The organism is Streptomyces sp. BK79, assembly GCF_044142145.1.
Taxonomy (GTDB): domain Bacteria; phylum Actinomycetota; class Actinomycetes; order Streptomycetales; family Streptomycetaceae; genus Streptomyces.
Map to the genome: position 1 here is coordinate 1 of NZ_JBHVOC010000016.1, position 57671 is coordinate 57671.

Genomic DNA, 57671 nt, shown 5'->3' on the forward strand with positions numbered 1-57671 from the left:
GCGCTGCACCCGCACCACGCGGGGGCGGGCGACCCCACCGGTCGCCCGCCGCCCCCGTGCGCCCCGCCGTCGCCGGGGACGTACGCCTACGCGGTGACCTCCGACCGGTCCCCGCCCCACAGCGTGTGGAACGCGCCGTCCCGGTCGGTGCGCCGGTACGTGTGCGCGCCGAAGAAGTCCCGCTGGCCCTGCGTCAGCGCGGCCGGGAGCCGCTCGGCGCGCAGGGCGTCGTAGTAGGCGAGGGCCGCGGCGAAGCCGGGCGTCGGCACGCCCTGCCGGGTCGCCGCGACCAGGACCTCGCGCCAGTCGTCCTGGGCGTCGGCGATCTCCTGCGCGAACGTCTTGTCCGACAGCAGACTGGGCAGATCGGCCCGGGCGTCGTACGCGGCCCGGATGCGGTCCAGGAACGCCGCCCGGATGATGCAGCCGCCGCGCCAGATCGCGGAGACGGAGCCCAGGTCGATGTCCCAGCCGTACTCCTCGCTGCCCGCCGCGATCTCGTGGAAGCCCTGCGTGTACGACACGATCTTCGACGCGTACAGCGCCTGCTCCACCCGGTCGGCGAAAGCGGCCGCATCCGCCTCGCCCAGCGGCGACGCCGTGGGGCCCGCCAGGCCGCGCGAGGCGTCCCGCAGCGCCGCGTGCCCGGACAGGGAACGGGCGAAGACGGCCTCCGCGATGCCGGACACCGGCACGCCCAGGTCCAGCGCGATCTGCACCGTCCAGCGGCCCGTGCCCTTCTGCTCCGCCTGATCGACCACGACGTCCACGAACGGCTTGCCCGTGGCCGCGTCCACGTGCGACAGCACCTCGGCGGTGATCTCGATCAGGTACGAGTCGAGGCGGCCGGTGTTCCAGGTGCGGAAGATGTCCGCGATCTGCGCGGGGGAGTAGCCGGCGACGTCGCGCAGCAGCTGGTACGCCTCGCCGATCAGCTGCATGTCGGCGTACTCGATGCCGTTGTGCACCATCTTCACGAAGTGCCCGGCACCGTCGGGACCGACGTGCGTCACACAGGGCGCACCGTCCGCCGCCTTCGCGGAGATCTTCTCCAGCATCGGGCCGAGCGCGCCGTACGACTCCTTCGAGCCGCCCGGCATGATGCTCGGGCCGTGCAGCGCGCCCTCCTCGCCGCCCGAGATGCCGGTGCCGACGAAGTGGATGCCCTGCTCACGCAGCTCGCGTTCCCGGCGGCGGGTGTCCGCGAAGTGGGCGTTGCCGCCGTCGATGATCATGTCGCCGGGCTCCAGCAGCGGGGCGAACTCCCGGATCACCGCGTCGGTCGGGTCACCGGCCTTCACCATGACCACCAGGCGTCGCGGGCGCTCCAGCGCCGCCACGAACTCCTCGGCGGTCTCGGCCGCGACGAAGTCCCCCTCGCTCCCGAACTCCTCCACCAGCGCGTGCGTGCGCGACGCGGTCCGGTTGTGCACCGCGACCGTGTAGCCGTTGCGGGCGAAGTTGCGGGCGAGGTTGCGGCCCATGACCGCGAGCCCCGTGACGCCGATCTGCGCTGTCGTGCTCATTGGGTGGCTCCTAATGACCTTGGTGTCTGTGGTGCCGGTCGTGCCCGCCAGTATCGCCGGTTGCGCCGCTCGACCATCCTGACGTGCCGGTACGCCGGTCGCACCTCCTGAAGCCGGCGGACAACAGTACGCACGCGAGGTGCCGGGAGCCTCAGGGGGCGGATCCCGCATCCGGCCAACGCCCGCCTGTTCCCGGCCACTTGGAGTGACCAACCGGCCGATTGCCGTCTTGTCATGGCCTATTAGCAGCGCATACTTTTGCCCCTCCTGACGCAGTGTCGAGGGGGATTTCCATGGCCGTACGCGGCCGGCACCGCCGGTATCAGCCGAACAGGATCAACCGCGCCTCACTCACCGTCACCGCGGGCGGCGCGGGACTGGCGCTCCCGCTCATCGGTACCGGCACGGCGCACGCGGCCGACGTGGAGACCTGGGACAAGGTCGCCGCCTGCGAGTCGACCAATGACTGGGACATCAATTCCGGCAACGGCTACTACGGCGGGTTGCAGTTCACCCAGTCCACGTGGGAGGCGTTCGGCGGCACCGAGTACGCCCCGCGTGCGGACCTGGCCACCAAGGACCAGCAGATCGCCGTGGCGGAGAAGGTGCTCGACGGGCAGGGCCCCGGTGCCTGGCCGGTGTGCTCGCAGCGCGCCGGACTGGCCCGGGGCGGCGACGCGCCCGACATCCGTCCGTCCGGGGGCACCGAGCCGTCCACCGGCACGTCCACCGGCAAGTCCACCGGCAAGTCCGGCTCGGCGAAGGACGTCCAGCCCCAGACCACACCGCAGTCCCGGGCCGGCCAGGCCCGGATGTACACGGTGGTCACCGGCGACACCCTGTCCGGCATCGCCGACAGCGAGCGGGTGCGCGGCGGCTGGCAGGGACTGTACGACGCCAACCGTGCCGCGATCGGCGCCGACCCCGACCTGATCCTCCCGGGCCAGCGCCTGGCGGTGCGCGGCGAGGGGACCGCCACGGCGTCCCGCTCCGAGTCGAGGACGGCGGAGAAGCCCGAGGCAGGGGCCAAGGCGACCGAGCGGGCACCCGCCAAGCCTCAGCAGAAGCAACAGAAGCAACAGAAGCAACAGAAGCAACAGAAGCAACAGAAGCAGGAAAAGAAGCAGAAGCAGGAGAAGCAGCAGAGACCCCAGAAGCAAGCCTCCTCCGACGGCCAGGCCTCCGCCGGGCGCGGCATCGTCGCGCCCGTCGACGCCTCCGCCGGTACGCCGTACCGCCAGGCGGGCTCCTCCTGGTCGAAGGGCTACCACACCGGCGTCGACTTCCCCGTCCCCACCGGCACCTCGGTCAAGTCGGTCGCGGCGGGCCGTGTCGTCAGCGCGGGCTGGGGCGGCTCCTACGGGTACCAGGTGGTCGTCCGGCACGGCGACGGCCGCTACTCGCAGTACGCGCACCTCTCGGCGATCTCCGTCAAGGACGGTCAGTCGGTGGGCGCCGGACAGCGGATCGGGCGCTCGGGCTCCACCGGCAACAGCTCGGGCCCGCACCTGCACTTCGAGGTGCGGACGGGGCCCGGCTTCGGCTCTGACGTCGACCCGCTGGCGTATCTGCGGGCCGGCGGCGTCAGGATCTGATCCGCACCCGGTGCCGGTCGAGCACCGTCGGCGGGACGAAGGCGCCGAAGAAGGGACCGTAGGAGAGGCCCGTGCGGTCGTCCGCCGCCGGGTCCCGGTCGTCGTACGTCTCCTCGGCGGGCACGGTGTCGGGCACCGGCGGTGACACGGGCGAGGGCAGGAAGACCCGGTCGGTCGGCGGGCCGGCCGGCGCGGCGGCCTCCTGCCCTCGCCCGCGCCGCACGCACCGGTCCTCGACCGGTGCGTCCCGCACGAAGGGCGCTTCGACCGCCGCCCGCCCGAAGGGCGCATCAGCCTCGACCGGCGTTCCGGCGGTGAGCCCGTCCTCGACCGACACCCGTCCCGGCACCGGACCGGCCGCCGCCGGAACGGGCGGAGCCTCCTCGGCCGCCTCCCGCGCGATCCGCTCCGTCGTCAGCAGGATCAGTCCGCCCGCGGCCACCACACCGCAGCCCAGGGCCAGCACCGTGCCGGCCGTGCCGTAGCGGAAGGTCTCGCCGAACATCGTGATGCCGACCACCGCGGCCACCACCGGATTGACGACCGTCAGCATGGCCAGCGGGGCCGCGAGACCCGCGCCCCGGTAGGAAGCCTGCGACAGCAGCATGCCGGCCGTGGCGAGCACGCCGATCACCGCCAGGGACGGCAGGTCGGAGGCCGTCACCCCGCCCGCCCAGTCGACCGCGACCGTCTTGGTGAAGACCGACGACATCCCGAAGGCTATGCCGGAGGCGGTCGCCAGCAGGATGCTGCGCACCGCGGGGTGCCGGTGCGCGGCCCGGCCGGCGATCATCAGGGCCGCGACCACAGCACCGGTGACCACGGCCACCCCGACCCGCTGCGCGCTGTCCAGCGACTGCGCGTCGGACGCGCCGACCAGGGACAGCAGACCCGCGAGACCGACCGTCGCCATCAGAGCGCCCCGCCAGGCCGCCGAGCCGGCCTTGCGGCCCACGAACATCGCCGCCATCGGCAGGGCGAACACGATGGTGAGCGCGCCCAGCGGCTGCACCAGGCTCAGCGGGCCGAGGGCGAGGGCCACGACGTGCAGCAGGCCGCCGAGGCCGTTGAGCGCGACCGCCGCCCACCAGCCGGGCCGGCGCAGCGGGGCGTACTGGACACCCGGCGAGGACGCCGCGACCTGCTCCTGGACGATCGCTCCGCCCGCGTAGGCCACGGCGGAGACGAGCGACAGCAGCACGGACAACGCGAGGGCGCTCATCGGCTGCTCCTCTGCGGGAGGCGGGGGCTCCTGGCCCGGCGCGGCGTACGGTCGTCTTCCATGGACAACACGATGCCGTCTCGGGCTCTTCCCGTCGTCGTCCCTGAGCACTCATTGGGTCCTACTGCCGATGGAGTATGACGGCGGCGCCGTCCTCCCCAAGGTGGGCGAGCCGAGAGCCCGGCCCCTTACCCCGCCCCCTAGGGGGCCTGCTGCCACCGCGCTCCGTGGCCCCCCCCGCGCGGTCCGGAGCCGGACTGATCCACCCGCCTCCCCCGTGGGTCCCCGCACCCTTCCCGGCCTCCACACCCCACGCGCTCTTCCCCAGGGGCCGCGTCTGGGTGACCATGAGGGGAACCAGCCGCCGAGCACGGGAGGTTCCGGGTGCGTGTGGGCCTGCTGACCCGGGAGTACCCGCCGGACGTGTACGGCGGCGCGGGCGTCCACGTCGAGTTCCTCGCCCGCGAACTCGCCCGCCTCGTCGATCTGGACGTGCACTGCTGGGGCGAGGGCCGCGCCGACGGCGTGCTGCGCCACCGCTCCTGGCCGGTGCTCGACGGGGCCAACGACGCGCTGCGCACCTTCTCCGTGGACCTCGCGATGACCGCCGCCCTGGAGGGCCGCGAGCTGGTCCACTCCCACACCTGGTACGCGAATCTCGGCGGCCACCTCGCCAAGCTCCTGTACGGCATCCCGCACGTGGTGACCGCCCACTCCCTGGAGCCGCTGCGCCCCTGGAAGGCCGAGCAGCTCGGCGGCGGCTACGCCCTGTCGGGCTGGGCCGAACGCACCGCCGTCGAGGCCGCCGACGCGGTGGTCGCCGTGTCCGGCGCCATGCGCGAGGACATCCTCGGCTGCTACCCGGCCCTGGACCCCGCCCGCGTCCACGTCGTGCACAACGGCATCGACACCACGCTCTACCGGCCCGACCCCGGTACCGACGCCCTGGACCGGATCGGCCTCGACCGCTCCCGCCCGTACGTCCTGTTCGTCGGCCGCATCACCCGGCAGAAGGGCGTCCCCCACCTGCTGCGCGCCGTGCGGGACATCGACCCGGCCGCGCAGGTCGTGCTGTGCGCCGGCGCCCCGGACACGCCCCGGATCGACCAGGAGTTCCGCGACCTGTTCGCGGAGCTGAGCCGCGCCCGCGAGGGCGTGTACTGGATCCCGCGCATGCTGCCGCGCCCGGAGGTCGTCCAACTGCTGACCCACGCCGCGGTCTTCGTCTGCCCCTCGGTCTACGAGCCCCTCGGCATCGTCAACCTGGAGGCGATGGCCTGCGGTACGCCCGTGGTCGCCTCCCGGGTCGGCGGCATCCCGGAGGTCGTCGCGGACGGCGAGACCGGTGTGCTGGTCGACAGGGACGACAGCGGCGACGGGGACCGCGACTTCGAGGCGGGCCTCGCGCGGGCGCTGGACTCCGTCCTCGGCGACCCGGCGGCCGCCCGGCGCATGGGCGAGGCCGGCCGGGCGCGCGCGGTGGACGAGTTCGGCTGGGACGCGGTCGCCCGCCGTACCGTCCGGCTCTACGAGGAGGTCCTCAAGGGGGCCTAGGCGGCCCGGCGAGGAGTTCCGCACGCAGGCATAGGCCGCCCCGCCCGGGGCAGCCGGGGGTGAACGAGGGTGAGGGGAGCGGCCATGCGTCGTGGAGGTCCTTCGGTGCTCGGCATCGTGCTGGCGGGCGGAGAGGGCAAGCGACTGATGCCCCTGACCGCGGACCGCGCCAAACCGGCGGTCACCTTCGGCGGCACCTACCGGCTGGTCGACTTCGTGCTGTCCAACCTGGTCAACGGCGACGTCCTGCGGATCTGCGTGCTCACCCAGTACAAGTCGCACTCCCTGGACCGGCACATCACGACCACCTGGCGGATGTCCAGCCTGCTCGGCAACTACGTCACGCCGGTCCCCGCCCAGCAGCGCCTGGGCCCGCGCTGGTACCTGGGCAGCGCCGACGCCATCCTCCAGTCGCTGAACCTGGTCCACGACGAACAGCCCGACTACGTCGCGGTGTTCGGCGCCGACCACGTGTACCGGATGGACCCGCGCCAGATGGTCGCCCAGCACATCGAGTCGGGCGCGGGCGTGACCGTCGCCGGGATACGGGTCCCGCGCACCGAGTCGTCGTCGTTCGGTGTGATCACGCCCGGCTCCGACGGCCGGAGCGTCACCGGCTTCCTGGAGAAGCCCGCGGACCCGCCCGGACTGGCCGACGACCCCGCGTGCGTCTTCGCCTCCATGGGCAACTACGTGTTCACCACCAAGGCCCTGGTCGAGGCCCTGCACCGGGACGCCGAGGACGAGGACTCCGTGCACGATATGGGCGGCTCGATCCTGCCGCGGCTCACCGAGCGGGGCGAGGCGGCGCTGTACGACTTCAGCGACAACCACGTGCCGGGGGAGACCTCCCGGGACCAGGGGTACTGGCGTGACGTCGGCACCCTCGACGCCTACTACGACGCCCACATGGACCTGATCGCCGAGCGGCCCGCCTTCAACCTCTACAACCGGGACTGGCCCGTCTACACCCACTCCGCCCAGCTCTCGCCGGCCCGGTTCAACGCGGGCGGCATCGCGGGCGAGTCGATCATCAGCGCGGGCTGCCTCATCCGCGGGCAGGTCACGCGGTCGGTGCTGTCGCCGGGCGTGGTGGTCGACCCGGGAGCGGTCGTGCAGGGCTCGGTGCTGCACGACAACGTGCGCGTCGGCCGGGGCGCGGTGGTGCGCGGGGCGGTGCTGGACAAGAACGTGGACGTGCCGCCGGGCGCGACGATCGGCGTCAACCCGGAGCGGGACGCCGAGTTGTACAGCGTCTCCAAGGGGGGCGTGATCGCGCTGGGCAAGGGGCAACGGGTGTCCTGACGGACGGGTGACGGCCCCGGGACCCGAGAGGTGTCCGGGGCCGTTGTCATGTCCCTGGACGCCACACGGAATCCATGCTGTCATGCCTTGGCACCCGTGTTACATCGATGTATGACATCGATGTCCTGAGCCATCAGCCACCACCCGTTCCCGAGGAGAGGGTCAGTGCGCACCAAACGACTCAGAGACCGACTGGCATTACTGCTCGCGGCCGCACTCGGCGTCACCGGACTCGCGGCCGTGCCGCACGCCAGCGCGGCCGGCGACGAGGCCGCCGAGATCCACGGTCTGAAGGGCGAGTACTACACCCAGTCCGCCCCCGGCGCCTTCGACTTCCACGCACTCAAGGCCACCGGCTTCGACCCGCAGCTCGACTTCGCCACCCTGGAGCCGCGCCTGGACTTCGCCACCGGGCAGTCGGACGACGTCAGCGTCCGCTGGACCGGCAAGGTGGTGCCGGAGAAGACCGGTGCCCACACGTTCTCGGTCATCGGCGACAACGGCTTCCGTCTGTGGATCGACGGCCGGCTCGCCATCGACCACTGGGTCGACGACTGGGACCGCGAACAGTTCGCCCAGCCCATCGAGCTGACGGCCGACCAGTCGTACGACATCAAGCTGGAGTACTTCGAGCACTACGGCGGCTCCAACCTCCACCTGCGCTGGACCGAGCCCGGCGGCGTCAAGGAGCCCGTCCCGCAGTCCGCGTTCCGCCTGCCCGACGGCTTCGACTACGACGGGGCGACGGCGACCACCGTCCTCGGTACCGGCCGCACCCTCAGGCTCGACTTCCCGCGCCCGCTGGCGACCGCCCCCGCCGGTCTCACCGACCACCTCGAAGCGGTCATCGGCGGCGCCACGTGGCCCCTGGGAGAGGCGAAGGTCGACCCCGCCGACCCGACCGCCCTCCTCGTCGCCCTCGACCAGCCCGTCGTCGGCAACAAGAACGGCGACGCCCCCGGCACCGCCGACGTCCGCTACGACGGCGAGGGCGGCCTCACCGACGCCGAGGGCAACGTTGTCAGCGCCTTCTGGAGCAGCGGCGGCAACCGGTCGACCTACGAGCTGCGCACCGACTGGGCCGACGAGGTGGGCCCGGACAACGCCCACCCGGAGTACCCGCGCCCCCAGCTGACCCGGGACGCCTGGCGCAACCTCAACGGCCGTTGGCAGTTCGCCGCCGCCGAGGCCGGCGAGCGGCCCCCGGTGGGCAAGGACCTGAAGGAGCGCATCCTCGTCCCGTACCCGGTGGAGTCCCAGCTCTCCGGCGTCCAGCGCCACGAGGACCGCATGTGGTACCGCCGCACCTTCACCGTGCCCCGCGACTGGGACATCGGCTCCGGGCAGCGGCTGAAGCTCAACTTCGGCGCCGTCGACTGGCACTCCGAGGTGTACGTCAACGGCACGAAGGTCGCCGAGCACAAGGGCGGTTACGACAAGTTCGGTGCCGACGTCACCGACGCGCTCAAGCCCGGCCGCACCCAGGAGCTGATCGTCGGCGTCTACGACCCGACCGACGCGGCGGACGGCGAGAACCCGCCGGTCGGCAAGCAGCGCCTGGACCCGAGCGGCATCTGGTACACGCCCAGCTCCGGCATCTGGCAGACCGTCTGGATGGAACCGGTCGCCCGGGACCACGTCGACTCCCTGAAGCTCACCCCCGACGCCGGGGCGGGCACGCTGACCGTCGAGCCGAAGGGCGTGCGCGACGGCGTACGGGTCAGCGCGACGGCGTACGCCGGGCAGCGCAAGGTCGCCACCGTCAGCGGGCGCACCGGCACACCGCTGACCCTGAAGATCGACGACCCGCGCCTGTGGTCGCCCGACGACCCGTTCCTGTACGACCTGAAGGTCACCGTCGGACACGACCGCGTCGAGAGCTATTTCGGGATGCGGTCGGTCTCCGTGGAGAAGGTGGACGGCGTGCCGCGCACGATGCTCAACGGCGAGCCGGTCTTCCTGATGGCCACCCTCGACCAGGGCTTCTGGCCGGACGGCCTGCACACCGCCCCCACCGACGAGGCGCTCGCGTACGACCTGAAGCTGCACAAGCGGCTCGGCTTCAACTCCGTGCGCAAGCACATCAAGGTCGAACCCGACCGCTGGTTCTACTGGGCCGACAGGCTCGGCCTGCTGGTCTGGCAGGACATGCCCGCGATGACCGCCGGGAAGAACCCCGGCACCGCCGCCCGGGCCCAGTACGAGCGCGAGATGAAGGAGATGATCGACGAGCACGTCAGCAGCCCCTCGGTCGTCATGTGGGTCACCTTCAACGAGGGCTGGGGCCAGTACGACATCAAGCGCGTCGCCGAGCAGGCCAAGGCCTGGGACCCGACCCGGCTCGTCAACAACCAGTCGGGCCTGAACCTCGGGGCCGACGGGGGCGCCGGCGACATCATGGACGAACACGGCTACCCGAGCCCCGCCCTGCCGCCCTCCCCGGACGGCGAACGCGCCCTGGTCACCGGCGAGTACGGCGGCCTCGGCCTCGCGGTGCCCGGCCACGCGTGGTCCGTGCAGCAGTCGTACGTCGACGTCGACCCGGAGACGTACACGGACGACTACCTCACCAAGCTCGACGAGGTGCGCGCCCTGGTCTGCCGGGGCAGCAACGGGGCCGTGTACACGCAGATCTCGGACGTCGAGGGTGAGCTGAACGGCCTGACGACCTACGACCGGAAGGTCCTGAAGCCGGACGTCGAGCGGGTGAGGGCCGCCCACGAGGCCCTCATCCACGACGCGTCCCTGCCCACCCCCGCGGGGTGCCCGGCCGGCTGAGCACGCGCCGCCGGGGCGGTGGCGGCGTCCGCGCCGTCCGCCGCCCCGGCGGTACGGTCCGCCCGGCACCTCCACGGTCGGCCCGCAGCCGTCCGGGTGGGATCACCGCGCCGCCCGGGCGGCCGTGCCGCCGTTCATGAGCACTGAAGCCCCATGTGTCCGGGCAGTCCCGCTCCTCTCGTCGGAGCGGGACTTTAATCTGCTGTTAACTGTGCGTAGCTTGATCGTACTTGACCGTAATCGGCGGAGGACGATTGACTGCTTGTCCACCCGTCGTCCAAGCGAGGCAGGCCCTTGACTTCCGATCCGCTCGCTCCCCTCGACCTGGCGTTCTGGAACATCGAGTCCGCCGAGCACCCCATGCACCTCGGCGCGCTCGGCGTCTTCACGGCCCACTCGCCCACCGCGGGCGCCCACGCCGCCGACCTCCTCGCCGCCCGCGCCCCCGCGGTGCCCGGACTGCGGATGCGGATCCGGGACACCTGGCAGCCACCGCTGGCCCTGCGGCGGCCGTTCTCGTTCGGCGGCGCGACCCGTGAACCCGACCCCGGCTTCGACCCGCTCGACCACGTGCGGCTGCACGCCCCGACGACGGACTTCCACGCCCGCGCCGGCCGCCTCATGGAACGCCCGCTGGGGCGCGGCCGGCCCCCGTGGGAGGCGCACGTGCTGCCGGGCGCGGACGGTGACCGTTTCGCCGTCCTCTTCAAGTTCCACCACGCCCTGGCCGACGGTCTGCGGGCCCTGACCCTCGCCGCCGGGATCCTCGACCCGATGGACCTCCCCGCCCCCCGCCCGCGGCCCGCCGAGCCCTCGCGCGGTCTGCTGCCGGACGTGCGCGCGCTGCCGGAGAAGGTGCGCGGCGCCCTGTCCGACGCGGGCCGGGCCCTCGACATCGGCGCCGCCGCGGCCCTGTCCACCCTCGACGTGCGCTCCTCGGCCGCGCTCACCGCCGAGCCCTCCGGCACCCGCCGGACCGCGGGCGTCGCCATCGACCTCGACGACGTGCACCGGGTGCGCAAGACCGTCGGCGGCACCGTCAACGACGTCCTCATCGCGGTCGTCGCCGGCGCCCTGCGCCAGTGGCTGGACGAGCGCGGCGACGGCAGCGAGGGCGTCGCGCCCCGCGCCCTGATCCCCGTCTCCAAGCGCCGCCCGCGCACCGCCCATCCCCAGGGCAACCGGCTCTCCGGTTACCTGATACGGCTTCCGGTCGGCGACCCCGACCCGCTCTCCCGCCTCGACGTGGTCCGCGCCGCCATGGACCGCAACAAGGACGCCGGACCCGGCCGGGGCGCCGGTGCCGTCGCGCTGCTCGCCGACCACGTGCCCGCGCTCGGCCACCGGCTCGGCGGGCCGCTGGTCGGGCAGGCCGCCCGGCTCTGGTTCGACATCCTGGTCACCAGCGTCCCGCTGCCCAGCCTCGGGCTGCGGCTCGGCGGCCACCCGCTCACCGAGGTCTACCCGCTGGCACCGCTGGCCCGCGGCCACTCCCTGGCGGTGGCCGTCTCGACGTACCGCGGGCAGGTCCACTACGGCCTGGTCGCCGACGCGAAGGCCGTGCCGGACCTCGACCGGTTCGCCCGCGCCCTGTCCGAGGAGGTGGAGACCTTGCTCACGGCCTGCGAGGCGCGACCGGACGCGTTTGGCGGCCGGGCCCGTCGCTGAAGTAAAATCCGCCGTTCGAAAGCGGGCGCGAGTCGGAGCGCCGCTTCGGTGATCAGGGAACGGCAGCGGCGATGACGGTGACACAGGACGGTTCGGCGACCACGGACGAGGTGACCGCCTCCGCGAGCGGCCCCGGCATCGACCCCGAACGGCTCGCCGTCTGCCTCAGCGTGCTCGAGGAGCTCGACGAGCTGGACGTCGACCACCCCGACGCGATCGCGGTCCGCCGGGCCACCTCGCACATCTACCGCATGGTCAAGCAGCGCCGCCGCCAGGAGCGCCGGGCCGCCAAGACCGCCCACGACAAGGCGGTCACCGAGGCCACCGCCACCGGGTCCGCCCAGCGCATCGACGACGAGACCGAGGGCATCCTGCCCTCCTCCCGTACGGAGGAGGGCACGATCGCGGGGATACTCCAGCGCCCCCGCTCCTGCTACACCTGCAAGCAGCGCTACACCGAGGTCGACTACTTCTACCACCAGCTCTGCCAGAGCTGCGCCGCCGAGAACCGCGCCCGCCGCGACGCCCGCGCCGACCTCACCGGCAAGCGCGCGCTGCTCACCGGCGGCCGCGCCAAGATCGGCATGTACATCGCGCTCAGGCTGCTGCGTGACGGTGCCCACACCACGATCACGACCCGCTTCCCCAAGGACGCCATCCGCCGCTTCAAGGCCATGGACGACTCCGCCGAGTGGATCCACCGCCTGGAGGTCGTCGGCATCGACCTGCGCGACCCGGCCCAGGCCGTCGCCCTGGCCGACCAGGTCACCGAGCGGGGTCCGCTCGACATCCTGATCAACAACGCCACCCAGACCGTGCGCCGCCTGCCCTCCGCGTACGCCGCGCTCGTCGAGGGCGAGAGCGCCCCGCTGCCCGCCGGTGAACTGCCCGCCCACCACGTCATCGGCGCCTTCAACTCCGGTGCCGTGGACGGCCTGGCCGCGCTGCCCGTCGGCACCTCGGGCCTCGACGCGCAGAAGGTCGCCGACCTGGCGCTGGTCGCCGGCAACGCCAGCGTCGTCCGGCACCGCGAGGGCACCGCCATCGACGCGGGCGGCCTGGTCCCCGACGTGGTGGACACCAACACGTGGGTCCAGACCATCGAGCAGATCTCCCCGGTGGAACTGCTCGAGACCCAGCTGTGCAACTACACGTCCCCCTTCATCCTCATCAGCAAGCTGCGGCCGGCGATGGCCGAGGCCGCGCGCGCGGCGCGGGCGGGACGCGCCTACGTCGTCAACGTGTCGGCCATGGAGGGCGTGTTCGCCCGCGGCTACAAGGGCGCGGGCCACCCGAACACCAACGCCGCCAAGGCCGCCATGAACATGGTGACCCGGACCAGCGCGCAGGAGATGTTCGACACCGACCGCATCCTGATGACCTCGGTCGACACCGGCTGGATCACCGACGAGCGTCCCCACTACGACAAGCTCCGCCTGGCCGAGGCCGGTTTCCACGCCCCGCTCGACCTGGTCGACGGCGCGGCCCGCGTCTACGACCCGATCGTGCGCGGCGAGGCGGGCGAGGACCTGTACGGCGTCTTCCTGAAGGACTACGCGCCCGGCAAGTGGTGAGCGCGACGGGCGGACGGCGCAGTCCGCCCGTCAGTCGACGGCGCCCATCCGCGCGTTCCGCGCCGCGGTCAGTTCCAGCACCGTGCGCCAGTCCTCCAGGACCCCGGCGTCGAACACGGTGGTCCGGGCCTCCTCGTCCGCCTGGCGCAGGCTGAGCAGGTCGTCGTCGTGGGCCCACGCGTCGGGGTGGGCGTGGCGCCGCAGCAGACGGGCGACGCGGGTGCCGAGCAGCGGCCGCACCGCGTCGGCGGTCCGGACCGCCGGGTCGCCGGGCCACAGCAGCCGGCCCACGGGCGACACCAGTCCGGCCACCTGCAGCTCCTTGTCGGCGGGGCGGCGCCGGCGCAGCAGCGCGGCGGTCCGCAACGCGTGCCCGTGCAGGTCCACGGCCCCGCCGCGGTCCGCGGCATACCGCTCGCCCCGGCAGGCGTACAGCAGGTCCATCAGCTCCTCGACGCTGCGCAGTTCCATGCCTCGGTCCTCCCACGAGACAGCCGTTGCCGACCGGCAGCAGACCATGACGAGCTTGCGCCGCAGCCAACGGCGACTTAACTGCGCGACGCCCACCGTCGATATTCGAAGCCGCGGTCGGTTATGTAGGCCGAACGGGTGAGTCGCGCACGGTGCGAAGAGGGAGATAAGCGGGCAGACTGGGCCAACTGCGCCCGGAATGAACGGCAATGGTTCTCCCATGTTTTGAGCCCCATAGAGCGCACCCCCGCTCATTTGGTTAGTCTGGAGCGGACGGACGGCAGTACCGGGCCCTACCCACACCCAAGGTCCGTCATGGGACGAGCCGCTTCACAACGGCCCGCTCCCGCCCGAGTTGCCGGCGCCACCGCGTCCGAACTGCATTCGACCCAGACCCCAGCGGGCACCAGGGGCCGGACGGGAGACTGGCCGGCAGGGCCCCAGGGTGACCCGACACATAAGGAGTGCGCGGTGACACCGGAGACGACGACCAAACCGGAAAAACGCCCCAGGGAACGCACCGAGCGTGCGGGCCGCCGACCCGGAGAGATCGGCAGCCTCGACGTGTGGGCCCGGTCCGCCCCCATCCGCCTCGCGGGCTACGAGGACGACCTCGCCGAGCCCCACATCCTGCCCAGCGTGGACTGACACCCCCTGACACCCCCGCCGCCGCGCGCATGGGCGTGCGAGACTCACGCCCATGCTGATCAGGGAAGCCACGGCCGACGACTGGCCGCACATCTGGCCCTTCTGGCACCGCATCGTCGCCGCCGGTGAGACCTACACCTGGGACCCGGACACCTCCGAGGAGGTCGCCCGGGCCCTGTGGATGAACCCCGCCAAACGCGTCTTCGTCGCCGAGGACGACACCGGCGCCGTCGTCGCCTCCGCCTACCTCACCCCCAACTACGGCGGCCCCGCCGCGCGCACGGCCAACGCCGGCTTCATGGTCGACCCCGACCGGGCGGGCCGCGGCACCGGCCGGGCCCTCGCCGAACACGTCCTGGCCGCCGCCGCGGCCGACGGCTACCGGGGCATGGTCTTCAACGCCGTCGTCGAGACCAACCCGGCCGTGAAGCTCTGGACCTCCCTCGGCTTCACGATCCTCGGCACGGTGCCGGACGCCTTCGACCACCCCCGGCACGGCCGGGTCGGCCTGCACATCATGTACCGCGCGCTGTAGACGGCCTCAGTCCAGCGGCGCCGTACGCCGCCACGGACGCAGCGCCTCGATCCGCTCCGCCACCTCCAGCAGCGCCGCCTCCGACCCCGGGCGCCCCACCAGCTGCACGGCGCGGGGCGCGCCCGAGGGCAGGGTGCCGACCGGCACCGTCATCGCCGGCCAGCCGGTCAGGTTCCAGGGCGGCGTGAAGGGCGAGTACGCGGAGTTCGCCGCGACGTTGCGCAGCCAGCCGCGTTCGTGCCAGGGGGCCGCCTCGGGGGAGCGGCGGGCCAGCGCCGGGGTGAGCAGGACGTCGTACTCGGCGAAGAACGGCTCCAGGCGGGCGCGCAGTGCCTGCCGGGCGGAGCCGGAGGCGGCGGCGGGGACGAAGGGCCGCCCCAGCGCCGCGTGCACCCGCGTCCGCCGGGCCAGCAGCCGCCGGTCCAGGCTCCGGGCGTCCACGGAGGTACCGGCCGTCCAGTGGGTCAGCGAGGTCACGCCGAGCGACGCCGGGTAGGGCGGGTCCGCCCGCCGCACCTGGTGCCCCGCCCGCATCAGGACCCCGGCCGCCTCCCGGACGGCGTCCGCGTACGGACGCGAGGCGGTGATCCCGGCGAGCGGGCTGCGCAGGGAGGCGGCGATCCGCAGGGCGCCGGAGTCCTCCCGGGGCGTCGGCCCGCCGTCCGCGAGGACCCCGAGCACCAGCCGGACGTCCGCCACCGTCGTCGCCAGCGGCCCGTTCTCGGACATGCCGAACCAGGCGCCGTCCCCGATCCCGGCGGGCACCATGCCGGACCCCGGCTTGATGGTGACCAGACCGCAGGTGGCCGCCGGTATGCGCAGCGACCCCATGCCGTCGTTGCCGAGCGCGACCGGCACCATCCCGGCGGCGACCGCTGCCGCGCTGCCGCCCGACGAACCCCCCGCCGAGCGGGCCGGGTCCCACGGGTTGCGGGCGTTGCCGTGCACGCCCTCACTGGTGCCGAACACGCACAGCTCGGGCACGTTGGTCAGCCCCACCACCACCGCGCCGGCCGCCCGCAGCCGGGCCACGGTGACGTGGTCGTCCCCCGCGGGCTTCTCCGGCGTCGCCGCCGACCCGACGCGGACGGACTCGCCGCGCACCGCGAGATTGTCCTTGACCGCCACCGGCACGCCCGCCAGCGGCAGTCGGGCCAGGTCGTCCCGGGCGCCCACCTCCTCGGCCTCCGCGAGGGCCGCCTCGGCACGCACCGCGCGGAAGGCGCCGACGCGGCCGTCGAGCCGCTCGATCCGGGCGAGGTGTTCCGCCACCACCTCGACCGGCGTGGCCCGCTTCTCGCGTACGGCGGCGGCGATCTCGGTGGCGGTCCGGCCGGCCCAGTCGGTCACAGCGGGCTCCTCGGGGTGCGGGGGACGGGACTACTGGCGAGTAGGCAGGGAGCACTCTGCCCGCCCGGACGCCTCCGCGTCGAGAGGCGGGAGCCGCGAAGCCGGGGCCGGCACAACGCGCGCACCGCACGGTTCGGACCGCGCGCCGAAGGGGAGCTGTACCCACGTCCGCTCCCGCAACCGTCTCCCCGAAGTCAGGTAACCGCCCGCCCCACCGACCCCGGAGCACCGCATGCATGACGACCGCGACCTGGTGGAAGCCCGTCTCCAGCGCGTCCTCGACGAGCGCGTCCGCCCCGCCGTGTACCCCGAGTCCGTGCCGCTGGACGTGGCGGTCTGGCACGCGCCCGGCGAGCCCGTGCCGGTGGAGGAGGGCCTCGCCGCCGCACCCGAGCCCATCGCGGTGGGCGCCCGCTGGGGCGCCCCCTGGGGCACCAGCTGGTTCCGCGTCACGGGCACCGTGCCCGAGCGGTGGGCCGGCCGGACCGTCGAGGCCGTCCTCGACCTCGGCTTCGACGAGAACATGCCCGGCTTCCAGTGCGAGGGCCTGGTCTACCGCCCTGACGGCACCCCCGTGAAGGGCCTGAACCCGCGCAACCAGTGGGTGCGGATCGGCGCCCCCGCCAAGGGCGGCGAGGAGGTGCGCCTGCACGTCGAGGCGGCGTCCAACCCCGTCATCTTCGGTCCCCGTCCCTTCGTGCCCACGCCGCTCGGCGACAAGGAGACGGCGGGCCGCGAACCGCAGTACACCCTCACCCGCATGGATCTGGCCGTCCTCGACGAGACGGTGTGGAACCTCGTGCTCGACCTGGAGGTCCTCGGCGAGCTGATGGCCGAGCTGCCGGTTCAGTCGCCGCGCCGCTGGGAGATCCTGCGCGCGGTGGACAGGGCCCTGGACGCCCTCGACCTCCAGGACGTCAACGGCACGGCGCACGGGGCCCATTCCCGCCTCACCGAGGTGCTGTCCGCCCCGGCCGTCCCCTCCGCGCACCGCGTCAGCGCCGTCGGCCACGCGCACATCGACTCGGCGTGGCTGTGGCCGCTGCGCGAGACCGTGCGCAAGGTGGCCCGCACGGCCGCCAGCATGACCGCCCTCCTGGAGGACGAGCCCGACTTCGTCTTCGCCATGTCCCAGGCCCAGCAGTGGGCGTGGGTGCGCGACCACCGGCCCGAGGTGTGGGCGCGGGTGAAGAAGGCCGTGGCCGACGGCCGGTTCGTGCCGGCCGGCGGCATGTGGGTGGAGTCGGACACCAACATGCCCGGCTCGGAGGCGATGGCCCGGCAGTTCGTGCACGGCAAGCGGTTCTTCCTCGACGAGTTCGGCGTCGAGAACGACGAGGCGTGGCTGCCGGACACCTTCGGCTTCGCGGCGGGCCTGCCGCAGATCATCAAGGCGGCCGGCGCCAAGTACCTGCTGACGCAGAAGATCTCCTGGTCGCAGACGAACACGTTCCCCCACCACACCTTCCGCTGGGAGGGCATCGACGGGACCCGGATCTTCACGCACTTCCCGCCCGTCGACACCTACAACTGCTCCATGAAGGGCGGCGAGATCGCCCACGCGGCCCGCAACTTCAAGGACAAGGGCGTCGCCCGGCACTCCCTCGCCCCGACCGGCTGGGGCGACGGCGGCGGCGGTACCACCCGCGAGATGGTCGCCAAGGCCGCCCGGCTGCGGAACCTCGAAGGCTCCGCCACCGTCGAGTGGGAGACCCCGCACGCCTTCTTCGAGAAGGCCGAGGCCGAGAACCCGCGGCCACCCGTGTGGGTCGGCGAGCTGTACCTCGAACTGCACCGCGCCACCCTCACCAGCCAGGCCAGGACCAAGCAGGGCAACCGCCGCAGCGAGCACCTCCTGCGCGAGGCCGAGCTGTGGGCGGCGACGGCGGCCGTGCGCGCCGGGTTCCCCTACCCGTACGACGACCTGGACCGCGTCTGGAAGACGGTCCTGCTGCACCAGTTCCACGACATCCTCCCCGGCTCCTCCATCGCCTGGGTGCACCGCGAGGCACGCGCCACCTACGACCGGGTCGCCGGCGAACTGAACGGGATCATCGAGGCCGCCCAGCGCGCCCTGGCCGGCGACGGCGACACCCCGCTGCTCTTCAACTCCGCCCCGCACAGCCGGGCCGGCGTCCCGGCGGGCGCCGCCGCACCGCCCACCACCGGGGGCCGCACGCATCTCACCCCGCGCCCGGACGGCGGGCACGTCCTCGACAACGGCCTGCTCCGCGTCGGGATCGACGCCCGCGGCCTGGTCGTGTCGGCGTACGACCTCGCCGCCGACCGCGAGACCATCGCGCCCGGCCTGGCGGGCAACCTCCTCCAGCTCCACCCCGACCTCCCGAACAAGTGGGACGCCTGGGACGTCGACGCCTTCTACCGCAACACCGGCACCGACCTCACCGACGCCGACGAGGTCGCCCCCGGCGACGACGGCGCCTCGGTGCGGATCGTCCGCTCCTTCGGCTCCTCCCGCGTCACCCAGGTGCTCAGGCTCGCGCCGGGGGAGCGGCGGCTGGAGGTGGACACCGAGGTCGACTGGCACGAGACGGAGAAGTTCCTCAAGCTCGCCTTCCCGCTCGACGTGCACGCCGAGCGGTACGCGTCGGAGACCCAGTTCGGGCACTTCCACCGGCCCACCCACACCAACACCAGCTGGGAGGCGGCCAAGTTCGAGGCCTGCAACCACCGCTTCGTGCACCTGGCGGAACCCGGCTGGGGCGTGGCGATCGTCAACGACTCGACGTACGGCCACGATGTCACCCGCACCGTCCGCGCCGAGGGCGACCCGGGGACGACCACCACGGTCCGGGCCTCCCTGCTGCGCGCCCCGCGCTTCCCCGACCCCGAGACCGACCAGGGCGTGCACCGCTTCCGGCACGCGCTGGTGCCGGGCGCGGACATCGGCGACGCCGTGCGCGAGGGCTGGCGGATCAACCTGCCCGAGCGGCGCGTGACGGGCGCCGGTGAGGTCGCGCCGCTGGTCTCCGTGGACCGGGACGCGGTCGTGATCACCGCCGTCAAGCTCGCCGACGACGGCGGCGGCGACGTCGTGGTCCGCTTCCACGAGGCCCACGGCGGCCGGGCGAGGGCCACCCTGACGGCCGGTTTCCCGGTCGCCGGCGTCGCCGTCACCGACCTGCTGGAACGCCCCCTCGCCGAGGAGGAGGCCGCGGTGGAGAGGGACGGCGACCGGATCGCCGTACGGCTGCGCCCGTTCCAGCTGATGACCCTGCGGCTGAGGCGGGCGTAGCGCCGGCGCGCGGGCCCGCCCCGCCCACCGGGCGGGCCCGCGCGGCTACGACCCCCCGGGCCCCCCGGTCAGCCGCGTGGGCGGCAGATAGTCCCGCACGTACGTCCGCTCCCAGCAGGCGCCCGTCTCCCGCAGCTCGCGCCACGTCGTGTACCGGTAGCGGAACAGCCGGGCGCGGACGAAGCGCGGTGGCGCGTCCGGCGGGAACGGGGAGCGGCGCAGCAGCCTCAGCGTGGCGCGGTCGTTCTCCAGCAGCCGCTCCACCAGGGTGCCGAACCACGCCCCGGCGTAGGAGGGCGACAGCGCGGCGAACCACATCAGCCAGTCCAGCCGCAGGTGGTACGGCGCGAACTGGCGCGGCCAGCGCCGCGGGTCACCGGGCTTGCCCTTGAACTCGTACTCCCGCCAGTCCCCGTCCTCGCGGGCCACCGCGTCGGCGGTCCCCTCGATCACCACCTCGTGGCGGACCCGGCTGACGGTCCCGAAGGCGCCGTAGGTGTTGACCAGGTGCAGCGAGTCGAAGGAGCGGTTCATCACCTGGCGGCGGGAGAGCATGTTCCGCACCGGCCGATGGCTGAGGAACACCAGCAGCGCCGCCACCGCGAGGACCACGACCACGTACCAGAGCGGAGCCGCCGGCACGGACGGCGGACCGGCCGGGAACCGGACCGCCGACAGGGCCAGCACGATGGTGATCCAGTTCAGCCAGGAGAAGTTACCCGACAGCACCAGCCACAGCTGCGTGACGATCATCAGCGCCGCGGCGGCCGACGCGACGGGCTGCGGAGTGAACAGCAGGAAGGGCACCACGAGCTGCGTGACGTGGTTCGCGGCCACCTCCACGCGGTGCAGCGGCCGGGGCAGGTGGTGGAAGAACCAGCTCAGCGGGCCCGGCATCGGCTGGGTCTCGTGGTGGTGGTCCAGGCAGGTCAGCTTCCGCCAGCAGTCGTCGCCCCGCATCTTGATCAGCCCCGCCCCGAACTCGACGCGGAACAGCAGCCAGCGCAGCAGGAACAGCACGACGACGGGCGGCGCCACCTCGTCGTTGCCGAGGAACACGGCGACGAACCCGGTCTCCAGCAGCAGCGACTCCCAGCCGAAGGAGTACCAGGTCTGCCCGACGTTGACGATCGACAGGTACAGCACCCACGGCACCAGCCACAGCAGCATCGCGCCCCACAGCGGCAGCAGTGAGTCCAGCCCGGCCAGCAGCGCCGCCGACACCGCGCACCCCGTCCAGGCGCAGAGCGCGAAGAGACGGTCCGAGTAGCGCAGCTGGAACAGGCTGGGCGCCCGCCGGAACGGCACCCGGGCCACGAAGCGGGGCACCGGCGTCAGACCGCGCTCGCCCATCAGAGCACGGAACTGCAGGGCGGCCGTCAGGAACGCGACCAGGTACACGACCGCCAGGGCACGCTGGAAGACCAGCCGGCTCAGCCAGTAGTCGGGTGCGGTGAACCACTCCAAGGCCGCGCTCCTCTCCTCCGGTCACGCTCTGTGTACCCCGGCCGGCCGGGTCCCCGCACGGCCCGCGGATCACGAGTCGAAGAATCGGACGAATCCTGGCAAGGTAGGGCTCATGGCTGACCGGGGAGCGAGTGCCCTGTCACTCCCGGACGACTGGCCCGCCCACCCGGACCCGATCCTGGCGCTCAACCGCATGGGCAGCTTCGACTGGGACCTGGACACGGGACTGTTCCACATGGACGCCCAGGCGTACGAGGTGTTCGACCTGCGCCCCGAGGAGTACGACGGACGCCCCGAGTCCCTGGCCATGCGCGTCCCCACGGCCGAGGGGCACCGACTGGACGCCCTGGTGGCCCAGGCCATGAAGGACGGCAGCGAGAACTACGGCACCTACTTCCGCCTGCGCTGCCGCGACGGCACCCTGCGCTGGACCCGCACCCAGGGCTACATCCGCCGGGACGAGACGGGCCGCCCCCGCCGCATCATCGGCATCGTCCGCGACGCCACCCAGGAGATCGGCGACATCGAGGCCCGCCGCGAGCAGGCCGCGCAGGACGAGGCCCGCCGCCGGCTCACCAACGTCGTCCAGCTCGCCACTGCCGCCCTCGCGCACGCCCGCACGGTGGACGACGTCATCGACGTCCTGCGCGACACCCACGGCCTCACCCGCCTGGGCGCCACCAGCCTGGTGATGGGGCTGGTGGAGGCCGGCCGCATCCGCCTGGTCGCCGACGGCCCCGACGACAGCTTCGTCCCCGGCACCCGGGTCACCCGGATCGACGAGCCCTACCCGATGAGCGAGGCCGTACGGACCCTCAGCCCCCGCTTCATCGAGTCGCCGGAGGAGTTCGCGGAACGCTATCCCGGCCTGTGGCGGAACATCACCCACCTGAACATCACCTCAGCGGCCTACCTGCCGCTGATCGCGCAGGCCCGGCCCATCGGCGCGATCGGCCTGCTCTACAGCGACCGGTACGGCTTCTCCGCCCAGGACCGCAACGTCCTCGTCGCCCTCGGCAGCGGCATCGCGCAGAGCCTCCAGCGGGCCATGCTCTACGAACAGGAGATGGACCTCGCCGAGGGCCTCCAGCAGGCCATGCTCCCGCGCACCATCCCCAGCGTGCCCGGCTGCGACGTCGCCGTCCGCTACCGCGCGGCTTCCATCGGCGGCGCCCTCGGCCGCGACATCGGCGGCGACTGGTACGACCTGATCCCGCTGCCCGGCGGGCGGGTCGGCGCCGTCATCGGCGACGTCCAGGGCCACGACACGCACGCCGCCGCCGTCATGGGCCAGCTGCGCATCGTGCTGCGCGCCTACGCCGCCGAGGGGCATCCCCCCGCCACGGTGATGGCCCGGGCCTCCGTCTTCCTGCACGAACTCGACACCGACCGCTTCGCGACCTGCCTGTACGCGGAGGCCGACCTGGCCACCGGCGTGGTCCAGATGGTCCGCGCCGGGCACATCGACCCACTGCTGCGGTCCGGCGACGGCGGCTGCCGCCGCGTCCGCGTCGAGGGCGGGCTGCCGCTCGGCCTGTCCGCCGAGTTCGGCCGCCTCGCCTACCCGGTCTCCACCGTCGAACTGGACCCGGGCCACACCCTGCTGCTGTGCACCGACGGTCTGGTCGAGCAGCCCGGCGTGGACCTCGACGAGGGCACCGAGGTCCTCGCGGCGCTGGTGACCGCCGGCCCGCAGGACGTGCGGGACCTGGCCGACCGGCTGATCGACGTGGCCGACGAACGCCGCGGCGACGACGACGTGGCGCTGCTCCTGCTGCGCCGCCACGGCACGGGCGCCCCGCGGACCTTCGGCCGGCTCAGGCAACACGTGTCCCCGGGCGACCCGCAGGCCCTCACCGAGGCCCGGCACATGATCCGCGCCGCCGTCCGGGCCTGGGGCGCCCGGGACCAGAGCGACGAGATCGAACTCGTCGCCGACGAACTGGTCACCAACGCCCTCATGCACACCGAGGGCTCCGCCATCGTCACCCTGCGGCTGCTCACCGGCACCGACCGCCGGCTCCGGGTGGAGGTCGAGGACACCTCCAGCGCCCTGCCGCGCCGCCGCGAGGCCGGGGACGACGGCGTCTCGGGGCGCGGGCTGCTCCTGGTCGAGTCGCTCGCCGACACGTGGGGCGTGGAGGCGCGCGGCGGCGGCAAGTGCGTGTGGTCCGAGTTCCTGGTGACCCGCCGCACGGGCTGAAGCCCACTGGCACTGTCGGTCCCCGGTGGCACCCTGGACGTATGCCCGAACTGCCCGAGGTCGAGGCGCTCAGGGATTTCCTGACCGAGCACCTGACCGGCCGCGAGATCGTCCGTGTGCTGCCCGTGGCGATCAGCGTCCTGAAGACGTACGACCCCGCGCCCACCGCCCTGGAGGGCCACCGGGTGGCCGCCGTGCACCGCTACGGCAAGTTCCTCGACGTGGCGACCGCCGACGGCCCGCACCTGGTGACCCACCTGGCCCGCGCCGGCTGGCTGCACTGGAAGGACAGCCTCCCCAGCGGCATGCCCCGGCCCGGCAAGGGCCCGCTCGCCCTGCGCGTCGCCCTGGACACGGGCGCCGGCTTCGACCTGACGGAGGCGGGCACGCAGAAGCGGCTCGCGGTGTACGTCGTGGCCGACCCGCGCCAGGTCCCGGGCGTGGCCCGGCTCGGCCCCGACCCGCTCGCCGACGACTTCGACGCGTCCCGCTTCGCCGCCCTCCTCGACGGGGAGCGGCGGCAGCTCAAGGGCGCCCTGCGCGACCAGAGCCTGATCGCGGGCGTGGGCAACGCGTACAGCGACGAGATCCTGCACGCGGCGAGGATGTCCCCGTTCAAGCTGGCCGCCTCGCTCACCGACGAGGAGACCGCCCGCCTGTACGCGGCCCTGCGCGCCACGCTCACCGAGGCGGTCGAGCGCTCCCGGGGCGTCGCGGCCGGCCGGCTGAAGGCCGAGAAGAAGAGCGGCCTGCGGGTCCACGGCCGCACCGGCGAGCCCTGCCCGGTGTGCGGCGACACCGTCCGGGAGGTCTCCTTCAGCGACTCCTCGCTCCAGTACTGCCCGACCTGCCAGACCGGCGGCAAGCCACTGGCGGACCGCCGGCTCTCCCGGCTGCTCAAGTGAGCCTCGCCGGGCGCCGCGCTCACTCGGCCGGCAGTGTCACCAGACGCTCCCCGTCCGCGGTCCGCACCTCGTAGCGGGCGATCTGGCCGGGACGCAGGGCGGCGCCGCCGTGCAGGGTGTTCGCCCCGGCGCCGCGTCCAGGGGCGTTCCAGCTGGTGACCGTCTGCTCGGTGCCGTCCCGGCCGACGGCGACCAGGCGGCAGGCACGCGGTCCCGCCGCGTCCTTGACCCTGACCTCCACGCCGGTGCCCCAGGTCTCGTCCTGGGCGGTGACCTGCGCCCACACCCCGGACCGCTCGTCGGTGGCGGCGACCCGCACCGCCGGCGCGGCGGACGGGCCGGCGTGGAGCACGGCACCCGGGCCGGCCGCCGCGCAGACGACCGCGGCGGCCGCGGCGTACAGCACCCGCCTGCGGCCGGTCCGCCGGCGCGCGGCCACCTCGGACAGCAGCCGGTCCAGCAGCCGTGGACCGGGCCTGGTCATGGGGTGGACGAGGCGTGGCGTCGCCTGCCGGTAGAGCATCAGCTGGCGGGTCGCGGGGCCGAACTCGGTCACCCGCGTCGCGCACCGGGGGCACTCCATGAGGTGGTCCTCGAAGCGGAACGCTTCCGCCTCGTCCAGCACGCCGAGCGCGTAGGCGCCGACGTCACGATGCCTCTCCAGGGACCTCATGCCGAATCCTCGTACCGTTGGGTGCGGGTGGGGTTACCGCGTGCTCCCACCGGTACGCACCCGACCGCCGAATCACTCAAGGCACGGACAGAATCGCGGGCCAGGTATTCGGAGCCGCCGGGCCGCCGGATTGGTCCGCTCCCGGAGAAATCCGGAACGCGTCGGAGACGAAGCGCGGCGGCCTAGAAGAGGTGGATGGCGAGGTGGCCGAGCGGCAGCCCCAGTTGCCAGGCCGGCGTCCACACCTTCGGCCCCTCGTCCTCGCCGGTCATGGGCGCGCCGCCCGGCACCGCGTTCAGGTCCGGGGCGAGCAGCTCGGTCTCCTGGAGCCAGCGCCACGCCGCCCGGGCCAGGTCGAGGTCCGGTGAGTGCCGTCCGGCGGTGATCGCCTCGGCCGTGACCTCGGCGAGCCGCTCGTGCACCCACTCGTGCCACGGCTGGTCGTAGGCGGTCAGCGAAAGCCAGGTCTCCAGCCGGGTGATGACCCGGACACCGCCGAGTTCGCCGTCGGTGTCGGACAGGAAGACCGTCAGCGCCAGCGCGTCGCGCCCGGCGCGGAACTCGAAGGACGTGGGCGGCATCAGGTCGCCGGTCCGCAGCAGCTCGTCGGCGATGTACTCGGCGTACAACCACGCCATGGGAACGGTCAGTTCACCGCCGCCCGTGCCGTCCGTGCTCTCTTGACCTCTGTGCAGCATCCCTTCCTGCCTTCCTCCGGTGCGTGCGCGTCGCCCGACCCGGGTCATGGGCCCCCGTCCGGAACACGGATGAGGACAGCCGATTACTCAACCGGGGTCCCGGGCAAGGCGCTTTACGGAGGTTTGACCATACGGTCGGTTTCACCGCAGGTCGGCGGCGTATCCCGGTAGCACCCTGCGCAGGGCACGCAGCGCGTAGTATGCGCGCGACTTCACGGTACCGGGTGGGATCCCCAGGGCCGCCGCCGCTTCCGCCACGCTCGCCCCCTGGAAGTACACCAGCACCAGGACTTCACGGTGCTCGGGCGTGAGTGTCTTCACAGCCTCGCGCACGTCCAGGGCCGCGGCGGCCCGTTCGGCGTGATCCGCGCAGACGCGCGCGTTCTCCAGGACGGCGTCCCCGACCTCCGCCGGGCGCGCCTGCCGGGCCCGGCGCGCGTCGATCGCCAGGCGCCGGGCGACGGTGAGCAGCCAGGGGCGTACGGAGTCGAAGTCCTCGGCGCGCAGGGCCTCGGGATGCTGCCAGGCGCGGACCAGGGTCTCCTGCACGAGGTCCTCGGCGCGCTGCCGGTCGCCGTCGCTGAGCCGCAGCAGCAGCGCGAAGAGCGGCCGGCCGTGCTCGCGCTGGAGTGCGGCGAGCTCGTGCTCGGCGGTCGTTCCGTTCGTCCTGTCCATCAGGGTCATTCCGGCCGTCATGGCCGTATGGCACCGCAGGGGGCCGTTCGGGGACAGGGCGCGCGCACGGGTGTGCGACGGACGGTCGATCGCGTCGACGAACGGTTCGACGAACGGTCGGCTCCGCCCGCCCGGCCGGCCGGAGCCTGAGTTCGTGCACGCCGGACGGGCTAATGGGCGTGTCGGAGCCGCCCGTGCCGACGCGAACCTCATTATCTATTTGTACGTAAATGTGATTTTTCATCGGTGTGTGCGACCCAGCGGAGTGAACGGATGATCACACGCAGTCGGCAGGTGGCCCTGGCCCTGACCGCCCTCCTCACCGCCGGCGCGGCCTGTCAGGCCCGCGACCACGAACCGCCGAGACGGCCGGCCCCGGCCCCTTCCGCGGCGGACACCGGCGTCTTCACCCTGGCCGCCTCCGGCGACGTCCTGCCGCACGACTCGATCATCGAACGGGCCCGCTTCGACGCGGGCGGCACCGGCCACGACTTCCGCCCCATGCTCGCCGGCGCCCGGCCCGTCGTCTCGCGCGCCGACCTGGCCCTGTGCCACATGGAGACCGTGTACGGCGCGAACGGCGACTACAGCGGCTACCCCCTGTTCAAGTCCCCGCCGCAGGTCGCCGAGGCACTGGCGGCCACCGGTTACGACGGCTGCTCCACCGCCTCCAACCACAGCGTCGACGACGGCGCCGACGGCATCCGCCGCACCCTGGACGCCCTCGACCGGGCCGGCGTACGGCACGCCGGGACGGCGCGCACCGAGACCGAGTCCCGTACCGTCACGGTCCTGCGCGCGGGCCGGGCCAAGGTCGCCCACCTCGCCTACACCCTCCACACCAACGGCCACCCGCTGCCCGAGGGGCAGCCCTGGGCGGTCGGCATGATCGACCAGGAGGCCGTCGTCGCCGACTCGCGGGCCGCCCGCGAGGCCGGTGCGGACGTCGTCGTCGTGTCCCTGCACTGGGGCACCGAATGGCAGGACGAGCCCGACCAGGACCAGTTGGCCCTGGCCCACGACCTGACCGCCGCCCGCACCGGCGACCGCCCCGACATCGACCTGATCCTCGGCACCCACGCCCATGTCCCGCAGGCGTACGAGAAGGTCAACGGCACCTGGGTGGTCTACGGGATGGGCGACCAGATCGCCGGCGAGATGATCAACGACGAGGGTGCCCGGGACCCACGGGGCAACCAGTCGACCATCGGCCGCTTCACCTTCGCCCCGCCCGCCCGGCCCGGCGAGCGCTGGCGGGTGACCAGGGCGGAGTTCGTCCCGCAGCTCTTCGACGTCGACGCCGGCCGGATCGTGAACCTCAACCGCGCGCTGGAGCAGGGTGCCGACGTGCGGGCCGTGCGCGACCGCATCCGCGACGTCGTACTCAGCCGGGGCGCTGCCGGGGACGGGCTGGTGATGGGGAAGTAGACCGGGGCCCGGATCAGGCGTCGTCCACGTGGTCGAGGGCCGTCAGCATGGCCCCGAGCACGCGCAGGCACGTGGTGACGTCGGTACCGGTGAGATCACCGCCGACCTCGCGCAGCAGCCGGTGCTCCCGGTCCAGCACGGCGGCGATGGTCCGCTCGCCCCGGCCGGTCAGCCGGATCAGCGACGACCGGCGGTGCGCGGGGTTGGGGATGCTCTCGACCAGGTCCCGGGCCGCGGCGTCGTTGACCATGCGCTGCGTGAACTGACGGCTGATCGCCTGGGCGCGGCCCATCTGCGGCACGGTCATCGGCCCGTTGCGGTGCAGCAGCGTCAGCACGGCGCGGACGCCGACGGACAGGCCGTCGGCTTCCAGGCCCTGCTCGACGCTGCGCTGCGCGCGCCGGTAGAGGGGGCCGACCAGGTCGTAGACCTCGGTGAGGCGCCCGGCGAGGGCGTCCGGGGGGAGGGGGGCGTCGGTGTCCTTCACCTCGCCATCATGACACCTTGGTTGCCAAAACCGACCCAAGATGACACCTTGGTTGTCATGACTGCTGCTTCGGATCTGCGCTTCTTCCCCTCCTCGGACGGTGACATCGCCTATCGCGACACCGGCGCCGGGGACCTCGTGGTGCTCCTCCACTCCGGATTCGTCGACCACCGCCTGTACGACGCCCAGATCCCGGCCCTGGCCGCCCGCCACCGCGTGATCGCCCCCGACGTCCGTGGGCACGGCTTCTCGGCCAACGCCACCAGGCCGTTCCGCTGGGCGGACGACCTGGCCGGGCTGCTGCGGCACCTCGACGCCGGCCCCGCCGTGCTCGTCGGTCTGTCCATGGGCGGCGCGATCGCCACCGACACCGTCGTGGAGTACCCGGAGCTGGTCCGCGCGGTGGTCGCCTGCGGGGCCGCGACCAGCGATTTCGAGTACACCGATCCCTGGTACCGGGAGATCCAGGCCGAGTACGCCCGCACCCTGGCCGCCGGTGACCTCCAGGGCTGGCTCGCCGCGTTCCTGCGCGTGGTACCCGGCAGGCACCGGACGGCGGACGACATCGACCCCGACATCACGCGCCGGCTCGGCGAGATGGCCCTCCACACGATGTCCAAGCACAGCCCCGGCGAACCCGATCTGCACACGCCGATGACCGACACCTGGTCCCGCGTCCCGAAGATCGACGTGCCGGTCCTCGCCGTCAACGGCTCACTCGAACCGGACGACCTGACCGGCGCCGCCGACCGGCTGGTCCGCACGGTCCGCGACGGCCGGTCCGTGACGATGGACGGCGCCGGTCACTACACGAACCTGGAGAAGCCGGAGGAGTTCAACGGCATCCTGCTCGACTTCCTCCGCACCCTCTAGCGGCGCGCCAGCTCCGACTTCCGGTACGAGTAGGCGAAGTAGACCACCAGGCCGAGCGCGAACCACACGGCGAACCGCGCCCAGGTCTGCCACTGCAGGAACGTGATCAGCCAGATCGAGAACACGATCCCCAGCGCCGGGACGAATGGCATCCACGGCGTACGGAAGGAGCGCGGCAGGTCCGGCTGCCGGTAGCGCAGCACGATCACCGCCGCGCACACCACCACGAACGCCAGCAGGATGCCGATGTTGGTCAGCTCGGCCGCCTCGCCGATCGGCAGGAACCCGGCGATGGCGGCCGAGGCGAACCCGACGATCCACGTCACCCGGGTCGGCACCCGCCGCGTCGGGTGCGTCTTGGCGAACCACTTGGGCAGCAGCCCGTCCCGCGACATGGAGAACCACACGCGGGTGACGCCCAGCATGAACGTGAACATCACGGTCAGGATGCCGATGATGGCGCCCACCGCGATCACGTCGGCCAGCCCGCTCAGCCCGACCGACTTGAACGCCGTCGAGAAGCCGCTCTCCTTGTCGATCTCCTTGTAGTTCTGCATGCCGGTCAGCACCAGACAGGCGGCCACGTACAGGACCATCGAGATGATCAGCGAGTAGATGATCGCCTTCGGCATGTGCCGCTGGGCGTCCTTCGACTCCTCGGCCGCCGTCGACATGGCGTCGTAGCCGAAGACCGCGAAGAACACCGTGGCCGCGCCCGTGAACGCCCCGCCGACCCCGTAGGGGAAGAACGGGTTGTAGTTCGAGGTGTCGATGTGGAAGACGCCGACCGCGATCACCAGCAGCACCACCAGCACCTTCAGCACGACCACGACCATCTCGAAGCGCGCCGCGTTCTTGATGCCGAGCGTGAGCAGGTACGCGATGAACAGGCACAGCACCGCGGCGAACAGGTCGACCCGGTGGCCGTCACCGGTGCCGGGCGCGCCCAGCATCCAGTTCGGCAGGTCGGCGCCCATCTCGCCGACCAGGAAGCTGAAGTAGCCGGAGATGCCGATCGCGACCACCGCCACGATCGCCGTGTACTCCAGCAGCAGGTCCCAGCCGATGAACCAGCCCGCCAGCTCGCCCAGGACCGCGTAGCCGTAGGTGTAGGCGGACCCCGCCTTCGGGATCATCCCGGCGAACTCGGCGTACGACAGCGCCGCCGCCGCGCTCGCGACGCCCGCGATCAGGAAGGAGACGAGGACCGCGGGCCCCGCCGTGCCGTTGGCGACGGTGCCGGCCAGGGTGAAGATGCCCGCCCCGATGATGCCGCCCACGCCGATCGCGGTCAGCTGCCACAGCCCCAGCGTCCGCTGCAGCCCGGCACCCTCCCCGCCCTCCGTCTCGTCGATGTGCTCGATGGGTTTGCGGCGGAGAACTCCCTCGCCCATGCGGAACCCGGCCACGCGCCTCACCTCTTTGTGAACGGCAAACGGCTGACGGTGGATCATGATGACGCACCCCCGTCCGCTGCGGAAGCCGCGACGCACGCACCGCGCCGACCGGTGCTACGGCACCACCGTCACGGGCCAGCGCCCCGCCTTGACCAGCCGCACCGCGACGGAACCGACGATCCGGTGTCCGGCCTGCTCGGAGGCGCCCACGACGACGGCGTCGGCCTTCAGCTCGTCGGCCGCCTTGACCAGGCCGTTGTAGGGGTCGCCGCGGAAGGTGTGGAACTCCCAGCGCACGTCGAATATCCCCTTGGACCGCTCGGTCGCCTCCCGGATCTGGGCCACCAGTTCCTCGGCGATCTCGTCGGTCGTGTCCGCCACCGGCGCCCCGAGTGCCGCGCCCGCCGCCAGCACCGGCTGCACGTACACCACGGCGAGCAGCGCGTGCTGCCGCCGGGCCAGGCCGCCGGCGTAGGCCGCCGCCCGCAGGGAGGAGTCGGAGCCGTCGACCCCGACGACGATGACCTTCGGCCCGTCCGTGCCCCGTTCGAACTGCCGGGAGTGCTGTTCCGTCACGCGGCGAGGCTATCGGAGCCCCCCGCGCGCCTGGGCCGTGCGGGTGGTTCCGTACCGCCGCTCCGGTGTTGCTCAGGTGCGCCGGACCGCGGCCGGGCGACTGATGAGTCATGAAGAAGGATCAGTTGCTCACCCGGCGCGGCGCACTGCTCACCGGCGCGGCGGCCCTGGGAGCGGCCGGCACCGCCGGCGTGCTCGCGGTGGCTTCGGGAAGCGGACCGGCCCGCCCGGCCGCCCCCGCCCCCGGCCCCCCGCCGCGCCGCCCGCTCAGCCCCTCCGCCTACCGCCTCCAGCCCTTGACCGGATACGGAGCGCCCCGGGCCGCGCCCCGGCGGCCCCCGGTGCGCAGCGAGCCGATCCTGCGCATGTCGGGCCGGGGCCGCACGATGATGCTCACCTTCGACGACGGACCCGACGCCCGCTACACCCCGGACATCCTGGACACGCTCGCGAAGTACGACGTGCGCGCGACGTTCTTCGTGTGCGGGGAGATGGCCGACCACAACAGGGACCTGCTGTCCCGGATGGCCGACGAGGGGCACGTCGTCGGCAACCACACCTGGTCCCACCCGCTGCTGACCAGCCTGGGCCGGCGCCGCATCCGCTCCGAGATGGAGCGCACGAGCGAGGTCGTCGAGCGGACCTGCGGTCAGGCTCCCCGATGGTTCCGGGCGCCGTACGGAGCGTGGAACCGCGCCGCCTTCCAGCTCGGGGCCGAGCTGGGCATGGAGCCCCTCGCGTGGACCGTGGACACCCTCGACTGGACCACCCCCGGCACCGGGACCATCGTCGACCGGGTCGAGGACGGCGCCGCCCCCGGCGTCGTGGTGCTCTCGCACGACGCCGGGGGCGACCGTACGCAGACCGTCCGCGCCCTTCGCCGCTATCTGCCCGAACTGCTCGACTCCGGCTACCACCTCACCGTCCCCCGGCGGCGGTACGCCTGAGGCCCGCCGCCACACCACCCCGGCCGGGACGCCCCCGGCCGGGGCGCGGTCAGCAGTACTCGGTCAGCGGATCTCGGTCAGCGGATCTCGGTCAGCGGATCTCGGTCAGGCGGGCGAAGGCGACGACATTCCCCTCGTAACCGTTCTGCTTGGAGAAGCCGCCGCCGCAGGTGATGACCCGCAGTTCGGGACTTCCCTTGGAGGCGTAGACCCGGTCGCCCGGGAAGTCGTCCTTCTCGAACACTTCGATGCCGTAGATCTCGAACACCGCCGTCTTCCCGTCCTGACGGTGCACCTCGACCTTGTTCCCCTTCTTCAGCGCCCCGAGTCCGTAGAAGACGGCGGGCCCCTGCTGGTTGTCCACGTGGCCGACCACGACCGCGGTCCCCTTCTCACCGGGAGAGACCGCGCCGGTGAACCAGCCGGCCAGGTTCGGGTCCTCGGGCGGCGGTGCGGCGACCCAGCCGTCCGCGTCGAGCCCGACCGGCATGATGGGCGCGTCGACCTGGATGGCGGGGATGCCGACCCGGTCGGGCACCGCGTACGGCAGCGGCGCGAGGCCCGCGGCGGCGGTGTCGCCGCCCGCGACGCGACTGTCCGACGCGGCGGCGGACGCCGGCTGCGGCGGGCCCTGGTCGAATTCCCCCGAGCCGTTGCGGATGAGCGCGAGCCCGGTCAGCAGGACAAGCGCTATCACGCCCCACGGAGCACGCCTCCTGCGCCGCTCCTCCTCTTCGGCCCACTCGGACGCATCCATTCGACATCCCCTCTCGCCCCGGCCGTCGCCGGGTCGTCCGCGCATACGAGCACGCTAAGCGCAGGGCGTCCGACCGGCGACGGGGCGGCGGCGAACGGGTGGTGCGCACGCCTTTCGGTGCGCCATCCGGGATCGCCCCGCCAGAAGATTTCTGACGGTCCGTGACCTGCGGCGATATCCACTGGCGCGGTTCCGGCCCGGCACACCTCCTCACCAGGACGGACCATTCCCGAAATGCGGCCCCGGGCAGGGCAACTGAGGGTCTTTCTGGGAGGCGCTTTCTCGCCGATCGACCGGGGACGGGACCCGGGGCGTCTTCCGCGGAGGATCACATGCGCAACACTCGTGCCCTCGCGGCAGCCGGCGCCGCGGTCGCTGTCCTCGGGCTGGCCGCTCCCACGGCCACCGCCGGAGGCGACCACAACCAGCCGAGCAACATCGTCGCCCTGCCCAGCGTGATCGCCCGCGGCGGTCAGATGACCGTCACGGTCGACGGCTGCCCGCAGGGCGGCACGATGACCTCGGACGCCTTCCGCACGACCCATCTGACCCCGGTCAGGGGTGCCAACGAGACGTCCAGGGGCACCGCCACCATCAGGCAGGACGCCCGGCCGGGCTCCTACGACATCACCGTCAACTGCTCGGGCAGGCGGCTGACGCGCCCGGCCGCCTTCACCGTCATCGGCGGCGTCCGCGGCGGCATCGGCGGCAGCAGCTCCAGTGGGGCCACGCCGACCGACATCGCGATCGGTGGCGGGCTCGTCGCCGCGGCCGTCGCCGGCGGCGGCCTGTTCTGGATGCGCCGCCGGGCCGAACGACGGTTCTGACCCGTACCCGGCCGTCACCGTACGGGCCCCGCCTTCGGGGGGCGGGTCCGTCCGGCCCCCTTCGCAGCACGCGCCGGCGTCGCACACCGACGGGGCTTGGTCCCCGGACCCGCTATCGGGTCCGGGGACCAAGCCCCGTCGGTGCCGGGAGGGTCAGGCCGCGTCCTCGCCGGAGCGACGGCGCGAGAGGTGGTAGGCCGCGCCGACCGAGCCCGCCACGAGCAGGGCGCCGAGCCCGATCTCCGTCACGTCGAACCCGGCGACGCTGCCGCCCTCGCCGGCGTGCACGCCCTTGTCGGGGTGGCGGGGGTGGTGCGTGGGGTGCCCGGAGTGGCCGCCCGCGACGGTCAGTTCCAGCGTCTCGGTCCTGCCGCCACAGGCGAACGTCACCTCGTAGACGGCCCCGCGCCCGGCGTCCCGGTCGACCCGCGCCGTCGCCGACGACTCGTGGCGCGGGATGGTGACGGTGTCGAACACCGGCGACGAGACGGTCACGCGCCCCTCGCAGCCGCCCGCGGCGCGGCCCACCCCCAGCGTCACCTCGCCGCCCGGCGCGACGGTGGCGGGGGAGAGGGTGAACCCGAACGTCGAACCGCCGCCCGGCGCCGCCCCGGCGGGTACACAGGCGGAGAGGGCGGCGGCGCCCAGCAGTGCGACCGAGGCGACGGGTATCGCGCGCATGGTGAATCCTCCGGGTCCCCGAGGAGCGGCGGCGGACCTGTTCCGCTCGTGCCTGTGATGCACCTCGATGACCGAAACGCTAGGAAGGAGGGCGCGCGGACGCGATCGCAGTCGTGCGAATGGGGCACATCCATGGGCCGGTCGGGGGACGCCGACGGCGCGTCGCGCGCCCCCCGGCCCCGGTCAGGTCAGTCCTTCGCCCCGGGGAACAGGTTGAGGAACGGGTCCGTGGACGCGGCGACCCCTCGGCTGAACGGCGCGTCGAAGTCCCAGATCAGGAAGAGCAGGAACGCGATCAGCGCCGAGAACAGCCCGGCGAGGATCAGTTCGCGCGCTGTACGCCGGATCTGCAGGGCGAAGACCATCCCGACCGTGACGACGCCTCCCGTGACGAGCCCGAACCACACCACGCCCGGCATGGTGGCCCCGGTCGACTCCGAGCGCGCGATGCGGGCCTGGTCCGCCGCGGTCACCTGGTCGACCAGCGGCTGGTACGCCTGGGCCTCGAAGTCCGACTTCGGTTCGTAGTCGGTGACGTCCGCGCGGACGCGGTCGAGGAGTTCGGTGCCGCGCTCGGTCACCTCGCCGTCGTCGGCCATGACCTTCCACTCGGTGGTGACGACGTGTCCGACATAGGCGTTGACATCCTCCCGGATCCGGTCACGGACGTCGGGCGGGTAGACCCGGACGCGTTCCGTGATCTCGTGCAGCGCGACCGCCTCCGCCTGGACGTGGTCCTGGGCGGCGCTGCGGGCCTCCCAGACACCGGCGATGGCCAGGCCCAGGACGATGGCGTACACCACACCGATCCACATCGTCATGTACTCGATGACGTCCGGGGTCTCGGTGATGTCCTCGTCGTCGGACGCCCTGCGGTGCCGTACGACGGTGATGATGACGACCACGACACCCGCGGCCAGCATCGCGAGGGTGAGAACAAGCCATTCCGGCAAGAGGGGCTCCAGAGGATCAGCGCGCACGGAGCGCGGCGACGGCGACCACCGCGGGCACCGTGATGAGCAGGACGAAGACGAGCGGAGAGGTGGCCCCGCGCGAGGACCGCTGCTGCGGCCGGGCCGCGCGGTAGCGCGGGTAGTGCACCGGCGTGAGGGACGGCCGGGGCGTGGGCGTGAGGGACGGCCCGGGAGCCGGCGGAGCCGGGCGGGCCGGCTGCGGGGCGGGGCTGGAGGGCGGTGCCGGCCGCACCGTCGGCCCCGGTGTCGGTGCCGGTGCGGGCCGGTCCGGCGCCGGGCGCGGGGGCGGCGGAGGCGGCGGCTCCGGCCTCGGGGCGGGTGGCGTCGGCGGGGGAGGCTCGGGCGCGGGAGGCGGCGGGGGAGTGGGTTTGGGCGGCGGTGGCGGTGGCGGCGGGGGTGGGGTGGGCGTCGGTGTCGGCTCGGGCTCGGGGCACGGCGGGAAGGCGGGCCAGGAGCCGTTTCCGGCGACGGCCACCGCTTCGGTGCCTCCCGGGCCGGTCGACGCGTACGCGCAGGCGTCGGCCTGCGCCGGGCCGATCGGTGCGCCGGCGAGGGTGAACGTCAGCGCCACCAGGGCCAACGCCCGTCCGGCGGAGGCGGATCGGGACGGTTCGGGTCCATGCACGACGCAGATCATGGAGCCTGCCGGGCCCCGCCACGTCCGATCACCGCACGATTGGCCCGAAGGAGGGACACGGCGCGCCCTCCGGCTTGACCCTCAGAAAAACCGCTCCCCGTTGAACACAACCCGCTCCTTCGCGCGTACCCAGTGTCGTGCGGCGGCGCAGCGGCCGCTCCAACACCTTCGTGACGATCGGGGATTGACGATGAAGACCTCCTGGCGGAGCGCCTCACTCGTGGCGGGCGCCGCGGCGGTGCTGGCGCTGACGACGGCGTGCGGCCAGGACGGCGGCGGCGCCACCGGCAGCCAGAACGTGGGCGCCACGGCCGCTCCCGGCGACGTGGGCGACATCGGCGCGGGCGCGGGCACGGGCAACGGGCTCGGGGCCGGAGCGGACGGCGCGCAGGCGGCGAAGAAGCCCGAGTCCGCGGGCAAGCTGTCCGTCACCGCGAACGCCGAGATCGGCGAGCTGGTCACCGACGGAGCGGGCCGCACCCTCTACCGCTTCGACGCGGACACCGCCCAGCCGCCCAAGACCACGTGCGAGGGCGAGTGCGCCACCGCCTGGCCCCCCGTGGCCGCCGACGACGCCCTGGCCGGCGAGGGCATCGACGAGGCGCTGCTCGGCGAGGTGACCCGGGCCGACGGCACCAAGCAACTGACCATCGGAGGCTGGCCGGCGTACCGCTACGCCAAGGACACCGCCGCCGGTGACGTCAAGGGCCAGGGCGTCGGCGGCAAGTGGTACGCGCTCGCCGCCGACGGCAAGAAGGCCGAGGCATCCGAACTGCCCGGACTGTCCACCCGCGACGATCCGAAGCTCGGCGAGATCGTCGTCGACAAGAACGGCATGACGGTCTACCGCTTCATGAAGGACGAGGCGTGGCCGAAGCCGGTGTCGGCCTGCACCGGCGCCTGCCTGGAGAAGTGGCCGGTCGTCGCGCCCGTGGAACCCAACGACACCGAGGGCGTCGTGAAGAAGGACCTGATGACCTTCACCCGGCCCGACGGTGCGGCCCAGCAGACGGTCGACTGCTGGCCCGTCTACACCTTCGCCGGGGACAAGAAGGCCGGCGACACCAACGGGCAGGGCGTGGGCGGCACCTGGTACGCCGTCTCGCCCGACGGAAAGCCGGTCGGCGCGCCGAAGAAGTAGCACCTCCCGCCTGCTCACCTTCGGCGCGCGCGACCAACGGGCCGTCCTCTCCGTACCCATTCGGAGCGGACGGCCCCTTTCGCGCGCCCGGCGTCAGGCACGTGCCGCAGGCAGTGACCGGGAACGGACGGTCAATTTCCGGTTGGGCTCGCCCGTTCGGCGGGCGATCAGTAGCCTCTGCTCGAACGCCGGACCGCCAACGCCTTGGAGAGCCAGATGGAGCGTCCCGCCTGGGCCCCACGCAGCATCGACATCACGGTGCCCAGCGTGTCCCGGATCTACGACTTCTACCTGGGCGGGTCGCACAACTTCGAGGTCGACCGGGAAGCGGCCCGCAAGGCCATGGAGTTCATGCCGGGTCTCCCCAAGATCATGCAGGCGAACCGGGCGTTCATGCGCCGCGCCGTGCGCTTCGCGGCCGACGAGGGCATCGACCAGTTCCTGGACATCGGCTCCGGCATCCCCACCTTCGGCAGCGTCCACGAGGTGGCCGCGCGCAGCCGCCCGGGCTCGCGCGTCGTCTACGTCGACCACGACCCGGTGGCGGTCGCGCACAGCGAGGCCGTCCTGGCGGACGTCGACGACGCGGACGTGGTGGCCGCCGACCTCCTGAAGCCGCGGGAGATCCTCTCCAGCCCTCAGGTGGAGCGGCTGATCGACCTGAATCGGCCGGTGGCCCTCCTGTTGGTTGCCATACTGCACTTCGTGGAAGACGCGGACGACCCGTACGGGGCGGTGGCCGAGCTGAGCGACGCGCTCGCGCCCGGCAGCCTGCTCGTCCTCACGCACGCCTCGTACGAGGGGATCCCGCTGCCCGCCGAGCGGGCCGGGGGCGCGGTGGACGTGTACCAGGAGATCCGCAACCCGCTGATCATGCGTTCGCGCGAGGAGATCGCGCGGTTCTTCGAGGGGTACGACATGGTGGAGCCCGGACTGGTTCCGATGCCGCGCTGGCGGCCGGAGGAGTCGCCGCAGGACGAGGACCCGTACGCGTTCTCCGGGTTCGCCGGCGTGGGGCGTACGGCGTGACGGCACAGCCGGGCGGGCCGGAGGACAGACTGCGCCGGTTCGCGACCATCTGGAGCCGGGCGGTGTTCCCGGTGACCTCGACGTCGTCGACCCGGCCGGAGTTCGAGGAGCAACTGCTGCCGCTGGCCCGCCGGCTGAGCGGGGTGCTGCGGGCGCGGAGCTTCGACGCGGCTCAGGCCAAGGCGGTCGGCGCGGCGCTCGTCGACGCGCACTGCACCGACCCCGACGCGCTGGCCCGGACCCTGGACTGCGTCGACGCCTACCTCGTGCTCTACTGCGGCGAGGACGGCGACCCCGAGCACCTGCGGGCCCGTTCGGCGCGGCTCCAGCACGCCGTCGCGGCCGGGTTCGCCGGGGCGCTGCGGGCCCGGACCCTGGCCGAGCAGGAGGCCATCGCGCAGGCCGCCCTAAAGGCGCAGGGCGTGGTGGCCGAGGCCCTGCACGCCAGCGAGGCCCGCTTCCGCGCGGTCTTCGAGGGCGCCGCGATAGGCATCGGCATCGCCGACCTGGAGGGCAACGTCCTCCAGGTCAACGGCGCGCTGATGCGCATGTTCGGCATAGCCGACCCGACGCTGCGCGGCGGCAAGGTCAGGGAGTGGACGCATCCCGACGACGCGCCGCAGATCTGGCGGCTCTACGACGAGCTGGTGCGCGGCGAGCGCGAGCACTACCACGTGGAGAAGGCCTTCTACCGCCCCGACGGCACCGTCCTGTGGACCAACCTCACCGTCTCCCTGCTGCGCGACGCCGACGGCGCCCCGCAGTACCAGCTGGCGCTGATGGAGGACACCACCGAGCGCCGGCTGCTCAACCTGCGGCTGCGCTACGAGGCCACGCACGACGCGCTCACCGGACTGCCCAACCGCAGCTTCTTCTTCGAACGCCTGGAGAAGGCCCTGAACGCGGGCCCCGGCCAGCGTTTCGGCCTCTGCTACCTGGACCTCGACGGTTTCAAGACCGTCAACGACAGCCTCGGCCACGCGGCCGGCGACCGGCTGCTCGTGGAGGTCGCTGACCGCCTCCAGGCCTGCGCCACCGCGCCCGGCGAGATGGTCGCCCGGCTCGGCGGCGACGAGTTCGTCGCGCTGACCACCGGCCCGGACACCCGGCACGAGGTCGACGAACTGGCCCACCGCATCATGAACGCGCTGCTCGCCCCGATCAGCGTCGACGGCCGTGAACTGACGGTGCGCGGCAGCATCGGCATCGTCGAGGGCCCGGCGGGGGAGCGCAGCCCGGCGGAGGTGCTGCGCAGCGCCGACATCACCATGTACCGGGCCAAGTCGGCGGGCGGCAACCGCTTCGAGCTGGCCGACCCGGAGGCCGACGCCCGCGTCATCACCCGGCACGGCCTGACGACCGCGCTGCCGGCGGCCCTGGAACGCGGCGAGTTCTTCATCGAGTACCAGCCGCTGGTCCACCTCGGCGACGGCAGTGTGCGTGGCGCCGAGGCCCTGGTGCGCTGGCTGCACCCGCAGCACGGCGTCCTCGGCCCGGACCGGTTCATCCCGCTCGCCGAGCACACCGGGCTGATCGTGCCGCTGGGCCGCTGGGTCCTGGAGCAGTCCGTGCGGCAGGCCCGGGTCTGGCGGGAGCGGTACGGCGAGAGCACCGCCGCCGGCCCGCTGCGGATCAACGTCAACCTGTCGCCCTGCCAGCTCACCCATCCCGGTCTGGTCCAGGACACCGTCGACATCCTGGAGCGGACCGGGGTCGCACCCGACGCGCTGTGCCTGGAGGTCACCGAGTCGGCGCTGATCGGCGCGGACGACGACCTGCTCAAGCCGCTGCGCCGGCTGGCCGAGATGGGCGTCGACATCGCCCTGGACGACTTCGGCACCGGCTACTCCAACCTCGCCAACCTGCGCCGGCTGCCGGTCAGCGTCCTCAAGCTCGACCGCTCCTTCACCCAGAGCATGCAGCAGTTCCCGGCGGACCCCGTCGACCTCAAGATCGTCGAGGGCATCGTCGCGCTGGCCCACAGCCTGGACCTCGCCGTCACCGTGGAGGGCGTCGAGACCGGCGCCCAGGCCGAGCAGCTGCGCATACTCGGCTGCGACACGGCCCAGGGCTGGTACTACGCCCGCCCGGGCCCGCCGGAGCGGCTGCACGAACTGGCGCTGGTGGACGCGACGGCGTGAACCGACTCCCCGGCGCCTCATCACAGGCGCCGGGGGAGCGCCCCGAAACGGACGCGGGGCTGTGACATCGTGCGGCTGCGCCGCGTGGGCGCGAGCAACCACGGCGAACCCGCGGCCCCGGACAGCGCCGTGCGCAACGGCGCCGCAGGGCACCTCCGGACGCTCATCTTTCGAGCAGCATCCGCTGCAACTCCCGAGCCGCCCGAGGCGGAGCCACATCGCTGCGATGCGCCAGCGCGATGGTCCGGTGCAGCCCGGGACGGGCCAGCGGCGTCACCCGGAGCCCCCGCCCCGACCGCGCCGCCACCATCCGCGGCACCACGGCCATCCCCAGCCCCGCCCGCACGAACCCCAGCACCGCGTCCATCTCCCCGCCCTCCACCGCGAAGTCCGGCTCGAAGCCCTCGGCACGGCACGCCGCCACGGTCAGCTCCCGCAGGTCGTACCCGTGCCGGAACATCACCAGGCGCTCCCCCTCCAGATCGGCGATCCGTACCGCGCGCCGTCCGCCGCCCGGCCGGGGCGACTCCGGGGACGACACCACGACCAGGTCCTCCCGCAGCAGCTCCACCGTCGTGAGGGCCGGCGACGGGGTGGGCAGCGGCAGCACCACCAGCGCCAGATCGAGCGCACCGCGCGCCAGCTCCCGTACCAGGTCGTGCGAACCGCCTTCCTCGATCAGGAGCTGGATGCCGGGATAACGGTCGTGGAACGCGCGCAGCACGTCCGGCAGCAGGCCGGTGCACAGGCTCGGGGTGGCGCCCAGCCGCACCCGGCCGCGCCGCAGGTGCACCAGCTCCAGCACCTCGTGCCGGGCGGTGTCCGCGTCGGCCAGGATGCGGCGGGCCAGCGGGAGCAGCGCCTCCCCGGCGTCGGTGAGCGTGATGTTGCCCCGCGCCCGCTGGAACAGGTCCGCGCCCAGCTCCCGCTCCAGCGCCTTGATCTGCTGCGACAGGGAGGGCTGCGCGACATGGACCGTCTCGGCGGCCCGGGTGAAGTGCCTGGTCTCGGCGACCGCCACGAAGTACTGGAGCTGCTGCAACTGCATGCCGCGAGCATACGTCCTCGATAGCCACAGACTATGGAAACCAGGCGGACCATGTCTTGGACCGATGGCCCTGCCGCCCCGTAGCGTCTTGTGACATGGCACTGGCAACGCGGACGGACCGACGGCCGTCCATGGCGCGCACCGTGTGGGGCTCGACCGTCGGCAAGAAGACAGTGATGGCGGTCAGCGGTCTCGTCATGCTGCTCTACCTGGTCGCCCACATGATCGGGAACCTGAAGATCTTCTTCGGGACGAGCGAGTTCAACGAGTACGCCCACTGGCTGCGCACGGTCGGTGAGCCGTTCATGCACTACGAGTGGACGCTGTGGCTGATCCGCGTGGTGCTGGTCGTCGCCGTCGTCGCCCACGCCGTCTCCGCGTACCAGCTCAGCCGCCGCGACATCAAGGCGCGGCCCAGCAAGTACGTGCACAAGAGGAAGCGGGCCAGTTACGCGACGCGCACCATGCGGTGGGGCGGGATCATCCTCGCCCTGTTCATCGTCTGGCACATCCTGGACCTGACGACCGGCACCGCGCACCCCGGCGGCTTCGAGACCGGCAAGCCCTACCAGAACGTCGTGGACACCTTCTCCACCTGGTACGGCAACGTCGTCTACATCGTGGCGGTGCTCGCCCTCGGCCTGCACGTCCGGCACGGCTTCTGGTCCGCCGCCCAGACCCTCGGCGCCGGCAGCCGCACCCGCGACCGCGCCCTGAAGACCGTCGCGAACGTCCTCGCGCTGCTGCTCACGGCCGGCTTCGTCGCCGTACCCGTGGGCGTCATGACCGGAGTGGTGAGCTGACATGACAACCTACGCCGACTACACGACCGGTGAGCCGGTCGCCGACACCAAGGCCCCGTCCGGGCCCGTCAACGAGCGCTGGGACACGCGCCGTTTCGAGGCGAAGCTGGTCAACCCCGCCAACCGGCGCAAGCAGACCGTCATCGTCGTCGGCACCGGACTCGCGGGCGGCTCCGCCGGCGCGACGCTGGCCGAACAGGGCTACCGCGTCGTCCAGTTCTGCTACCAGGACTCCCCGCGCCGGGCCCACTCCATCGCCGCGCAGGGCGGCATCAACGCCGCGAAGAACTACCGCAACGACGGCGACTCCGTCCACCGGCTGTTCTACGACACCGTCAAGGGCGGCGACTTCCGCTCCCGCGAGTCCAACGTGCACCGCCTCGCGCAGATCTCCGTCGAGATCATCGACCAGTGCGTGGCGCAGGGCGTGCCCTTCGCCCGCGAGTACGGCGGCCTGCTCGACACCCGCTCCTTCGGCGGCGTCCAGGTCTCCCGTACGTTCTACGCCCGCGGCCAGACGGGCCAGCAGCTCCTGCTCGGCGCCTACCAGGCCCTCAGCAGGCAGATCGCGGCCGGCAACATCGAGATGCACCCGCGCACCGAGATGCTGGACCTGATCGTCGTGGACGGGCGGGCGCGCGGCATCGTCGCCCGGGACCTGATCACCGGCAGGATCGACACGTACTACGCGGACGCGGTGGTCCTGGCGAGCGGCGGCTACGGCAACGTCTTCTACCTCTCCACCAACGCCATGAACTCCAACGCGACCGCCGTGTGGCGGGCGCACCGGCGCGGCGCGTACTTCGCCAACCCCTGCTTCACACAGATCCACCCGACCTGCATCCCGCGCACCGGCGACCACCAGTCCAAGCTGACCCTGATGAGCGAGTCGCTGCGCAACGACGGCCGGATCTGGGTGCCGAAGGCCAAGGGCGACGACCGGCCGCCGAACAAGATCCCCGAGGCCGAGCGCGACTACTACCTGGAACGCATCTACCCGTCCTTCGGCAACCTGGTGCCCCGCGACATCGCCTCCCGCGCCGCGAAGAACGTCTGCGACGAGGGCAGGGGCGTCGGCCCGGGCGGACAGGGCGTCTACCTCGACTTCGCCGACGCCATCGAGCGCATGGGCCGCAAGGCGGTCGAGGCCAAGTACGGCAACCTCTTCGACATGTACCAGCGGATCACCGACGAGGACCCGTACCGGGTCCCCATGCGGATCTACCCCGCCGTGCACTACACGATGGGCGGACTGTGGGTCGACTACGACCTCCAGACCACCGTCCCCGGCCTCTTCGCCATCGGCGAGGCCAACTTCTCCGACCACGGCGCCAACCGGCTCGGCGCCTCCGCGCTGATGCAGGGCCTGGCCGACGGCTACTTCGTCCTGCCGGCCACCATCAACGACTACCTGGCCCGCAACCCGCACAAGGACGAGGTCGACGACGGCCACCCCGCGGTGCAGGAGGTGCTGGCCGAGACCGAGGACCGGCTCAACCTGCTCCTGTCCGTCGACGGCGACCGCACCCCGGACTCCTTCCACCGCGAACTCGGCGAGCTGATGTGGGAGTTCTGCGGCATGGCCCGCACCGACTCCGGCCTGCGCAAGGCCCTGGAGCGCATCCCGCAGATCCGCGAGGAGTTCTGGCGGCGCATCAAGGTCCCCGGCACCGGCGAGGAGTTCAACCAGTCGCTGGAGAAGGCCAACCGCATCGTCGACTACCTGGAGCTGGCCGAGCTGATGTGCCTCGACGCGCTGCACCGGTCCGAGTCCTGCGGCGGCCACTTCCGCGAGGAGTCCCAGACCCCGGACGGCGAGGCGGCCCGCAAGGACGAGGAGTTCGCCTACGCCGCCGCCTGGGAGTTCACCGGCACCGGCGAGGCCCCCACCCTGCACAAGGAAGACCTGGTCTTCGAGTACGTCCACCCCACCCAGCGGAGCTACGCATGAAGCTCACCCTGCGCGTCTGGCGGCAGAAGAACGCCGACGCCGACGGCGCCATGTCCACGTACGAGGTGGACGGCATCTCCCGGGACATGTCCTTCCTGGAGATGCTCGACACGCTCAACGAGGAACTCATCCTCAAGGGCGAGGACCCGGTCGCCTTCGACCACGACTGCCGAGAAGGCATCTGCGGCGCCTGCTCGCTGGTCATCAACGGCGACGCCCACGGCCCCGAGCGCACCACCACCTGCCAGTTGCACATGCGGTCCTTCCAGGACGGCGACACCATCGACATCGAGCCGTGGCGGGCCTCCGCCTTCCCGGTCGTGAAGGACCTGGTCGTCGACCGCTCGGCCTTCGACCGGATCATCCAGGCCGGCGGCTACATCACCGCGCCGACCGGTTCCGCGCCGGAGGCGCACGCGGCCCCGGTGCCCAAGCCGGACGCCGACCTCGCCTTCGAGCACGCGGAGTGCATCGGCTGCGGCGCGTGCGTCGCGGCCTGCCCGAACGGGGCGGCGATGCTGTTCACCTCCGCGAAGGTCAACCACCTCAACGTGCTGCCGCAGGGCGCTCCCGAGCGGGAGACGCGGGTGCTGGACATGGTGGCGCAGATGGACGACGAGGGTTTCGGCGGCTGCACGCTCACCGGCGAGTGCGCCACGGCCTGCCCGAAGGGCATCCCGCTGGTCTCCATCACCAGCATGAACAAGGAGTGGCTGCGGGCCACGCGCAAGGTGGCGAAGGGGTAGGGGCACCGCGCCCGGCCACCACCCGACGTTCGCCACAGGTGCGGACGGACGGGGCCGGGGGAGGTGCTCCCCCCGGCCCCGTCTCGCTTCGCGCCCCTGGCATTCAACAGTCCCACACCCACTCTCCCGGCCCAGGTCACGCACCGGCCAACCGGCAGCGGAAGAACAGGGGCGGCGGACCGTACACCGTCGGTCCGCCGTCGCCGCCCCGGCCCGTGACCAGGAGAGTGCCATGTCCGGCGTACTGACCGCAGACCGCCCCCCGAAGCCCGCCGCACCCCACCGCTACACCGTCGCCCTCGCCCGTGACGAGGAGGACGTGCGGGCCGCGCAGCGGCTGCGGCACGACGTCTTCGCCGGGGAGATGGGCGCCCTGCTGGCGAGCCCGCAGCCCGGTCACGACATCGACCCCTTCGACGCCTACTGCGACCACCTGCTGGTGCGGGAGGAGACGACCGGGCAGGTCGTCGGCACCTACCGGCTGCTGCCGCCGGAGCGTGCCGCGGTCGCCGGGCGGCTGTACGCCGAGAGCGAGTTCGACCTCGCGGCGCTGGACGCGATCCGGCCCGGGCTGGTCGAGGTCGGCCGCTCCTGCGTCCACCCCGCCCACCGCGACGGCGCCGTCATCGGGCTCATCTGGGCCGGCATAGCCCGCTACATGACCGACCACGGCCACGCGTGGCTGGCCGGCTGCTGCTCGATCCCGCTGGCCGACGGCGGCGCCCTCGCCGCCGGCACCTGGGACCGGGTGCGCGCCAAGCACCTGGCGCCCCAGGAGTACCGGGTACGGCCCCTGCGCCCGTGGGTCCCGCGGACGGCGGCACCGGCCGGCCGCACCGAACTGCCGGCCCTGCTGCGCGGCTACCTCCGCCTCGGCGCGTGGGTGTGCGGGGAGCCCGCGCACGACGCGGACTTCGGCGTCGCCGACCTGTACGTGCTGCTGCCGATGAGCCGGGTCGACGCGCGCTACCTGCGGCACTTCCTCTCGCTCGTCCCGGCCTGATGAGCGCCTGGCTGCCCGTCGCACCCTGCACCCCCGCGGTGTGCGTGGAGCGGTCCCGTACCACGGCCTCCGTGCCGCGCGCCGTGCTGCGGCTCACGGTGGTCGCGCTGCTGCTCCTCGCCGGGATCGCGGTGGTGCTGACGCCGCTGGGCCCGGGGCGCCCCGGCACGCGGGGGCGGGTTCCGGCCGCGCTGGTGCGGCGGTGGTGCCGGTGGATCGTGCGGGCCGCCGGCGTCCGGGTCCGCGTCACCGGCGCCGCCGCGCCCGAGGGCGGGGTGCTCCTCGTCGCCAACCACGTCTCGTGGCTCGACGTCCCGCTGCTCGCCGCCGTCCGCCCGGCCCGGATGCTGGCCAAGAGCGAGGTCCGCCGGTGGCCGGTGGCCGGTCCGCTCGCCGCGCGCGGGGGCGTGCTGTTCATCGAACGGGACCGGCTGCGGGCCCTGCCGGACACGGTCGCCGTCCTCGCCCGGGCCCTCGGCGCCGGAGCGGCGGTCGCCGCGTTCCCCGAGGGCAGCACGTGGTGCGGACGCGCCCAGGGCCCCTTCCGCCGGGCCGTCTTCCAGGCCGCCCTGGACGCCGGGGTCCCCGTCCAGCCGGTCCGCATCCGCTACCGGACCGGGGAGCGGGCGGGGGCGGGTGCGGTGAGCACGGCGCCGGCCTTCGTCGGCGAGGACACGCTGCTGGCCTCCCTGTGGCGGGTGGCCTCGGCACGCGGCGTGACCGCCGAGGTGGAGGTGTGCCCGGCGATTCCGCCCGGCCGCCACCGCGACCGCCGCGCCCTCGCCGAGGCGGCCCAGCCGCCGGTCCCCGCGGTTCCGGGGCCCCGGCACGGTCACCGAGAGGAAGCACCTTCGAAAAGTATGTGCCCTTTGTGACGTATGTTCCGTTTCTGTACTGCAGATGCGGACATCCGGAAGGCAGGCACTCCGGAAGGAGGGTGATGCCAGATGATCACCCGTGAAGAGATCGCCAACGTCCTGGACCATCCGGTCTACGACGGGGACGGCAACAAGATCGGCGAAGCCAAGCACGTCTTCTTCGACGACGTGACCGGACGCCCCGAGTGGGTGAGCGTCAAGACGGGCATGTTCGGCTCCAGCGAGTCCTTCGTGCCGATCCGCGACGCCTCGCTGGTCCAGGACCACATTGAGGTCCCCTACGGCAAGGAACAGGTCAAGGGCGCGCCCAATGTCGACGTCGACGCGGGCGGCCATCTGTCGGAGTCCGAGGAACACCGGCTCTACGACTACTACGGCATCAACTGGGACAGCGTGCTGTCCGAGGCGGAACGGACCGACGACGGCCGCTGGGCCGCGGGCCCGGGCCACACGGGAGCCGGCGCGGCCGGCGCGGCAGGCGCCGCCGGAATGGCCGGCACGACGGGCCGTACCGCCGGCACCGAGGGCCGCACGACGGGCACCGAGGGGCGCATGGCCGGTACCGAGGGGCGCATGGCCGGTACCGCGGGCGGTGCCGCCGGGTACCAGGAGGCCCGCGACCGGACGGGCCTGCGCGACGACGACGCCATGACCCGCTCCGAGGAGCAGATGCACGTCGGCGTGGAACGCCGCGAGTCCGGCCGGGCGAGGCTGCGCAAGTACGTGGTCACGGAGGAGGTCCAGCAGACGGTCCCGGTGACCCACGAGGAAGTGCGGGTGGAGCGCGAGCCGATCACGGAGGCCAACCGTGACGACGCGCTCGCCGGTCCCGAGATCAGCGAGGCCGAGCACGAGATCACCCTCCACGCCGAACGCCCCGTGGTGGAGACCGAGACGGTGCCCATGGAGCGCGTCCGGATGACCACCGAGGAGCACACGGAGGAGGAGACGGTACGCGGTCAGGTGCGCAAGGAGCGGATCGAGGCCGTCACCGAGGAGATCGCCGAGGACGACGACCTCCGGCGCGGCCGCGAGTAACCGTCGTCCCCGTCAACGCGAGGACCCGCGCCGGTGGGACGCCCTCACCGGCGCGTCCCGCCGTCGCCGTACAGGGCGGCCGCCAGATAGGGCGCGGTGGCGCTGCCCCCGGCCCGCGCCACCTCGGCCGGTGAGCCCACCGCGACGATCCGGCCGCCCGCGTCGCCGCCGCCCGGCCCCAGGTCGATCACCCGGTCGGCGCCCGCCGCCACGGCCATGTCGTGCTCGACGACGACCACCGTGTGCCCGGCGTCCACCAGCCCGTGCAACTGGCGCGTCAGCACCTCGACATCGGCCGGGTGCAGCCCGGTCGTCGGCTCGTCGAGGAGGTACAGGGTGTGCCCCCGGCGCCCCCGCTGCAGTTCGCTCGCCAGCTTGATGCGCTGCGCCTCACCGCCGGACAGCTCGGTCGCCGGCTGCCCGAGCCGCAGGTATCCGAGCCCCACGTCGAGCAGCGCCGACAGACTGCGGGCCGCGGCCGGCGTGTCCGCGAAGAACTCCGCGGCACTCTCCACCGTCAGGTCCAGCACCTCGGCGATGTTCCGTCCCCGGTAGGGGACTTCGAGCGTCTCGGGGTTGTAGCGCGCGCCCCGGCAGTCCGGGCAGGGCGCGTACGTGCTCGGCAGGAACAGCAGCTCGACGCTGACGAAGCCCTCGCCCTGGCAGGTCTCGCAACGGCCCCCCGCCACGTTGAACGAGAAGCGGCCGACGCCGTAGCCCCGCCGGCGGGCCTCCTCCGTGGCGGCGAAGACCTTGCGCACCACGTCGAACAGGCCCGTGTAGGTGGCCAGGTTGGAGCGCGGGGTGCGGCCGATGGGCCGCTGGTCGACGCGGACCAGGCGGCCGACCCCCGGCAGCTCCCGGGTCAGCTCGCCGACCAGTGTGGACTTCCCGGAACCGGACACGCCCGTCACCGCCGTGAGCACCCCGAGCGGGAACTCGGCGGTCACCCCGCGCAGGTTGTGCCGGGTGACCGGCCCGACCGTCACACTGCCACGGGGGGTGCGCACCTCGCGGGCGGGGGCGGGGGAGCGGTCGAAGAGGTACCGGGCCGTCGCGGACTCCCGCACCCCGGCCAGCCCGTCGACCGGGCCGCTGTACAGCACGCGTCCGCCGTGCTCGCCCGCCCTCGGGCCGACGTCCACGATCCAGTCGGCGCCGCGCATCACGCCGAGGTGGTGCTCCACCACGAACACCGAGTTGCCCGCCGCCTTCAGCCGCTCCAGCACCGTCAGCAGCGCCTCGGTGTCCGCCGGGTGCAGTCCCGCCGACGGCTCGTCCAGGACGTACACGACGCCGAACAGCCCGGAGCGCAGCTGCGTCGCCAGCCGCAGCCGCTGCAGCTCGCCCGCCGACAGGGTGGGCGTCGGACGGTCCAGGCTCAGATAGCCGAGGCCCAGCTCGACGACGGGCGCGATCCGCGCGGTGAGGTCCCCGGTGAGAACCCGGGCCGTCTCGCCCTCGGTCGGCAGCGCCCCGGCGAGTTCCGTGAGCGGCAGCGCGGCCAGCTCGGCGAGGGTGCGTCCGCCGACGGTCACCGCGAGGGCCTCGGGCCGCAGCCGCGCGCCGCCGCAGCCGGGGCAGGGCGCACTGGTGAGGAAACGCTCGGCCTTCGCCCGCAGCGTGGCGCTCTTGGAGTCCGAGAACGTCTTCATCACATACCGCCGGGCGCTCATGTACGTGCCCTGGTAAGGCCGTTGGATGCGGTCGGCGTCGCGCACCGGGTGCACCGTGACCACCGGCTGCTCGTCCGTGAACAGGATCCACTCCCGCTGCTCGGCGGGCAGCTCGCGCCACGGCCGGTCCACGTCGTACCCGAGCGCGTCGAGGACGTCCCGCAGGTTCTTGCCCTGCCACGCGCCGGGCCAGGCGGCGATCGCGCCGTCCCGGATCGAGAGGGAGGCGTCCGGGACCAGCAGCTCCTCGGTCGTACGGTGCACCCGCCCGAGCCCGTGGCACTCCGGGCATGCCCCGGCCGCCGTGTTGGGCGAGAAGGCGTCGGAGTCGAGCCGCTCGGCGCCCGGCGGGTAGTCGCCGGCGCGGGAGAAGAGCATCCGCAGCGAGTTGGAGAGGTTGGTGACGGTGCCGACCGAGGAGCGGGACGTCGGAGCCGTGCGGCGCTGTTGCAGCGACACGGCGGGCGGCAGACCGGTGATCTCGCCGACCTTCGGGGCGCCGACCTGGTGGATCAGCCGGCGGGCGTACGGCGCGACCGACTCGAAGTAGCGCCGCTGCGCCTCCGCGTAGACCGTCCCGAACGCGAGCGAGGACTTCCCCGACCCCGAGACACCCGTGAAGACGGCCACCACGTCCCGGGGGACGTCCACGTCCACGCCCCTGAGGTTGTGCTCGCGGGCGTCGCGCACCCGGACGTAGGGGTCGTGGGGGCTGTGCATCGCGGGGAACTCCGTACGGTCTTCGGTCACGGCCGGGGGGACAAACCCGCGATTCTACGCCGTTGCGGCTCGCGGCCCCGTGCCGGTGACCCGGGCGAGCCGCCGGTAGGAGTCCACCAGCGCCGCGCGGTCGTACGTGCTCGTGGTGACTAGGATCTCCTGCGCGCCGGTGTCCCCGATCAGCGACTCCAGCTCCTCGGCGACCTGCTCCCCGGTGCCGGCGATGTGGCCGGTGAGCCCGGACTCGTACAGGTCGCGTTCCTTGGCGGTCATCGTCCGGGCCTCGACCTCCTCGGCCGGCGGCAGGGGAGGGAACGAGCCGCGGGTGCGCGCGTGGGCCATGGACCAGGCCTCCGGGAGCAGGAGCCGCCGGGCGGCCCCGGGGCTCTCGGCCACGGCGACCGTGCCGGAGACGACGACGTACGGCTCGTCGCTCCACTCGGACGGGCGGAAGGCGGCGCGGTAGCGGTCGACGCCGCGGCGCAGGCGATCGCGGTCGCGCAGGTCCCCGATGACCATCGGCAGGCCCGCCCGGGCCGCGACGGCCGCGCCCTCGCCCATGGCCAGCACGAAGGGCGGCACGCGCAGCCCCTCGGAGGGGCGGGCGCGCACCCCGGTCGGCGAGGTCCCCCGGAACCAGCCGAGCAGCTCGGCGAGCTGGGCGTCGAAGTCCTCGGCGTCGTCCTTGTCCCGGCCCAGCGCCCTGCGCACGCCGTCGGTGAAGCCCACCGAGCGGCCGAGCCCCATGTCGATCCGGCCCGGGAAGAGCGACTCCAGCACACCGAACTGCTCGGCGACCACCAGGGGCCGGTGGTTGGGCAGCATCACGCCGCCGGTACCGACCCGGATGCTCCGCGTCGCGCCGGCCACGGCGGCGGCCAGCACGGTCGGCGCCGAGCCGGCCACCCCGGGCACGCCGTGGTGCTCCGCCACCCAGAACCGGTGGTAGCCGAGCCGCTCCGCCTCCCGCGCCAGCTCCACGGTGTCGCGCAGCGCCTGGGCGGCGGTACGCCCCTCCCGGATGCGGGAGCGGTCCAGTACGGAGAAGCGGGTGGTCGCGATCACTGAGCTCACACGGGGTTCAACGTCCGCGCCGCGCCAGGATTCCCGGCCCGGTCCTAGGGCCTGTCTGACAATTCCCGCCTGCCTCGCGACGCCATGCACGCACTCTCGCCGCACCGGGCGCAGAGCCGAGTACATCCAGTACGAGGCTCTACGCCCGGCACGCCGAGAGCACGCACCTGACGCCGCGAGGCCGCCCTCCGGGCGACGACGCGAATTGTCAGACAGGCCCTAGGGTGGGCGGGTGACCGACAGCAAGAGGCCCCCGGTGGCCGTGTTCGACCTGGACAACACCCTCGCCGACACCGCGCACCGGCAGCGGTTCCTGGAGCGCCGGCCGCGCGACTGGGACGCGTTCTTCGCCGCCGCGCCGCACGACCCGCCGCTGGAGGAGGGCATCGCCCTGGCGCGGGAGAGCGCAGAGGAGTGCGGGATCGTCTATCTGACGGGGCGGCCCGAGCGCTGCCGGCGCGACACGCTGGACTGGCTGGCCGCGCACGGCCTGCCCGAGGGGCCCGTGCACATGCGGGGCGACGCCGACCGGCGGCCTGCCCGGCGGACCAAGCTGGAGATCCTCCGGCGGCTCGCCCGCACCCACGAGGTCCGGGTCCTCGTGGACGACGACGACCTGGTGTGCGACGACGCCGAACGGGCCGGTTTCACCGTCGTCCGGGCACGCTGGGCCGCCCGGTCCGCGGCGCTGCGCGCGGCGCAGGAGCGCGAGGGCAGGACCTGACCCGGGCGGGGCGGTGGGCCGTCAGTCCGTGTCCTCCAGGCGGAAACCGAGCTTCAGGCCGACCTGCCAGTGCGCGACCTCGCCTTCCTCGATCTGGCCGCGCACCTGGGTCACCTCGAACCAGTCCAGGTTGCGCAGCGTCCGCGACGCGCGGCTGATGCCGTTGCGGACGGCCTGGTCGACGCCGTCGGGCGAGGTGCCGACGATCTCGGTGACCCGGTAGGTGTGGTTCGACATGCGGATGCTCCCTTCGTACGGCGACGCTGTGTCGTACGTCACTCCACCGTGCCCCAGACGGCGGCGGATCGCGAGGTGTCGGGAGTCGGTCCGGGACACCCCTTGATTTCCGCATTGGTCCATACCAAAATCCCAGACACCCGTTCGAGCCTCGGGCTCGTCCCCCACGTCGGGTCTCCCTTCGCGTGCGCAGGACATCCCTGTCCGCCCCCGCCCCTGTCCGTCAGACAGAAGGACCCCTCGTGAGACCTCGCCTCCTCGCCCTCGCCTGTGTGTCGGCCTCGCTGCTGAGCGGCTGCGGCCTCGTGTCGCAGGACGGCGGCGAGCGGCGCACCGTCACCGTGTGGCTGATGAAGGACAGCGCCTCGCAGGACTTCCTGGACCGGTTCACCGAGGAGTTCGAACGCGAGCACCCGGACCTCGACCTCGACGTCCGGATCCAGCAGTGGACCGGGATCGGCGACAAGGTGCAGGCCACGCTGAAGGCCGACGGCACCGACGGACCCGACGTCATCGAGGTCGGCAACACCCAGGTCCCGCAGTACGCGGAGGGCGGCCGGCTGATGGACCTGACCCTGGAGTCGATGCGCGACTGGGGCATCCGTGACTGGCTGCCGGGCCTCGCGGAACCCGGGCAGTGGATGTCCCAGCAGTTCGGCATCCCCTGGTACGCCGCCAACCGCGTGGTCATCTACCGCAAGGACCTGTTCGAGCAGGCCGGCGTCACCGAGCCGCCCCGCACCCGCGAGGAGTGGCTCTCCGTCACCGAGCGGCTCGACTCGGGCGGTGACCAGGGCATCTACCTGGCCGGGCAGGACTGGTACACCCTCTCCGGCTTCATCTGGGACGAGGGCGGCGAACTGGCCGTGCAGGACGGCGGCACCTGGACGGGCGCCCTGCACTCGCGGGCCGCACTGCGCGGGATGGACTTCTACCGCGCGTTGCAGGCCCTCGGCGACGGCCCGCTCGACGCCGACGAGGAACATCCGCCGCAGGCCGGCGTGTTCGCCGGCGGACGGGTCGCGCAGATCGTCGCGGTGCCGGGGCTCGCCCAGTCCATCGTGCGCGAGAACCCGGGACTCCAGGGGAAGCTGGGCTTCTTCCCGGTGCCCGGCAAGACCGCCGGCAAGCCCGGCGCCGTCTTCACCGGCGGCTCCGACCTCGTCGTACCGAAGAACACCGACGAACACGACGGCGCCCTCGCCGTGGTCGAGGCGCTCGTCGGCACCAAGTGGAACACCGACCTGGCCCGCACCATGAACTACGTCCCGAACAAGAAGTCGCTCGCCAAGGCCGTCGCGGGCGAGGAGGGGGTCTCGGCCATGGCGGCCGGGGCGGCGCAGGGCCGGGCGACCCCCGGGACGCCCCGGTGGGGCGCGGTCGAGGCGGACAACCCGATCAAGGAGTACATGACGAAGGTGCTCACCGGGGGCGACGCGGAGTCGGAGGCCCGCCGGGCCTCCGACCGCGTCACCGAACTGCTGGACCTCGACGCACGCTGACGCGTCGCGGGCCGGCCCGCGATGCTCGGCCCGCGACGCTCGGTCCGCCACGTTCAGTCCGCGACGATCAGCCCGCCACGCTCAGCGACAGCGCGAACCGGCCCTCGGTGTCCGTCCACCAGTGGGTCAGCTCCAGGCCGGCCGCCGCCAGTTCGGCCCGCACACCCTCCCGCCGGAACTTCGCGGACACCTCGGTGCGCAGGTCCTCGCCCTCGGCGAAGTCCACCGCCAGGTCCAGCGCCTGGATCTTGACCGTCTGCGCGGTGCGCGAGCGCAGCCGCATCTCGATCCACTCCCGTTCGGCGTTCCACAGCGCCACGTGCTCGAACGCCTCGGGGACGAAGTCGGCCTCCAGCTCCCGGTTGACGACGGACAGCACGTTCTTGTCGAACGCCGCCGTCACCCCGGCCGCGTCGTCGTACGCCCGCACCAGCACCCCCTCGTCCTTGACCAGGTCGGTGCCCAGCAGCAGGGCGTCGCCCGGCGAGAGCAGGGACCGTACGGCGGCCAGGAACGCGGCCCGCTCATCGGGCAGCAGGTTGCCGATGGTGCCCCCGAGGAACGCCACCAGCCGGGGGCCCGGCGTCTCGGGCAGCGTCAGCCTCCCGGTGAAGTCCGCGATCAGGGCGTGCACCTGGAGGTCCGGCCGCTCGGCGACGAGCGCCTCCCCGGCCTGGGTGAGGGCGCTCTCGCTGACGTCCACCGGCACGTAGCCGCGCAGCCCGGTGAGCGCGTCGAGCAGGAACCGGGTCTTCTCCGAGGACCCGGAGCCCAGCTCCACCAGGGTGCGGGCACCCGTCGCCGCGGCGATCGCGGCGGCCCGGTCGACGAGGATCTCCCGCTCGGCCCGGGTCGGGTAGTACTCCGGCAGTGCCGTGATCTCCTCGAACAGCTCGCTGCCCCGCGCGTCGTAGAACCACTTGGGCGGCAGCCACTTGGGCGTGCTCGTCAGGCCCGCCAGGACGTCGGCGCGCAGGGCGGCGTCCGTGGCGTCCTCGGGCAGCGTGCGGGTGAGGCGGAACGGGCTCACGTGCGGGGCTCCTTCGGGGAGACGAAAGCGTCCGGGGCTGCGGCGCCGCCGGGATCCTTGAGCGGGGAGAGCAGCACGTCCGTGCGGCTCGCGACGAGCAGGGTGCGGTCGGGAACCTCCTGCCAGCGCGGATCGTCGTCGTACGGCTCCGAGGCGACGACCGTGCCGCCGCCGGGCCGGGCCAGGTACCACAGGGTGTCGCCCCAGGTGGTCGCGGTGATGGTGGCGCCGCTGGTGAGCAGCAGGTTGAGCCGGGAGGCGGGGGCCGCCGCGGCGACCTCCGACACCGTCTCGGCCAGGGCCCGGCCCTCGTCGTCCCCGGCGCGCAGCCGGGCCAGCACCAGCGCCCACACCAGCGCCGAGTCGTTGCGGGCCTCCAGCGCCAGCAGGTCCTCGGGCGGCAGTGTCCCGGCCACCCGCGCCAGCGAGCCGGGCCAGCCCCCCACGGCACCGTTGTGGCTGAACAGCCACGTCCCCGCGGCGAACGGCGCCGCCGCGGCCTCGGCGTCGGCGCCCGAGAGCGTCGCGTCCCGCACGGCGGCCAGCAGCGCCCCGGTCCGCACCACCCGGGCCAGGTCGGCGAAGGACTGGTCCGCCCAGATGGGCCCGGCCCGCCGGTACCGCGCCGGCACCGGGTCGCCCCCGGCGTACCAGCCGACGCCGAACCCGTCGGCGTTGACCGTGCCGTACCGCTGGTGGCGGGGCGCCCAGGACTGGCGGTACAGGGCGTGCGGCGGGGCCACCAGGAGACCGCCGAGCGGCTCCTCGGGCCCCACGTAGGCAAGATGACGGCACATCAGGAGGCCTCCGCCGACCGGGCGGTGCGGAACCCGGAGAAGATCTGCCGCCGGACCGGGTAGTCCCAGTTGCGGAACGTCCCCCGGCAGGCCACCGCGTCCACGGCGAACGAGCCGCCGCGCAGCACCTTGTGATCGGGACCGAAGAACACCTCCGAGTACTCCTTGTACGGGAACGCCCGGAAGCCGGGGTACGGGGTGAAGTCGCTCGACGTCCACTCCCAGACGTCGCCGATCAACTGCCGTACGCCGAGCGGCGACTCCCCGGCCGGGTAGCTGCCGGCCGGCGCCGGGCGCAGGTGCCGCTGGCCCAGGTTGGCGTGCTCGGGGCCCGGGTCGGCGTCGCCCCACGGGTAGCGCATGACGCGGTCGCCGGCCGGGTCGTACCGGGCGGCCTTCTCCCACTCGGCCTCGGTCGGCAGCCGCCGCCCGGCCCAGCGGGCGTACGCGTCGGCCTCGTACCAGGACACGTGCACCACCGGCTCGTCGGCCGGCACCACCTCGGTGACCCCGAAGCGGCGCCGCAGCCACTGCCCGCCGTCCCGGCGCCAGTACAGCGGGGCGGTGAGCGAGTGCCGGCGGACGTGCTCCCAGCCGGCGGGGGTCCACCAGCGCGGGTCGTCGTAACCGCCCTCGTCGATGAACGCCCGGTACGCCCCGTTGGTCACCGGCGTGGTGTCGATGAAGAACGGCGCCACCTCGCGCCGGTGCGCGGGGCGTTCGTTGTCCAGGGCCCACGGCTCGGTGGAGGTGCCCATCAGGAAGGGGCCGCCGGGCACCAGGACCTCCGCCGGGCCCGTGGACAGCGGTACGGGGTCCGGGTCGGGGGCGGTGAGGGCCTGCGGGCCCTTGCGGAGCTGGTGGGTGATCAGCATGGTCTCGTCGTGCTGCTGCTCGTGCTGGGCGATCATCCCGAAGGCGAAGCCCGCCTCCGTCAGCCGCGTCCCGTGGAACGCGGTGCCCTCCAGCACGTCCAGGGCCCGTGCCCGCACGTCGGCCGCGTACCGGCGGGCCTCCTCGGGCGGGAGCAGCGGCAGGCTGGGCCGCTCGGCGCGCGGGTGCTCGAAGGCGTCGTAGAGGCTGTCTATCTCGGGGCGTATCGCCTCCTGCCCGGCGACGGCCCGCAGCAGCCACTGCTCCTCCTGGTTGCCGATGTGCGCCAGGTCCCACACGAGCGGGGACATCAGCGGCGACACCTGGGCGGTCAGGTCGGGGCCCTCCACGCAGCTGGTCAGCAGCGTGGTGCGCTCCCGGGCGGTGACGAGCGTGGCCAGGGCCCGCTCCCGCAGGGCCGCCGCGTCCACGGCCGGTCCGGAAGCGGGGGAGCCGGGGTCGGGGCGGGAAGCGGTGTCGGTGGTGGTGTCCAGGGCGGGGTCGGTCATCGGCGGGTCTCCCTCCCGTTCGGGCCACGGCTCGCGCCGTCCGGCGGGTCCAGCAGGTCGTCGGCGGGGCAGCGGCCCCGCAGGACGTAGCGTTCCAGGTACCCGGCGACGGCCTCGGTGACCTCGGCCGTGGCGCCGAGCCGGGGCAGGGCGCCGAGGGCCGCGGTGAAACACGTGACGGCGGCCTCGCGCAGCTCCGGGTCGGTGAGGGCGTCCCGGGCCGCGTCCTCGTACAGGGGGTTGTGCGGGGCGCGCAGTCCGAGCGTGCGCTCGGCGAGCGGCTTCACGGCCCGGTAGGCGGTCTCGCTCGCCTCCGGGTCGTCGAACAGCGCCGCCGTCACCGCGAGCGGCACCGTCCAGCCGTCGTCCCCGGGCTGCGCGTCGATCATCCGCAGCTCCAGGTGGCCGCGCGGCCGGACCGGCGGGAACAGGGTGGTGAGGTGATAGTCGAGGTCGTCCCGGGTGGGCGGCCTCGGCGTCCGGCTCCTGGTCCACTCGCGGAAGGTCAGCCCCTCCGGCACGTCCCACGGCCCGGCGTCCCGGCGTACGCACATCACCGGGGCGTCCAGCACGTGCCGGGTCCAGGCGCCGCGCGGGTCGGCGTCCAGCGCGGGGCCGCCCGCCCGGCCGGTGCCGATCTGCGCCCACCGCAGCTGCCGGGTGGACCGCCAGCCGGTGGGCCGGCCGTCGGCCAGCGGCGAGTTGGCGAACGCGGCCAGCAGGACCGCGCCCAGATGGTGGGCCAGCCACCAGCGGCGCACGTGTCCGAGGGGGCCGGGCTCCTCGTGCCCGGCGTCCAGGCACACCTGCACGGAGGCGGAGGTGCACATCATGAAGCGGCCGCCGGGGCCCGCGCGGTCGAGGCAGGCCTCCATGGCGTCGTAGCGCGGCTGCCGCAGGAAGCGGCGCGGCGCGTGCCAGGGATCGTGGCCGAGGCCGACGAGGGCGAGGCCGTCCTCACGCAGTACCGCGCGGACGGCGGCCAGGTCGGCGGAGACGGTACCGACACACTCCGTCAGGGAGGTGGCGGGGAGCGAGCTGAGTTCCAGCTGGCCGCCGGGTTC

At 73.2% G+C, this 57671-nt stretch carries 49 protein-coding genes (1 of these 49 running past the window's edge); 26 read left to right on the forward strand and 23 right to left on the reverse strand.

The features are described from left to right. Positions 1–86: 86 nt before the first annotated feature. Positions 87–1526, reverse strand: a complete 1440-nt coding sequence (gndA, locus tag ACFIF2_RS20615; protein WP_395574652.1) for an NADP-dependent phosphogluconate dehydrogenase — start codon at positions 1524–1526, stop codon at positions 87–89. 293 nt (positions 1527–1819) lie between these two features. Here gndA and ACFIF2_RS20620 point away from each other — a divergent pair, with 293 nt between their 5' ends. Next, a complete protein-coding gene (locus ACFIF2_RS20620; protein ID WP_395574653.1) occupies positions 1820–3121 on the forward strand; it encodes a transglycosylase family protein in 1302 nt (433 codons plus the stop codon). On the opposite strand, the gene ACFIF2_RS20625 is transcribed toward ACFIF2_RS20620, so the two are convergent. Continuing rightward, positions 3111–4343: a DMT family transporter gene (locus ACFIF2_RS20625; protein WP_395574654.1), complete on the reverse strand. Its 1233-nt coding sequence runs from the start codon at positions 4341–4343 to the stop codon at positions 3111–3113. The genes ACFIF2_RS20620 and ACFIF2_RS20625 overlap by 11 nt on opposite strands. A gap of 384 nt (positions 4344–4727) precedes the next feature. Here ACFIF2_RS20625 and glgA point away from each other — a divergent pair, with 384 nt between their 5' ends. The 5 genes from glgA (at position 4728) to ACFIF2_RS20650 (ending at position 13222) form a co-directional block, all read left to right on the forward strand. Continuing rightward, positions 4728–5897, forward strand: a complete 1170-nt coding sequence (gene glgA, locus ACFIF2_RS20630) for a glycogen synthase (protein ID WP_395574655.1) — start codon at positions 4728–4730, stop codon at positions 5895–5897. An 84-nt stretch (positions 5898–5981) separates the two neighbouring features. After that, positions 5982–7202, forward strand: a complete 1221-nt coding sequence (gene glgC, locus ACFIF2_RS20635) for a glucose-1-phosphate adenylyltransferase (protein WP_395574656.1) — start codon at positions 5982–5984, stop codon at positions 7200–7202. Positions 7203–7367: 165 nt separating this feature from the next. Next, on the forward strand, positions 7368–9980 hold the full coding sequence (locus ACFIF2_RS20640; RefSeq protein WP_395574657.1) for a PA14 domain-containing protein: 2613 nt from the start codon (positions 7368–7370) through the stop codon (positions 9978–9980). A gap of 294 nt (positions 9981–10274) precedes the next feature. Then, a complete protein-coding gene (locus ACFIF2_RS20645) occupies positions 10275–11648 on the forward strand; it encodes a wax ester/triacylglycerol synthase family O-acyltransferase (RefSeq protein WP_395574658.1) in 1374 nt (457 codons plus the stop codon). A 71-nt stretch (positions 11649–11719) separates the two neighbouring features. Then, positions 11720–13222: an SDR family NAD(P)-dependent oxidoreductase gene (locus tag ACFIF2_RS20650; protein WP_395574659.1), complete on the forward strand. Its 1503-nt coding sequence runs from the start codon at positions 11720–11722 to the stop codon at positions 13220–13222. A gap of 30 nt (positions 13223–13252) precedes the next feature. Here ACFIF2_RS20650 and ACFIF2_RS20655 read toward each other — a convergent pair whose 3' ends face one another. Beyond that, entirely contained in the window at positions 13253–13693 is a 441-nt protein-coding gene (locus ACFIF2_RS20655; protein ID WP_395574660.1) for a hypothetical protein, read from the reverse strand. Between the two features lie 471 nt (positions 13694–14164). Between ACFIF2_RS20655 and ACFIF2_RS20660 the strand changes: the two genes are divergently transcribed. Next, the gene (locus tag ACFIF2_RS20660; RefSeq protein ID WP_395574661.1) at positions 14165–14341 is read left to right on the forward strand and encodes a hypothetical protein; all 177 of its coding nucleotides are present in this window, start codon (positions 14165–14167) and stop codon (positions 14339–14341) included. 52 nt (positions 14342–14393) lie between these two features. Further along, a complete protein-coding gene (locus ACFIF2_RS20665; protein WP_395574662.1) occupies positions 14394–14876 on the forward strand; it encodes a GNAT family N-acetyltransferase in 483 nt (160 codons plus the stop codon). A gap of 6 nt (positions 14877–14882) precedes the next feature. On the opposite strand, the gene ACFIF2_RS20670 is transcribed toward ACFIF2_RS20665, so the two are convergent. Beyond that, positions 14883–16226, reverse strand: coding sequence for an amidase (locus tag ACFIF2_RS20670; RefSeq protein ID WP_395574663.1), 1344 nt, complete (start codon positions 16224–16226; stop codon positions 14883–14885). Positions 16227–16458: 232 nt separating this feature from the next. On the opposite strand from ACFIF2_RS20670, the gene ACFIF2_RS20675 reads away from it, so the two are divergent. Continuing rightward, complete coding sequence (locus ACFIF2_RS20675; RefSeq protein WP_395574664.1) at positions 16459–19482, forward strand: alpha-mannosidase; 3024 nt, start codon at positions 16459–16461, stop codon at positions 19480–19482. Between the two features lie 45 nt (positions 19483–19527). Here ACFIF2_RS20675 and ACFIF2_RS20680 read toward each other — a convergent pair whose 3' ends face one another. Then, on the reverse strand, positions 19528–20949 hold the full coding sequence (locus tag ACFIF2_RS20680; protein ID WP_395574665.1) for a lipase maturation factor family protein: 1422 nt from the start codon (positions 20947–20949) through the stop codon (positions 19528–19530). Positions 20950–21061: 112 nt separating this feature from the next. Here ACFIF2_RS20680 and ACFIF2_RS20685 point away from each other — a divergent pair, with 112 nt between their 5' ends. Together ACFIF2_RS20685 and ACFIF2_RS20690 are read left to right on the forward strand one after the other, a co-directional pair. Further along, complete coding sequence (locus ACFIF2_RS20685) at positions 21062–23152, forward strand: SpoIIE family protein phosphatase (protein ID WP_395574666.1); 2091 nt, start codon at positions 21062–21064, stop codon at positions 23150–23152. 41 nt (positions 23153–23193) lie between these two features. Further along, the gene (locus ACFIF2_RS20690) at positions 23194–24057 is read left to right on the forward strand and encodes an Fpg/Nei family DNA glycosylase (protein WP_395574667.1); all 864 of its coding nucleotides are present in this window, start codon (positions 23194–23196) and stop codon (positions 24055–24057) included. 19 nt (positions 24058–24076) lie between these two features. Here the strand turns inward: ACFIF2_RS20690 and ACFIF2_RS20695 are convergent, their stop codons facing one another. The 3 genes from ACFIF2_RS20695 to ACFIF2_RS20705 form a co-directional block, all read right to left on the reverse strand. Beyond that, positions 24077–24730, reverse strand: a complete 654-nt coding sequence (locus tag ACFIF2_RS20695) for a zf-HC2 domain-containing protein (RefSeq protein WP_395574668.1) — start codon at positions 24728–24730, stop codon at positions 24077–24079. A 182-nt stretch (positions 24731–24912) separates the two neighbouring features. Continuing rightward, positions 24913–25428 (reverse strand): hypothetical protein, encoded by a 516-nt coding sequence (locus ACFIF2_RS20700; RefSeq protein WP_395574669.1) that lies wholly within the window; start codon positions 25426–25428, stop codon positions 24913–24915. Positions 25429–25569: 141 nt separating this feature from the next. Next, positions 25570–26124 carry a sigma-70 family RNA polymerase sigma factor gene (locus ACFIF2_RS20705; protein WP_395574670.1) on the reverse strand — a complete coding sequence of 185 codons (555 nt, stop codon included), beginning with the start codon at positions 26122–26124 and terminating at the stop codon, positions 25570–25572. Positions 26125–26376: 252 nt separating this feature from the next. Between ACFIF2_RS20705 and ACFIF2_RS20710 the strand changes: the two genes are divergently transcribed. After that, positions 26377–27531: a CapA family protein gene (locus tag ACFIF2_RS20710; RefSeq protein WP_395574671.1), complete on the forward strand. Its 1155-nt coding sequence runs from the start codon at positions 26377–26379 to the stop codon at positions 27529–27531. Positions 27532–27544: 13 nt separating this feature from the next. On the opposite strand, the gene ACFIF2_RS20715 is transcribed toward ACFIF2_RS20710, so the two are convergent. Beyond that, positions 27545–28018, reverse strand: a complete 474-nt coding sequence (locus tag ACFIF2_RS20715) for a MarR family winged helix-turn-helix transcriptional regulator (protein ID WP_395574672.1) — start codon at positions 28016–28018, stop codon at positions 27545–27547. A 57-nt stretch (positions 28019–28075) separates the two neighbouring features. Here ACFIF2_RS20715 and ACFIF2_RS20720 point away from each other — a divergent pair, with 57 nt between their 5' ends. After that, complete coding sequence (locus ACFIF2_RS20720) at positions 28076–28891, forward strand: alpha/beta fold hydrolase (protein WP_395574673.1); 816 nt, start codon at positions 28076–28078, stop codon at positions 28889–28891. Here ACFIF2_RS20720 and ACFIF2_RS20725 read toward each other — a convergent pair. Further along, on the reverse strand, positions 28888–30300 hold the full coding sequence (locus ACFIF2_RS20725; RefSeq protein ID WP_395574674.1) for an amino acid permease: 1413 nt from the start codon (positions 30298–30300) through the stop codon (positions 28888–28890). The two genes, ACFIF2_RS20720 and ACFIF2_RS20725, sit on opposite strands and share 4 nt — an antisense overlap. A 102-nt stretch (positions 30301–30402) precedes the next feature. Beyond that, entirely contained in the window at positions 30403–30864 is a 462-nt protein-coding gene (locus tag ACFIF2_RS20730; RefSeq protein WP_395574675.1) for a universal stress protein, read from the reverse strand. A gap of 110 nt (positions 30865–30974) precedes the next feature. On the opposite strand from ACFIF2_RS20730, the gene ACFIF2_RS20735 reads away from it, so the two are divergent. Next, a complete protein-coding gene (locus ACFIF2_RS20735; RefSeq protein ID WP_395574676.1) occupies positions 30975–31811 on the forward strand; it encodes a polysaccharide deacetylase family protein in 837 nt (278 codons plus the stop codon). Between the two features lie 91 nt (positions 31812–31902). Here ACFIF2_RS20735 and ACFIF2_RS20740 read toward each other — a convergent pair whose 3' ends face one another. Continuing rightward, the gene (locus ACFIF2_RS20740) at positions 31903–32568 is read right to left on the reverse strand and encodes a class F sortase (protein ID WP_395574677.1); all 666 of its coding nucleotides are present in this window, start codon (positions 32566–32568) and stop codon (positions 31903–31905) included. Positions 32569–32900: 332 nt separating this feature from the next. Between ACFIF2_RS20740 and ACFIF2_RS20745 the strand changes: the two genes are divergently transcribed. Next, the gene (locus tag ACFIF2_RS20745; protein WP_395574678.1) at positions 32901–33395 is read left to right on the forward strand and encodes a hypothetical protein; all 495 of its coding nucleotides are present in this window, start codon (positions 32901–32903) and stop codon (positions 33393–33395) included. Positions 33396–33548: 153 nt separating this feature from the next. On the opposite strand, the gene ACFIF2_RS20750 is transcribed toward ACFIF2_RS20745, so the two are convergent. The 3 genes from ACFIF2_RS20750 to ACFIF2_RS20760 form a co-directional block, all read right to left on the reverse strand. Continuing rightward, entirely contained in the window at positions 33549–34076 is a 528-nt protein-coding gene (locus ACFIF2_RS20750) for a hypothetical protein (RefSeq protein ID WP_395574679.1), read from the reverse strand. A gap of 188 nt (positions 34077–34264) precedes the next feature. Beyond that, on the reverse strand, positions 34265–35029 hold the full coding sequence (locus ACFIF2_RS20755; RefSeq protein WP_395574680.1) for a hypothetical protein: 765 nt from the start codon (positions 35027–35029) through the stop codon (positions 34265–34267). 16 nt (positions 35030–35045) lie between these two features. Then, positions 35046–35177, reverse strand: a complete 132-nt coding sequence (locus ACFIF2_RS20760) for a hypothetical protein (RefSeq protein ID WP_019330432.1) — start codon at positions 35175–35177, stop codon at positions 35046–35048. A 700-nt stretch (positions 35178–35877) separates the two neighbouring features. On the opposite strand from ACFIF2_RS20760, the gene ACFIF2_RS20765 reads away from it, so the two are divergent. From ACFIF2_RS20765 to rmdA, 3 genes are all read left to right on the forward strand, one after another. After that, complete coding sequence (locus tag ACFIF2_RS20765) at positions 35878–36828, forward strand: SCO0930 family lipoprotein (RefSeq protein WP_395574851.1); 951 nt, start codon at positions 35878–35880, stop codon at positions 36826–36828. Between the two features lie 216 nt (positions 36829–37044). Beyond that, the gene (locus ACFIF2_RS20770; RefSeq protein ID WP_395574681.1) at positions 37045–37857 is read left to right on the forward strand and encodes an SAM-dependent methyltransferase; all 813 of its coding nucleotides are present in this window, start codon (positions 37045–37047) and stop codon (positions 37855–37857) included. Next, positions 37854–39998: a cyclic Di-GMP phosphodiesterase RmdA gene (rmdA, locus tag ACFIF2_RS20775; RefSeq protein WP_395574682.1), complete on the forward strand. Its 2145-nt coding sequence runs from the start codon at positions 37854–37856 to the stop codon at positions 39996–39998. The genes ACFIF2_RS20770 and rmdA overlap by 4 nt, the downstream gene beginning before the upstream one ends. A gap of 163 nt (positions 39999–40161) precedes the next feature. Here the strand turns inward: rmdA and ACFIF2_RS20780 are convergent, their stop codons facing one another. Continuing rightward, on the reverse strand, positions 40162–41046 hold the full coding sequence (locus ACFIF2_RS20780) for a LysR family transcriptional regulator (RefSeq protein ID WP_395574683.1): 885 nt from the start codon (positions 41044–41046) through the stop codon (positions 40162–40164). Positions 41047–41177: 131 nt separating this feature from the next. On the opposite strand from ACFIF2_RS20780, the gene ACFIF2_RS20785 reads away from it, so the two are divergent. The 6 genes from ACFIF2_RS20785 to ACFIF2_RS20810 all read left to right on the forward strand — a co-directional run bounded on the left by ACFIF2_RS20785 (position 41178) and on the right by ACFIF2_RS20810 (position 47465). After that, positions 41178–41849 (forward strand): succinate dehydrogenase, encoded by a 672-nt coding sequence (locus ACFIF2_RS20785; protein WP_395574852.1) that lies wholly within the window; start codon positions 41178–41180, stop codon positions 41847–41849. Position 41850: 1 nt separating this feature from the next. Further along, entirely contained in the window at positions 41851–43800 is a 1950-nt protein-coding gene (locus ACFIF2_RS20790; RefSeq protein WP_395574684.1) for a fumarate reductase/succinate dehydrogenase flavoprotein subunit, read from the forward strand. Next, positions 43797–44546, forward strand: coding sequence for a succinate dehydrogenase/fumarate reductase iron-sulfur subunit (locus tag ACFIF2_RS20795; RefSeq protein WP_395574685.1), 750 nt, complete (start codon positions 43797–43799; stop codon positions 44544–44546). The genes ACFIF2_RS20790 and ACFIF2_RS20795 overlap by 4 nt, the downstream gene beginning before the upstream one ends. Before the next feature lie 232 nt (positions 44547–44778). Then, positions 44779–45549: a GNAT family N-acetyltransferase gene (locus tag ACFIF2_RS20800; RefSeq protein WP_395574686.1), complete on the forward strand. Its 771-nt coding sequence runs from the start codon at positions 44779–44781 to the stop codon at positions 45547–45549. Beyond that, the gene (locus ACFIF2_RS20805) at positions 45549–46424 is read left to right on the forward strand and encodes a lysophospholipid acyltransferase family protein (protein ID WP_395574687.1); all 876 of its coding nucleotides are present in this window, start codon (positions 45549–45551) and stop codon (positions 46422–46424) included. Before ACFIF2_RS20800 ends, ACFIF2_RS20805 begins: the two co-directional genes overlap by 1 nt. A gap of 72 nt (positions 46425–46496) precedes the next feature. Continuing rightward, positions 46497–47465 carry a DUF2382 domain-containing protein gene (locus ACFIF2_RS20810; RefSeq protein ID WP_395574688.1) on the forward strand — a complete coding sequence of 323 codons (969 nt, stop codon included), beginning with the start codon at positions 46497–46499 and terminating at the stop codon, positions 47463–47465. Between the two features lie 44 nt (positions 47466–47509). On the opposite strand, the gene ACFIF2_RS20815 is transcribed toward ACFIF2_RS20810, so the two are convergent. Both ACFIF2_RS20815 and ACFIF2_RS20820 read right to left on the reverse strand, forming a co-directional pair. After that, positions 47510–49861, reverse strand: a complete 2352-nt coding sequence (locus tag ACFIF2_RS20815; RefSeq protein ID WP_395574689.1) for an ATP-binding cassette domain-containing protein — start codon at positions 49859–49861, stop codon at positions 47510–47512. A 54-nt stretch (positions 49862–49915) separates the two neighbouring features. Next, positions 49916–50935: an LLM class flavin-dependent oxidoreductase gene (locus ACFIF2_RS20820; RefSeq protein WP_395574690.1), complete on the reverse strand. Its 1020-nt coding sequence runs from the start codon at positions 50933–50935 to the stop codon at positions 49916–49918. A gap of 232 nt (positions 50936–51167) precedes the next feature. On the opposite strand from ACFIF2_RS20820, the gene ACFIF2_RS20825 reads away from it, so the two are divergent. Further along, positions 51168–51659 carry a hypothetical protein gene (locus tag ACFIF2_RS20825; protein ID WP_395574691.1) on the forward strand — a complete coding sequence of 164 codons (492 nt, stop codon included), beginning with the start codon at positions 51168–51170 and terminating at the stop codon, positions 51657–51659. 21 nt (positions 51660–51680) lie between these two features. On the opposite strand, the gene ACFIF2_RS20830 is transcribed toward ACFIF2_RS20825, so the two are convergent. Further along, the gene (locus ACFIF2_RS20830) at positions 51681–51896 is read right to left on the reverse strand and encodes a dodecin (protein ID WP_395574692.1); all 216 of its coding nucleotides are present in this window, start codon (positions 51894–51896) and stop codon (positions 51681–51683) included. Positions 51897–52138: 242 nt separating this feature from the next. On the opposite strand from ACFIF2_RS20830, the gene ACFIF2_RS20835 reads away from it, so the two are divergent. After that, a complete protein-coding gene (locus ACFIF2_RS20835) occupies positions 52139–53398 on the forward strand; it encodes an extracellular solute-binding protein (protein WP_395574693.1) in 1260 nt (419 codons plus the stop codon). Between the two features lie 67 nt (positions 53399–53465). Here ACFIF2_RS20835 and egtD read toward each other — a convergent pair whose 3' ends face one another. The 4 genes in view from egtD to egtA are tightly spaced (each overlapping or abutting the next) and all read right to left on the reverse strand, a layout consistent with a single transcriptional unit that may run on beyond the window. Further along, the gene (egtD, locus tag ACFIF2_RS20840) at positions 53466–54428 is read right to left on the reverse strand and encodes an L-histidine N(alpha)-methyltransferase (RefSeq protein WP_395574694.1); all 963 of its coding nucleotides are present in this window, start codon (positions 54426–54428) and stop codon (positions 53466–53468) included. Further along, the gene (gene egtC / locus ACFIF2_RS20845) at positions 54425–55225 is read right to left on the reverse strand and encodes an ergothioneine biosynthesis protein EgtC (RefSeq protein ID WP_395574695.1); all 801 of its coding nucleotides are present in this window, start codon (positions 55223–55225) and stop codon (positions 54425–54427) included. Before egtC ends, egtD begins: the two co-directional genes overlap by 4 nt. Continuing rightward, complete coding sequence (gene egtB, locus ACFIF2_RS20850; RefSeq protein ID WP_395574696.1) at positions 55225–56607, reverse strand: ergothioneine biosynthesis protein EgtB; 1383 nt, start codon at positions 56605–56607, stop codon at positions 55225–55227. The genes egtC and egtB overlap by 1 nt, the downstream gene beginning before the upstream one ends. Further along, a protein-coding gene (egtA, locus tag ACFIF2_RS20855; RefSeq protein WP_395574697.1) for an ergothioneine biosynthesis glutamate--cysteine ligase EgtA crosses the window boundary here: on the reverse strand, positions 56604–57671 show its 3' portion. 234 nt of this gene lie beyond the right edge of the window; 1068 of the gene's 1302 nt are visible here — the last part of the coding sequence; its start codon lies beyond the right edge, outside the window; its stop codon occupies positions 56604–56606. The genes egtB and egtA overlap by 4 nt, the downstream gene beginning before the upstream one ends.

Excerpts from the sequence above, each read along its gene's own strand:
- ACFIF2_RS20750 (WP_395574679.1), bottom strand. The coding sequence starts at position 34,076 with ATGCGCGCGATACCCGTCGCCTCGGTCGCACTGCTGGGCGCCGCCGCC.
- ACFIF2_RS20770 (WP_395574681.1), top strand. The coding sequence starts at position 37,045 with ATGGAGCGTCCCGCCTGGGCCCCACGCAGCATCGACATCACGGTGCCC.
- egtC (WP_395574695.1), bottom strand. The coding sequence starts at position 55,225 with ATGTGCCGTCATCTTGCCTACGTGGGGCCCGAGGAGCCGCTCGGCGGT.
- ACFIF2_RS20745 (WP_395574678.1), top strand. The coding sequence starts at position 32,901 with ATGCGCAACACTCGTGCCCTCGCGGCAGCCGGCGCCGCGGTCGCTGTC.
- ACFIF2_RS20665 (WP_395574662.1), top strand. The coding sequence starts at position 14,394 with ATGCTGATCAGGGAAGCCACGGCCGACGACTGGCCGCACATCTGGCCC.
- ACFIF2_RS20650 (WP_395574659.1), top strand. The coding sequence starts at position 11,720 with ATGACGGTGACACAGGACGGTTCGGCGACCACGGACGAGGTGACCGCC.
- ACFIF2_RS20675 (WP_395574664.1), top strand. The coding sequence starts at position 16,459 with ATGCATGACGACCGCGACCTGGTGGAAGCCCGTCTCCAGCGCGTCCTC.
- ACFIF2_RS20695 (WP_395574668.1), bottom strand. The coding sequence starts at position 24,730 with ATGAGGTCCCTGGAGAGGCATCGTGACGTCGGCGCCTACGCGCTCGGC.
- ACFIF2_RS20700 (WP_395574669.1), bottom strand. The coding sequence starts at position 25,428 with ATGCTGCACAGAGGTCAAGAGAGCACGGACGGCACGGGCGGCGGTGAA.
- ACFIF2_RS20620 (WP_395574653.1), top strand. The coding sequence starts at position 1,820 with ATGGCCGTACGCGGCCGGCACCGCCGGTATCAGCCGAACAGGATCAAC.
- ACFIF2_RS20795 (WP_395574685.1), top strand. The coding sequence starts at position 43,797 with ATGAAGCTCACCCTGCGCGTCTGGCGGCAGAAGAACGCCGACGCCGAC.
- ACFIF2_RS20735 (WP_395574676.1), top strand. The coding sequence starts at position 30,975 with ATGAAGAAGGATCAGTTGCTCACCCGGCGCGGCGCACTGCTCACCGGC.
- ACFIF2_RS20790 (WP_395574684.1), top strand. The coding sequence starts at position 41,851 with ATGACAACCTACGCCGACTACACGACCGGTGAGCCGGTCGCCGACACC.
- ACFIF2_RS20765 (WP_395574851.1), top strand. The coding sequence starts at position 35,878 with ATGAAGACCTCCTGGCGGAGCGCCTCACTCGTGGCGGGCGCCGCGGCG.
- ACFIF2_RS20800 (WP_395574686.1), top strand. The coding sequence starts at position 44,779 with ATGTCCGGCGTACTGACCGCAGACCGCCCCCCGAAGCCCGCCGCACCC.
- gndA (WP_395574652.1), bottom strand. The coding sequence starts at position 1,526 with ATGAGCACGACAGCGCAGATCGGCGTCACGGGGCTCGCGGTCATGGGC.
- ACFIF2_RS20780 (WP_395574683.1), bottom strand. The coding sequence starts at position 41,046 with ATGCAGTTGCAGCAGCTCCAGTACTTCGTGGCGGTCGCCGAGACCAGG.
- ACFIF2_RS20720 (WP_395574673.1), top strand. The coding sequence starts at position 28,076 with ATGACTGCTGCTTCGGATCTGCGCTTCTTCCCCTCCTCGGACGGTGAC.
- ACFIF2_RS20690 (WP_395574667.1), top strand. The coding sequence starts at position 23,194 with ATGCCCGAACTGCCCGAGGTCGAGGCGCTCAGGGATTTCCTGACCGAG.
- egtB (WP_395574696.1), bottom strand. The coding sequence starts at position 56,607 with ATGACCGACCCCGCCCTGGACACCACCACCGACACCGCTTCCCGCCCC.
- ACFIF2_RS20740 (WP_395574677.1), bottom strand. The coding sequence starts at position 32,568 with ATGGATGCGTCCGAGTGGGCCGAAGAGGAGGAGCGGCGCAGGAGGCGT.
- ACFIF2_RS20710 (WP_395574671.1), top strand. The coding sequence starts at position 26,377 with ATGATCACACGCAGTCGGCAGGTGGCCCTGGCCCTGACCGCCCTCCTC.
- ACFIF2_RS20815 (WP_395574689.1), bottom strand. The coding sequence starts at position 49,861 with ATGCACAGCCCCCACGACCCCTACGTCCGGGTGCGCGACGCCCGCGAG.
- ACFIF2_RS20705 (WP_395574670.1), bottom strand. The coding sequence starts at position 26,124 with ATGACGGCCGGAATGACCCTGATGGACAGGACGAACGGAACGACCGCC.
- ACFIF2_RS20805 (WP_395574687.1), top strand. The coding sequence starts at position 45,549 with ATGAGCGCCTGGCTGCCCGTCGCACCCTGCACCCCCGCGGTGTGCGTG.
- ACFIF2_RS20810 (WP_395574688.1), top strand. The coding sequence starts at position 46,497 with ATGATCACCCGTGAAGAGATCGCCAACGTCCTGGACCATCCGGTCTAC.
- ACFIF2_RS20655 (WP_395574660.1), bottom strand. The coding sequence starts at position 13,693 with ATGGAACTGCGCAGCGTCGAGGAGCTGATGGACCTGCTGTACGCCTGC.
- ACFIF2_RS20785 (WP_395574852.1), top strand. The coding sequence starts at position 41,178 with ATGGCGCGCACCGTGTGGGGCTCGACCGTCGGCAAGAAGACAGTGATG.
- ACFIF2_RS20685 (WP_395574666.1), top strand. The coding sequence starts at position 21,062 with ATGGCTGACCGGGGAGCGAGTGCCCTGTCACTCCCGGACGACTGGCCC.
- glgC (WP_395574656.1), top strand. The coding sequence starts at position 5,982 with ATGCGTCGTGGAGGTCCTTCGGTGCTCGGCATCGTGCTGGCGGGCGGA.
- ACFIF2_RS20830 (WP_395574692.1), bottom strand. The coding sequence starts at position 51,896 with ATGTCGAACCACACCTACCGGGTCACCGAGATCGTCGGCACCTCGCCC.
- ACFIF2_RS20625 (WP_395574654.1), bottom strand. The coding sequence starts at position 4,343 with ATGAGCGCCCTCGCGTTGTCCGTGCTGCTGTCGCTCGTCTCCGCCGTG.